Genomic DNA, 56,299 nt, shown 5'->3' with positions numbered 1-56,299 from the left:
CCCCTAACGCCGAGGTCAACGCCTGCGCGGCGATCAGTTGGGGCAGCAAGCCCGTGCCATACACTGGGCTCGTCGGGTTCAAGGTGTAAGCCAGCAAGGCCCCCGCGATCAAGCCGAGACTGGCCCATTCATTGCCGAAGAACGGCGCTTCCGAAAAGTCAGCCAACACCCGACGTAGACTCCACACGACACCATAGTCGGGCGTTTTGGTTATGACGGGTGCGGGCACAGGGGCGGACGGCTTCTCGGGTCGGTCGGAGTTCACTAGGCTCGGCAGGTAACGGCAGAGCAGAAAAGCGCCGACGCTGGCGACCGCCATGCCCGAGACATTGCCAATCACGGCTGGCAATCCGAGGGGGTTGCAGACGTAATTGACGATCAGCAAGCACATCGGGGTGACTAACACGGCGCCCATGATTGCGCCATTGATCGTGACCTTCCAGCCGCCACCGAACATCAGCACCATCGCCGCGGGCAACGAAACAAAGGCGGCAAACGTGGGTTGCCAGCTGGTGGCCGTGACCGTCCAGCCCCACAGCAGGTTACTCAGCAACAACCCAAGTAATGAGCTGGTGACGAGCCACGGCCATAATCCGCTGCCGTAGCAAATGGTAAAGCCTTGCCAGGCTTTTGCCGTTCGATTCGCCCAGTAGGCCAGATAGGCGCCTGCAAGCAGCCCGATCGAAGCGAACTCATGTTTGTAGAACGCCACCTCGCTGATGTCTCCCAGCACCCAACGCAGCCAGGCACTCGGTTCAGGGAGGCTCGATACCATGTGACTGTAGTCTGGCCAATGGGCTGACCAGGATGTCCGGTAGGTGAATGAAAGCCAGATGATCAACAATGCCGTGCCGAGCATCAGCCAGATGATCGCGGTATCCAGCGGCGACCTGGCGGCAAGCCGGTTTTGCGGTTTATCGTTTGCGGTTTCCATCAGTCATGCCCCCTTATCAGCGCGGCAGACAAGGGTGCTGGGTGTAACCGAGCATTTGATCGTAGAGATCGGCTCGACGATCACGATGCAAATCGTTCAAGTTGTTCCAGATCGGCGCGCTGCGCGAGCTGGTCAGGTCGATGTCGGCAAACAGGATTTCCTGCTTGTCCGCTGAAGCCACCTGGCCAATCGGCCAGCCGTTGGTGCCCGCGATCAGCGAGCAGCCCAGGTAACGTGCACCTCGCTCTTCGCCGATCCGGCTCGCTGCCGCAATAAACACATTGTTGACGTGAGCCGCCGTCATCGTCAGGTACGACGCCATGCACTTGCCGGCGTCATCGAACAGGGGCGGCGGTGTCCAGACCCAGTTGTTCAGGCTGCAAATAATGTCGGCGCCTTGCTGGCTCAAAATGCGCGGTACTTCCGGGAACCAGATGTCCCAGCAGATCAATAACCCTATGCGACCGATTGGGGTGTCGAAAACCGGGAAGCCCAGATCGCCCGGGGTGAACCACAGTTTTTCCAGATTCCATAAATGTGCTTTTCGGTACTTGCCGATGAAGCCGTCAGGCCCGACAAGAACGCCGGTGTTGAACAGTTGCATGCCATCACGCTCTGTCAAACCGGCGACCAGATAAACCTTGTGCTGGCGGGCAAAATCCATCCAGCCCTGCACGCTCGGCCCGCTGGGAACAACCTCCGAATGCTCGAACGCATCCTGTCGGGTTTTGAAGAAGTAACCTGTGTTTGAAAGCTCGGGCAGGACGATGAGATTCGCCCCGTCATTTGCCGCTTCCAACGCTAATTCCAGACTCTTGCGCAGATTTTCTTCGCGATTTTGCATGCCGACTTGTGGATCGAATTGCACGACTGCTACACGAACAGGGCTTGTTGGCTCGTTCATTCCGATGACCTCTTTTTATTGTTATTCACGCTGTTTAATTGCGTGCTTATGAGAGTCGAATCGGCGAGAGCGCGTAAGTCAGCTACTTCCGTTTAGGGTGTAGTACGTATCCGAAGATGACTGCGCGAGGCGCTTGGCAGGAAGGTCGACAAAGTAGAGCCACTGCACGTCGTGTATGGCTCCTGGGCAAGGAAGGTGATCAGGTTCTGAGGTTATAGTGCGGATAGTCGCTCATGGAAAAACCGCCATGGAAGATCGCTGCTGTTTTGTTGCAGAGATGGATGACCGCATCGACAGCGCCCCGAAAGCACGGCTCGGTCCAGCCTGCATCGACTGAAAATGACTCCCCGGAAAAATACAGACCTGAGACATGCGCGAAGTCGCGGTTGTACTTCATCAGGCTGACGGCGTCGTAGTAGGTACCGGGTCGGTATAACTTTGCACAGCCCAATGCATTTTTATCGGTCATCCAGCGCTGGACCACGGCTTGATCCAGGCCAATGTAGGGAGAGATTTTCTCCTGGATATTGGCGCAATTCATGAGGATTCGATCCAGCTCTTCGACGCACTTGTTCGCCAGTTCCTTGTCGGTGAAAGAGGCCAGTTTGGTGGCGTCATCCTCCCATGTGTAACTTAAAAGGATGCAGTCATAGCTGTAGTTATCGTTGTAGCGGTAGGTGTAGACGTCGTGGATGAAACTGTCAGTGACGATGACCTGCGGGATGTTGCTGTTTTTCGAAAGGAATGATTTTTTTAACGGTGCGAAGACTTTGCAACTGGTTTCCCAGTGCGCGGTTTTATAGGCACTGATCGTCTCGAACGGCAGCATCTGTGGCGTGAAGTTTTCAAGCTTGATGCGCGTTTCGATCAGCCAGGAGGGAAGGGTCATGATGACCGAATCAAAGTCATCGTAGTGCTCCCGGGTTTGCTCGGGTTGGCTGTGTTTTGAGTTGTAGTACACGCGTGTTTTCTGGTTCGTCAGTTTTTTAAGTTTTGTAACGGATGAGTCCATGAGCAAGCCGTTGTTTCTTTCCTGGCAGTGTTCGTAGAAGGACTTTCCGGTTTCGTCGGCTTTCATGAACAGCAGGCATTCGTCCAGTGCTGCGAGTCCGATGTAGCGGGGCCTGTCGAAACTCAGCCCCATCGAGTCAAAAACGGCTTCGTTGTTCAGGCAGGGTGAATCCAGCGGATCGCCTATAGAGTCGACCCGACCGTGGATCAATTGCAGCTGACTGCTGAATCCAAAAATGGCGGTGCGCAGGGGATAAAGGGAGCAGACATCGTAAAAGGCACCCCAACTACCGTCGCCGATGCCAATGGCATAGAAAATCGCGGACTCCTCCGCGGACATTCCCATTCCGCCAAAGTCCCCCGGTGAGCGTTCATCCCAAACTTGCACGGTGGGCATACTGACCAGATCGCGAAACGAAACACTCTCATATTTTTTGACGATAGCAGCCCACATGACTTCCCATGCCTGACTGGCGTAAACCTCTGCGACGTGCCGGGTCATGCGATCGGCAAAGGCCTTCCACTTTGCATAAACCTTTTGCAGTTCTTCGCCGGGAGGGGGTGTCTGGCCATCTTCATTTTTCCAGATCAGCATCTGCGGAGTCTGTCCGCCGCCCATGCTGCCCTCTCGCAGATAGATCCCGGTCGAAGTGACCCACTGGCTTCCGGGATTGGCAAAATCTGAAAACGCCAGGTCGAACGCCTTGGCGTAGTAAGCCATCAGCGAGCGGCCCTCTGTCGGTGGCTCGTCCGCCCGATTGAAGAAGGGCATGCGCATGGCCCCCATTTCAAACGGTGTATGGCTCATCGACGAGTTCAGGCTTCCAGGGATGGTCAGGTGTCTGCCACCTATGCGTCTGGATTGTTCTATGAGGGTGATTTGGGTAAACCCGCAACGATACAGTTCTCTGGCGGCCGTCAGTCCGGTTACGCCGGCGCCAATAATGCAAATTTTATGGTGCGGGTCAGTTGCCTTGGCGATGCCGTTTTCTTGTTCAACCAGTGCTCGATAGTCGAAGCACAAGTCGGGTGGGTTTGGAAAACGAGTCACCCATTTGTTTTCAGTCGAACGCTTTGCACGAACGGCATTGGCGACGAATGACGGGTAGTTGTAGCTTGATCCGATGGTCACTGTTGATCTTCCCTGATGTCATTGGCAGGGAAAGATGTTGGCGTTTTTCGGGGGGCGTGTATGTGAGCAGAATTGAGTTCTGCGCTGCTCTGTATTCCCGATTTGGTGTGGGAAAAAGGCACTCGGAAGCCGCTGATACTTGTAGGAGCAAGGCTTGCGCGCGACTGCGCGACACGGGGTGTCATCGCTGATCGCCAGCAAGCGGTGCTCCTACAGGAGGCGCGCGTCCTTAAGCAGCTTGCTGAAACTGCTGCCGGTACTGGTTCGGCGACAATTCGGTGTGCTGGCGGAACAACCGTGCGAAGAAGCTCGCATCGTCGTAACCGACTTCATAGCTGATGGTCTTGATGCTCTTGCGGCTGCCGGACAGCAGGCCCTTGGCCGTCTCGATGCGCAGGCGTTGCAGGTAGTGCAACGGCTTGTCGCCGGTGGCTGTCTGGAAGCGTCGCATGAAATTGCGGATGCTCATGCCGTGTTCGCGAGCCACGTCTTCGAAGCGGAATTTGTCGGCGAAGTGTTCTTCGAGCCAGTGCTGGATCTGCAGAATGATCACATCCTGGTGCAGCTTCTGACCGCCGAAACCGATCCGTCCTGGCGAGTAGCTGCGCTGCACTTCATAAAGAATATCCCGCGCCACGGCCTGGGACACGTTGGCGCCGCAGAAGCGTTCGATCAGGTAGATGTAAAGGTCGCAGGCCGACGTGGTGCCGCCCGCGCAATACAGGTTGTCGGCATCGGTCAGGTGCTTGTCCTGATTGAGCTGAACCCGCGGGAAGCGTTCGGCAAACGCATTGAAGAAACGCCAGTAAGTGGTCGCTTCCTTACCGTCGAGCAGCCCGGCCTCGGCCAGCCAGAACACCCCGGTGGCTTCGCCGCAGAGTACTGCGCCGCGAGCATGTTGCTGGCGCAGCCAGGGCAGGACTTGTGGATAACGTTGGCACAGGGTGTCGAAATCGTCCCAGAAGGCCGGAAGGACAATGATGTCGGCATTTTCCAGGCCGCCGTCCACCGGCATGATCACATCGCTGAAGCTATTCACCGGTTTGCCGTCGGGGCTGACCAGGCGGGTTTCGAACGCCGGAGTCAGGCCTTGGCCCAGTTGTTTGCCGTAACGCAGGCTGGCCAGGTGGAAGAAATCCTTGGCTTGCATGAGGGTGGAAGCGAAAACCCGGTCGATAGCCAGGATGCTGACGCGCCGCAAGGGCGTGGAGGCTTGGTTAGACATAATTCAACTTTATTCTTATAGGGGAAAGTGGTCACCAGACGGCTGGATCGTCTTATTTTTTGTCTGATGTGTCCAGTGTCCTGTGTCGGATGCGGGGCTTAGTCTCTGAAGGTCCATTCCGGCTAACAATAACGATAGGTGCCGCATGATCCCCAGAACCTTGTTCAGCTCCGAGCACGAACTTTTTCGCGACAGCGTGCGAACGTTCCTCGAAAAAGAAGCCGTGCCGTTCCATGGGCAATGGGAAAAACAAGGCTATATCGACCGCAAACTCTGGAGCAAGGCAGGGGAGGCGGGAATGTTGTGCTCGCATCTGCCGGAAGAATACGGCGGCCTGGGGGCGGACTTTCTCTACAGCGCAGTGGTGATCGAAGAGATCGGTCGTCTCGGCCTGACCGGTATCGGTTTTTCCCTGCATTCGGACATCGTCGCGCCGTACATCCTGCATTACGGCAGTGAAGCGCTGAAACACAAATACCTGCCAAAACTGGTGTCTGGCGAGATGGTCACGGCGATTGCCATGACCGAGCCGGGTGCCGGTTCCGACCTGCAAGGGGTGAAAACCACCGCGGTGCTCGATGGCGACGAGTATGTGATCAACGGCTCGAAGACGTTCATCACCAACGGCTTTCTCGCTGACCTGGTGATTGTCGTGGCCAAGACGGATCCGAAGGCCGGAGCAAAAGGCACCAGCCTGTTTCTGGTGGAAGCCAACACCCCGGGCTTTGCCAAGGGCAAGCGCCTGGAAAAAGTCGGCATGAAGGCTCAGGACACCTCGGAACTGTTCTTCCAGGACGTTCGGGTACCCAAGGAAAACCTGTTGGGGCAGGCTGGGATGGGCTTCGCGTACCTGATGCAGGAATTGCCTCAAGAGCGCCTTACCGTTGCCATCGGCGGGCTTGCTTCGGCTGAAGCTGCGTTGCAATGGACGCTGGACTACACCCGCGAGCGCAAGGCATTCGGCAAGGCGATCGCCGACTTCCAGAACACCCGCTTCAAACTGGCGGAGATGGCGACCGAGATTCAGATCGGCCGGGTCTTTGTCGATCGCTGTCTGGAGCTGCACCTGCACGGCAAGCTCGACGTGCCGACCGCGGCGATGGCCAAGTATTGGGGCACTGACCTGCAATGCAAGGTGCTCGACGAATGCGTGCAGTTGCATGGCGGCTACGGTTTCATGTGGGAATACCCGATCGCCCGGGCGTGGGCGGATGCGCGGGTGCAGCGGATTTATGCGGGAACCAATGAAATCATGAAGGAGATTATTGCGCGGTCGCTGTGATGCCGCGTTGATCGTTCCCACGCCGCGTGGGGACGATCAACGTCTTGAGTTACGGCGCTGGGTTCGGGTGATCCTTGTGAATCGCCTCAATCCCCTCCAGTACTTCATCCGACAGCTTCAACTCGAAGCTCGCTAAATTGCTTTCAAGCTGCTCCATCGTCGTCGCGCCAATGATATTGCTGGTCACAAAGGGCTGCTGAGTGACAAACGCCAGCGCCATTTGCGCCGGGTCCAAGCCGTGTTCACGCGCCAGGGCCACATAACGACTGCACGCGGCTTCCGACTGCGGGTTGAAATAGCGGCTGAAGCGGCTGTAGAGGCTCAGGCGGCCTTTAGGCGGGCGCGCGCCACCTTCGTACTTGCCCGAAAGGAAACCGAACGCCAGCGGCGAATAGGCGAGCAGGCCGCATTGTTCGCGGATGGCGATTTCCGCCAGACCGACTTCGAAGCTGCGGTTGAGCAGGTTGTACGGGTTCTGGATCGACACGGCGCGCGGCCAGCCACGGGCTTCGGCCAGGGCGAGGAAGCGCATGGTGCCCCATGGCGTTTCGTTGGACAGACCGATGTGGCGGATCTTGCCGGCCTTGACCTGTTCGTCCAGCGCTTCGAGGGTGTCCTCCAACGGCGTGAGGTTGGCTTCGGTCTGGTGTTTGTAACCGAGTTGACCGAAGAAATTGGTGCTGCGCTCCGGCCAATGCAACTGGTAGAGGTCGATGTAGTCGGTCTGCAAGCGGTTGAGGCTGGCGTCCACGGCTTCGGTGATGTGCTGGCGGTTGTGCCGCAGGTTTTTGTCGCGAATGTAGTCGATGGTGTTGCCGGGGCCGGCGATCTTGCTGGCCAGGATCCAGTCGGCGCGATCACCGCGGCTTTTGAAGTAATTACCGATGTAGCGCTCGGTGGTGGCGTAGGTTTCGGCCTTGGGTGGCACCGGGTACATTTCGGCAGTGTCGATGAAATTGATCCCGGCGCTTTTGGCCCGTTCAATCTGGGCGAAGGCGTCAGCCTCGCTGTTTTGCTCGCCCCAGGTCATGGTGCCGAGACAGATGGCGCTCACGTTCAGATTGGTTCGGCCTAGCTGGCGATAGTCCATCGGGTGCTCCTTTGGCAAAACAATCATAAAAGCAGGTTGAATTATTTTTCGCAATCTGCATAATTGCGCACCTCTTTCTGCAGTGGAAGTGATGCGCCGCCGCCGAAGAATCTTGCCGTTGAACGGACGCACCGACCCGAGCCCCCGAAAGCGTCTGTATCCGGCTGCCTTTGACTTGTCAAAGTACGCACTATTTAGTAAGATCCGCCGTCTAATTTACAGGGCGGCCCCTGAGGCTATTAAAGAATGAAAACTTTTACTGCTAAACCGGAAACAGTACAGCGCGACTGGTTTGTCGTCGACGCTGCAGGTCAGACCCTGGGTCGTCTGGCCACCGAAATCGCGAGCCGTCTGCGTGGCAAGCATAAAGCTGAGTACACTCCTCACGTTGACACTGGCGATTACATCGTCGTTATCAATGCCGAGCAGATTCGTGTAACCGGTGCTAAAACCACCGACAAAATCTACTACTCTCACTCCGGTTTTCCGGGCGGCATCAAGTCGATCAACTTCGAGAAGCTGATCGCTAAAGCCCCTGAGCGCGTGATCGAGACCGCGGTCAAAGGCATGCTGCCTAAGAACCCGTTGGGTCGCGACATGTATCGTAAGCTGAAAGTCTATGCGGGCGCTGTACACCCTCATACTGCTCAGCAGCCCCAAGAACTGAAGTTTTAACGGAATAGTTCATTATGTCGGCGACTCAAAATTACGGCACTGGCCGTCGCAAAACCGCAACCGCACGCGTTTTCCTGCGTCCGGGTACTGGTAACATCTCCATCAACAACCGCACCCTGGAAAATTTCTTCGGCCGCGAAACTGCCCGCATGGTAGTTCGTCAGCCGCTTGAACTGACTGAGACTGGCGAGAAATTCGACATCTACGTCACAGTGATCGGTGGTGGTGTAAGTGGTCAAGCTGGCGCAATCCGCCACGGTATCACTCGCGCACTGATGCAGTACGACGAAACCCTGCGTGGCGCTCTGCGCAAAGCTGGCTTCGTTACTCGCGATGCTCGTGAAGTTGAACGTAAGAAAGTCGGTCTGCGTAAAGCGCGTAAGCGTCCGCAGTACTCGAAGCGTTAATTCGCTTTTACGTTCGAAAAGAACGCCCAGTTTCCTCGCGAAGCTGGGCGTTTTTTTATGGGTGCGTTTTTTCAAAGAATTGCTCTGTGACAACTTGCCACAGCCGCGGAAGCCCTATACTGCAAGGCTTGGCAGTGGAGCCCCTTGGTAATTACCTTGTCAGAATTGGGGCTTTTCATTACCATTCGGCAAAATTTTTATAAGTTCAGATTTTTACTTAGTAGACGCCTGATTTAACAGGCCACAAAGCTGATGGGAGAGGACTGAATGAGCAATGACGGCGTGAATGCAGGCCGGCGTCGCTTCTTGGTAGCAGCCACATCCGTGGTGGGTGCTGCAGGAGCGGTGGGGGCTGCGGTCCCGTTCGTGGGGTCATGGTTTCCCAGTGCCAAGGCGAAAGCCGCAGGTGCACCGGTGAAGGTGAATGTCAGCAAAATCGAGCCAGGTCAGCAGATGATTGCTGAGTGGCGCGGTCAGCCGGTGTTTATTGTCCGCCGAACCGCGGAAATCCTGGGGAATCTGAAAAAGATCGAGGGCCAGCTGTCTGACCCGACCTCCAAGAACTCGACACAACCGACCTATGTCGACCCGGAAACGCGTTCGATCAAACCAGAGGTTCTGCTGCTGATCGGTATCTGCACGCACCTGGGTTGCTCGCCGACCTTCCGACCAGAAGTGGCGCCTGTGGATCTGGGCAAAGACTGGGTAGGTGGTTATTTCTGCCCTTGCCACGGTTCCCACTACGATCTGGCTGGCCGCGTCTACAAGTCGCAACCTGCGCCTTTGAACCTGCCAGTTCCCCCGCATTCCTATGAGACCGATGACATCATTATCATTGGCGTCGATACGGAGAAAGCGTGATGAGCAAGTTCATGGATTGGGTTGATGCGCGCTTTCCCGCGACCAAAATGTGGGAAGACCATCTCAGCAAGTACTACGCCCCGAAGAACTTCAACTTCTTCTATTTCTTTGGCTCCCTTGCACTGCTCGTTCTGGTCAACCAGATCGTTACCGGTGTCTGGCTGACCATGAGCTACACCCCGTCGGCGGAAGAGGCATTTGCTTCCGTCGAATACATCATGCGCGACGTGGAGTACGGCTCGATCCTGCGTATGTTGCACGCGGTCGGCGCTTCGATGTTCTTCATCGTGGTTTATCTGCACATGTTCCGTGGCTTGCTCTACGGTTCGTACCAGAAGCCGCGTGAGCTGGTGTGGGTCTTCGGCATGCTGATCTATCTGGCGCTGATGGCTGAAGCTTTCATGGGTTACTTGCTGCCGTGGGGTCAGATGTCCTACTGGGGTGCCCAGGTGATCATCTCGCTGTTCGGCGCGATCCCGGTCATCGGCAATGATCTGACTCAGTGGATCCGCGGTGACTACCTGATTTCCGGTATCACCCTCAACCGCTTCTTCGCCCTGCACGTTGTGGCCTTGCCGATCGTGATTCTCGGTCTGGTGGTGCTGCACGTTCTGGCGCTGCACGAAGTCGGTTCGAACAACCCGGACGGCGTGGACATCAAGAAATTCAAAGACGAAAACGGCGTACCGCTGGATGGCATTGCCTTCCACCCGTACTACACCGTGAAAGATATCGTCGGCGTCGTGGTGTTCCTGTTCATCTTCTGCTCGATCGTGTTCTTCTTCCCTGAAATGGGCGGCTACTTCCTTGAGAAGCCGAACTTTGAAGTGGCGAACGCGTTCAAGACCCCAGAGCACATCGCTCCAGTCTGGTACTTCACGCCGTTCTACGCGATTTTGCGAGCGGTTCCGGACAAGCTCCTGGGTGTTATCGCCATGGGCGCCGCCATCGCTGTGCTGTTCGTCCTGCCATGGCTGGACCGCAGCCCGGTCAAGTCGATGCGCTACAAAGGCTGGCTGAGCAAGATCTGGCTCTGGGTGTTCTGCATCTCGTTCGTGATCCTGGGTGTACTGGGTGTTCTGGCTCCGACTCCAGGCCGTACGTTGCTGTCGCAGGTGTGTACGTTCCTGTACTTCGCCTACTTCATTCTGATGCCGTTCTACACCAGGCTCGAGAAGACCAAACCGGTTCCGGAAAGGGTGACTGGCTGATGAAAAAGCTATTTGCTGTACTGATTCTTGCTGCTATGCCTGTGTTCTCGTTCGCGTCGACAGCGGGTGCTCCTGAGCTGGAAAAGGTCGACATCGACGTTTCCGACCAGGCGGCCATGCAGGATGGCGCACGTACATTCGCCAACTACTGCATGGGCTGTCACAGCGCCAAGTTCCAGCGTTACGAACGTGTCGCCGATGACTTGGGCATTCCGCACGACCTGATGCTCTCGAAACTGGTGCTCACCGGCGCCAAGATCGGCGACCACATGAGCATCGGCATGCAGCCGGCTGACGCCAAGACCTGGTTCGGTGCGGCGCCGCCCGACTTGACCCTGGTCGCCCGCGTTCGTGGCACTGACTGGCTCTACGGTTACCTGAAATCTTTCTACGAAGACCCATCGCGTCCTTGGGGCGTGAACAACAAGGTATTCCCGAACGTCGGGATGCCTAACGTTCTGGTCGGCCTGCAGGGTCGTCAGGTGGTAGGCTGTAAACAAGTTCAAATCGTCGAAGACGGCAAGAAGCAATACGATCCGCTGACCGGCACCGCTTTGACGCATGAAGCCTGCGACCAGCTGACCATACTGCCGAAAACCGGCACGCTGAACGAAGAGCAGTTCGACGAGAAGGTCAAGAATCTGGTGACCTTCCTGGCCTACTCGGCCAACCCGGTGAAGCTGCAGCATCAGCGCATCGGTACCTATGTGTTGCTGTACCTGGCGTTCTTCTTCGTATTCGCATACTTGCTCAAGCGTGAATACTGGAAAGACGTCCATTGATATTGCTGTAAAATTGCTGTCAATCGCGCGCGCCCAAGGGCGTCTCTGAAGGTGTAACGAGCCTGGTGATCCAGGCGTTACGGGAGGCGCCCTCTGGGCGCGCGCGTTTTTCCGTTTCCGATAATTTCAACAAGCGAGGAGGACCGCCATGGGCGTGACCAATCGGTTGGCCTGTTACTCCGACCCCGCCGACCACTATTCCCACCGAGTGCGTATCGTACTTGCAGAGAAGGGTGTCAGCGCCGAGATCATTTACGTGGAAGCTGGTCGTCAGCCGCCTAAACTGATTGAAGTGAACCCTTACGGCAGCTTGCCCACCCTGGTTGATCGTGACCTGGCGCTGTGGGAGTCGACCGTGGTGATGGAATATCTGGATGAGCGTTACCCGCACCCGCCTTTACTGCCGGTTTATCCAGTGGCGCGTGCCAACAGCCGTCTGCTGATTCATCGTATTCAGCGTGATTGGTGTGGTCTGGTGGATCTGATCCTGGATTCCCGGTCCAAGGAAGCAGCCCGTGTCGCGGCTCGCAAAGAGCTGCGCGAAAGCCTGACCGGCGTGTCGCCGTTGTTCGCCGACAAGCCGTTTTTCCTCAGTGAGGAACAAAGTCTGGTGGATTGCTGCCTATTGCCAATACTCTGGCGATTGCCGATTCTGGGTATAGAACTGCCGCGGCCAGCCAAGCCGCTGCTTGATTACATGGAGCGCTCGTTTGCGCGTGAGGCTTTCCAGGCGAGTCTGTCTGGTGTCGAACGCGATATGCGCTAAGGCTTAAGGAGCCGCTATGAACTCCAGTCGACCTTATCTGGTCCGCGCGCTCTACGAGTGGATTGTGGACAACGATTGCACCCCGCACATGCTGGTCAATTCCGAGTATCCGTCGGTGCAGGTGCCTCAGGGTTTTGCCAGTGACGGGCAGATTGTCCTGAACGTATCGCCGGCAGCCGTGCGTCATCTGCACATGGATAACGAAGCGGTCAGCTTCGAAGGGCGTTTCGGTGGTGTGCCGCACACCCTGTACGTGCCTATCGCATCGATCCTGGGCGTTTACGCTCGGGAGAACGGCCAGGGCATGGTGTTCGATCTGGAATCGCCCATGGAGGACGAGGAAGAGATCGAGCCGGATGACGATATTCCGCCACCCGACAGCGAGCCGCCGCGCCCCAGCGGTCGACCCAGTTTGAAAGTGGTGAAGTAATAAAAAAGGCGATCCGGATGGATCGCCTTTTTTGTGCCTGCGTGTTGTGTATCAATCGATGTATTCGAACAACTTCACGATCTTCTGCACGCCGGAAACGCCTTGCACCAGGTTAGTGGCTTGAGCGGCTTCCTGTTTGGTCAGCAGGCCCAGCAGGTAGACGATGCCGTTCTCGGTGACAACCTTGATGCGCGAGCCTGGAATATTCGGATCTGTGAGCATCTGGGTTTTGATCTTGGAGGTCAGCCAGGTGTCGTTCTGGCGGGCAAGGAAGCCAGAAGGTGGCAGGACTTGCAGTTCGTTGTGGACTTTTTTCACGCGCTGAACCGCCGCAGCGGCCTGTTCGGCTTTGGCCTTGAGGTCGGCACGCGGGGTTTGTCCGGCGAGCAGCACGATGCCATTGAAGCTGGTGACGACGATGTGCGAGTCGTTATCCAGGGCTGGGTCGGCCTTGGCAATGTTCACGCCGACCTTGGTGTCGATCAACGAGTCGTCGATCTTGCTACCGAAGGTGCGGGTGCCGCGGTCATCTTCAATCGGTGCTTCACGGCTGGCGTTAACCACCGAGGTGCAGCCGCTGATGCCGAGGCACAGGGTCAAGGCCAGAAGGCCTAGGCGATTAGGGGTCATTCTTCACTCCCGAACAGTTGGCTGTCGATCAAATCGCAAAGGCAATGGATCGCTAGCAGGTGGACTTCCTGAATACGTGCGGTGACGTTGGCCGGTACGCGAATCTCGACGTCCTCGGGCAATAGCAGTGATGCCATGCCGCCGCCATCGCGACCGGTCAATGCTACGACAATCATTTCGCGATCATGTGCGGCCTGGATCGCTTGAATAATGTTTGCCGAGTTGCCGCTGGTGGAAATCGCCAGCAAGACGTCTCCTGGCTGGCCGAGGGCGCGGATCTGTTTGGAGAAGATTTCGTTGTAACTGTAGTCGTTGGCGATCGAGGTGATCGTTGAGCTGTCGGTGGTCAGTGCAATCGCTGGCAGGCTCGGACGCTCGCGCTCGAAACGGTTGAGCAGCTCGGACGAGAAGTGCTGGGCATCACCGGCAGAGCCGCCGTTGCCGCAGGACAGCATTTTGCCTTCGTTGAGCAGGGCGTTGACCATCACCTGGCTGGCTTGCTCGATGTGCGGTGCAAGTACGTCCATCGCCATTTGCTTGGTATCGATACTGGCCTGAAAAAGCTGGCGAATTCGGGATTGCATGTCCATCTGTGTGACCTTAATTAGCGCGGCTACTCGGCACATGAATGTGCAGCCCGCAAAGCAAAGAGCAAAAGTGTTGGGTGAAAGTGTCCGGTTCGGGGCGCTCGCGATCAGCTGTCGAAGGCATTCTGCAACCAGTTCAACTGATCGAGGTTGCTGTCGATGGCAACCACGTCGAAACGGCAAGGGGAATTGGCCCAGCGCGACTCGTGCTGAAGAAAATACTGCGCGGCAACGATCAGTTTCTGCCGTTTGCGCTCGTCGATGCTACCGAGCGCGCCGCCCCATTGAGTGTTTTTTCTGTAGCGGACTTCAACGAATACTACTGTATCGCCATCAAGCATGACCAGATCAAGCTCGCCGCGTTTGCACAACCAGTTCTGCGCCAGCAGGCGCAGACCTTGTTGTTGAAGATGCTCGAGCGCATGGCGCTCGGCATCTTTACCGCTTTGCTGGCGTGATCTGTCGGGCATCAGCGCGGGGTGTCCGGCAGGCGTTGAACCTGGCCGTTGACGAACTGTGCCCACGGCAACTGGCGGACCACACGTTGGTTCTGGGTCATGCCCAGGCTGCCCGATTGACCTTCGATGCGGACGTCCGGCAGGGCCTTGAGTTGCCCCAGGCGTGGTGCCAGGCGATAGGCATCAGCCCCCATCGCGTACAGACGCCCCAAGCTGCTAGCAGCCTGCGGCCACTGAGCGGTCACTTGTTTGCGCAGTGGGTCGTTGGCCTCCAGCAACCATGGGGTTTCGCAGAAGCGAATGCCGTTCATGTCGTTGTACTGATTCACATCGCCGCTGGCGCTGTACACGTGGGAGGTGGCATAAACCGGCACGTCGCCGGCGTACTGGAAGTTCAGTGTCGGCTTGATTTGCTGGGCCTGTTGAGGCGTTGCGGCCAGGAAGATGAACTCGATGTCCTGGCGACGCGAAGGCTGGGCGGCTACCTGTCCGCCAACGGTGCTTTGCAGGCTCTTGGCACGACCTTCGCTCTGACGCAGCTGGAACATCTCGGCAATCTGCTTGGCCAGTTGAACCGGTTGGTCGACGCGTTCGGTGGCAACGATGCTGCCACCGTTAGCCTGCCAATCCTGGCTGAATGCTCTCAAGACGCGATCGCCCCATTCGCCTTTTGGCACCATGATGGCCGCGCGATGCAGACCATCGGCGCGAGCACGGCGGGACACTTCGCGGGCTTCATCTTCAGCAGCAAGACCGAACTGGAACAGCTGGGCCGGACCTTGTGCGCCTTCGCTGTAATTCAGCGCCAGGGTGGTGATCGGCAGTTGCGGGCGAGCGCTAAGTTGTTTGACCAGCGGTTTCTCCAGCGGGCCGATGACCAGTTGCACGCCGTCGGCCTGGGCCTTGCGATAGAACTCGTCGAGGGACGTCAGGCGCGTGCTGTCATAGAACTCGATGGCTGGCGCCTTCTGCCCGGCTTGTTGGGCCTGGTAGTGAGCAGCCATGAAACCTTCGCGCAGTGCTTTGCCGACCGCCCCCAGCGGGCCGTCTTGTGGCAGCAGCAGGGCGATTTTGCTCAGGGGCTGGCTGGCCAGCTCCTTGAGCTTGGTCAGTGGCAGCGGCAATTGAATGGCGGCCGGGTGTTTTGGATTCTGTGCACGCCAGGTGTCGATCGCGGCTTGTTGCTGTTCCAGGGTGCCGGCAGTTTTCACTGCCAGTGTCAGGCCCATCCAGCCGCCGAGGTCATCGGTGGAGGTTGGCTGCAACTGGTCGGTCGGTAACGAGGCGATCAGGGTCCAGATCGCTTCGTGGTTTTTGCTGGCGGCTTCACCTTCAAGCATTGGCGCGATGAAGATGCGCTCCCGTGCGGCGGCCAGCGTCTGGCCATCGGCCTCAAGCGCGCGGGCATGAACGGTGCCGGTGCGAACCTGTTGCTCAACCGACAGTTCACTCAGGCGTTGCAGGCTCGGATGACTCAAGGCTGTCAGCGCCGCTTTGGGCTGATTGCGAACCATGGCCAGTTCAGCTGCCAGGGTACTGGCGAACACCTGTAGGCCAGGCTTGAGTGATTCGAGGGGGACTTGTTGCAGTATTTGCGCGGCCTGGCCGCCATTCCCCTGACGATAGGCGAGATCTGCCGCGCTCAGGCGCAACAGGGAGGCTTTTTCCGGGTCTTTGCTTTGAGCGGCCTGTGCGAGCAGTTGCTCGATACTGGCATCCGGGGTCCGTGGAAGTTCGCCAAGGCTGGAGGAGGGCGAGCTGGCGCAAGCCGCCAGCAAGGCAGCGAGGCAGAGGGCAGTGAGCAGCCGCAGGCAAGCGATCATGTAAGTGTTCCTGATACTCGATCAAATTAGCGTGGAATTGTACCCAAGCACTGGCCGGGGCGCGATGTTACTGGTGTGAATCGATCAATTTAGCTCGTGCAAATGTTGCGGCGCTGCACAAAAGGCTGCAAAACCATGGGTTGCTTGCGCGTATCGCGAACGTCACGACGCGCTACAATGGCGGCTTTTACCGATCATGAGGTGTGCGCTTTGACTGCTCCAGGTGCTTTGAATTCCGCTGCAGGCTCGCTTTATGTGGTGGCGACGCCCATCGGCAACCTGGACGACATCAGTGCGCGTGCGCTGAAAATCCTGCGCGAGGTCGCCTTGGTCGCCGCCGAAGATACCCGTCACTCACAGCGATTGATGCAGCATTTCGGTATTCCAACGCCGCTGGCGGCCTGTCACGAACACAATGAACGGGATGAAGGTAGCCGCTTTATCGCCCGCCTGCTCGCCGGTGACGATGTGGCACTGATTTCAGATGCCGGCACGCCGTTGATTTCCGATCCTGGTTATCACCTCGTGCGTCAGGCTCGTGCTGCGGGTATCAATGTGGTGCCGGTTCCGGGCGCCTGCGCGTTGATCGCAGCGTTGTCGGCGGCGGGGTTGCCGTCAGACCGTTTCATCTTCGAAGGCTTTCTGCCGGCCAAGACTGTCGGTCGGCGAGCCCGTCTTGAGTTGGTAAAGGAAGAGCCGCGCACGCTGATTTTTTATGAAGCCCCGCACCGGATCCTTGAGTGCCTTCAAGACATGGAGTGGGTGTTTGGTGGTGAGCGTCCGGCGTTGCTGGCGCGCGAGCTGACCAAGACTTTCGAAACCCTTAAAGGCTTGCCTCTGGCTGAGTTGCGCGAGTTCGTCGAGTCGGATAGCAATCAGCAACGCGGTGAGTGCGTTGTGTTGGTGGCGGGTTGGTCGGCCCCCGAGACCGAGGACGCCGTCAGCAGTGAAGCAATGCGCATTCTGAATCTGTTGCTTGAAGAAATGCCGCTCAAACGAGCCGCGGCGTTGGCGGCGCAAATTACCGGTGAGCGCAAGAATGTGCTCTACCAGGTCGCGCTGGATAAACAGAAGGGCGAGTAAAAACCGACGTGCAGGCGTAGCCCAAGGCGTTTAGCGCTTGTCCTCCGGCCGCTCTGCCGTTAATCTTCGCGGCGGAGAGTCGATCGGACAGTCGCTGCCTTCTATGAAAATTAGGGGGGGGAGGAAAGTCCGGGCTCCATAGGGCGAAGTGCCAGGTAATGCCTGGGAGGCGTGAGCCTACGGAAAGTGCCACAGAAAATAACCGCCTAAGCGCTTCGGCGCCGGTAAGGGTGAAAAGGTGCGGTAAGAGCGCACCGCACGTCTGGCAACAGTTCGTGGCTAGGTAAACCCCACTTGGAGCAAGACCAAATAGGGTCCCAAGGCGTGGCCCGCGCTGGGACCGGGTAGGTTGCTAAAGATGTCCAGTGATGGCCATCGTAGACGAATGACTGTTCAAGACAGAACCCGGCTTACAGATCGACTCTCCACCTTTTCCCCCTCCCTGCTTTAATCATTGAGCAGGGTGTCTGTAGTAGCAATTTCCCTCCTTACAAAATCAACAGCAGAAGCACTTTCCTAATACCGAAAAAATCTTACTCTTAACAAATTACTTTAACTTTCGAACGCAGCCTTCAGTGCTGGTTCAGGTTATTGAGCAAGACGACACGTCAGATTCTCGCTACCCCTCCTTTTACGCTCCTAAATCTCAGTTCTGTAAGGGTTTTCCTTTAATCCGCGCCTTGACGGTGCGGTGGCCGCATTCCTATAGTGTGCGCAAGTGGCGGAAAGTGGCATGAAGTGGGTTTTTTGAGCTCAAAACGCTAATATTTGGAGAAACGCTGACGTGTTTCGCGGAGCTAACGCTATCAGTCTCGACGCAAAGGGCCGTCTCGCTATGCCGAGCCGATACCGTGACGAGCTCGTTTCGCGTAGTTCTGGTCAGTTAATCGTCACAATTGATGCCGTTGATCCATGTTTGTGTGTTTACCCCCTCGATGAGTGGGAAATTATTGAAACCAAACTGCGCACACTCCCTTCGTTTAGCGAAGAGAGCCGCCGCCTGCAACGTTTACTGATTGGTAATGCCGTCGACCTCGAGCTTGATGCCAGTGGTCGTTTTCTGGTTCCGCCGCGTCTTCGTGAATATGCCAAGTTGGATAAGCGCGCGATGTTGGTAGGCCAACTGAACAAGTTCCAATTGTGGGACGAGAGTGCCTGGGATGCGGTTTCTGCCGCTGACCTGGCTGCCATTCAACAACCGGGCGCCATGCCTGATGAACTGCGTGATTTGATCCTGTGACTATTGATAGCGGCTTTAACCACATCACCGTACTGCTTGACGAAGCCGTGGAGGCTCTCGCCGTACGTCCTGATGGCTGCTATCTGGACGGTACGTTCGGGCGCGGCGGACACAGCCGGTTGATCCTCAGCCAGCTAGGTCCCGACGGTCGGGTGCTCGGATTCGATAAGGATCCTCAAGCGATTGCCACCGGGCAAACGCTAGCGGCCGAAGACGGCCGCTTTGTCGTTGTGCAGCGCAGCTTTGCCGAGCTCGGTTCGGAAGTTGCCGAGCGCGGTCTGGATGGCAGGGTCAGCGGCGTTTTGCTCGACCTCGGTGTGTCTTCGCCGCAGCTCGATGACCCTGAGCGTGGTTTCAGTTTCCTCAACGACGGCCCGCTGGACATGCGTATGGACCCGTCACGCGGGATCAGCGCTGCCGAATTCGTCAACACCGCGCCGGTGGAAGAAATCGCCCGGGTGTTCAAGCAATACGGCGAAGAACGTTTCTCCGGCCGGATGGCCCGTGCTGTCGCCGAGCGTCGCGATATCAAGCCGTTCGAGCGCACTGCCGATCTGGCTGAAGTCCTGAAAGTCGCCAACCCTGCATGGGAAAAGGGTAAAAATCCGGCGACCCGTGCGTTTCAGGGCTTGCGTATTCACGTCAACAACGAACTGGGTGATCTGGAAGCTGGCCTCGAAGCCGCACTGGAATGCCTGGAAGTCGGTGGCCGCCTGGTGGTCATCAGCTTCCACTCGCTGGAAGACCGTATCGTCAAACTGTTCATGCGCAAACTGGTGAAAGGCGAAGCCGACAACTTGCCTCGCAATCTGCCGGTACGTCACGTCGCCTTCGAACCAATAATCAAAACCCATGGCAAAGCACAGTCCGCCTCCGAGGCCGAACTAAAAGCCAACCCACGTTCCCGTAGCGCCGTCATGCGCGTCGCGGAGAAGCTGCGGTGAGCAATCTTTTCGCCAAGCCACTTCCCGGCGGAAGCTTTTTCATGTTTCTGCTGTTTGTTGGCATGCTCGCATCGGCCATCGGCGTTTCCTATAGCGCCCACTGGAACCGTCAACTGTTGAATTCGCTGTTCAACGAGTTGAGCGTGCGCGACAAGGCGCAAGCGGAGTGGGGCCGTTTGATTCTCGAACAGAGCACCTGGACTGCGCACAGCCGTATCGAAGTCCTGGCGACCGAGCAACTGAAGATGCGCATTCCTGGCGCCGCTGAAGTGCAGATGGTGACGCCATGATGAAACTCGAGGGCGCACTCTTTCCATGGCGGTTCCGCCTGGTCCTGGGTTTGCTCGGCGTCATGGTCGCGGCGATAGCCTGGCGCATTATCGATCTGCAAGTAGTCGACCGTGCCTTTCTTAAAGGTCAGGGCGATGCGCGCAGCGTTCGTCATATTCCGATTCCGGCTCACCGTGGTCTGATCACCGACCGTAACGGCGAGCCTTTGGCCGTGAGTACCCCCGTCACCACCCTTTGGGCCAATGCCAAGGAAATGCAAGCGACCAAAGAGAAGTGGCCTGCACTGGCGGCGGCCTTGGGGCAGGACCCGAAAGCCCTGGCCGATCGTCTCGAGGCTCAAGCCAATAAAGAATTCATCTACCTGGTGCGTGGGCTGACCCCCGAACAGGGCCAGTCGGTGCTCGATCTGAAAGTGCCGGGCGTTTATGGCATCGAAGAGTTTCGTCGTTTCTACCCGGCCGGTGAAGTCACTGCCCATATGGTCGGTTTTACCGACATCGATGACCACGGTCGTGAAGGTATCGAGCTAGCCTACGACGAATGGCTGGCCGGGGTCCCCGGTAAGCGACAAGTGATCAAGGATCGGCGTGGCCGACTTATCAAGGATGTCCAGGTCACCAAAAACGCCAAGGCCGGCAAGCCCTTGGCGTTGTCCATTGACCTGCGTCTGCAATACCTGGCCAACCGCGAGCTGCGTAACGCGATCATCGAGAACGGTGCCAAGGCCGGCAGCCTGGTGATCATGGACGTGAAGACCGGCGAGATCCTCGCCATGGTCAACCAGCCGACCTACAACCCGAACAACCGTCGCAACCTGCAACCGGCGATGATGCGCAACCGCGCGATGATCGACGTGTTCGAGCCGGGTTCGACCATGAAAGCGATTTCCATGAGCGCCGCGATTGAAACCGGGCGCTGGAAGCCGACCGATACGGTGGAGGTTTATCCGGGCACTCTGCAACTGGGCAAATACACCATTCGCGACGTATCCAGGACTGAAGGCCCGGTGCTCGATCTCACCGGCATTCTGATCAACTCCAGTAACGTGGGCATGAGCAAGGTCGCCTTCGATATCGGCGGCGAAACGATTTTCCGTCTGGCGCAAAAAGTCGGCCTCGGCCAGGACACCGGCCTGGGCTTCCCGGGCGAGCGCGTCGGCAATCTCCCCAATTACCGCGAATGGCGCAAGGCTGAAACCGCCACGCTGTCGTACGGCTACGGTATTTCGGTGACCGCGATCCAGTTGGTCCACGCTTTCTCGGCCCTGGCTAATAACGGTCGTCTCGCGCCGTTGACCCTGATCAAAACGGACAAGCCAGCGCAAACCACACAGGTATTGCCGGAAGCGGTCGCGAAAACCATGCAAGGCATGCTGACTCAAGTGATCGAAGCCCCGCGTGGTGTCTTCCGTGCGAAAGTGCCGGCGTATCACGTGGCAGGCAAGTCGGGTACCGCGCGTAAAACGTCGGCCGGCACCAAAGGCTACGCCGTGAATTCCTACCGCTCGCTGTTCGCCGGTTTCGGCCCGATGAGCGATCCGCGCTACGCAATTGTGGTGGTGATCGATGAACCGACCAAAGCCGGTTACTACGGTGGTCTGATCTCGGCCCCAGTGTTCAGCAAAGTGATGTCCGGGACCTTGCGCCTGATGAACGTCACCCCGGACAACCTGCCACCTACTCAACAAGCGAACGCAGCACCGGTCGTTCCGCTGAAAGCCAATGGAGGGCGCGGCTGATGTCTCTGAGTCTGAACAAGATTTTTGCCCACGCCGGCCGCGATTTATTGATCCGCGAACTGACCCTGGACAGCCGCAACGTGCGGGCTGGCGATCTGTTTCTCGCCGTCCCTGGCGGCAAATTCGACGGTCGTGCGCACATTGCTGACGCCCTGCAACGCGGCGCTGCGGCTGTGGCGTATGAAGTCGAAGGCGCGACTGTATTGCCGATTACCGATGTGCCGTTGATTCCGGTCAAAGGCCTGGCCGCGCAGCTGTCGGACATCGCCGGGCGTTTTTACGGTGACCCTAGTCGTCACCTGAACCTGATCGGCGTGACCGGCACCAACGGCAAAACCAGCGTGACACAGTTGGTTGCACAAGCCTTGGATTTACTCGGCCAACACTGCGGCATCGTCGGCACGTTGGGTGCCGGTTTTTACGGTGCGCTCGAAAGCGGCTTGCACACCACGCCGAACCCGATCGCCGTGCAAGCGACCCTCGCTGACCTGAAAAAGGCCGGCGCCAAAGCAGTTGCCATGGAGGTTTCATCTCACGGTCTGGATCAGGGCCGCGTGACCGCGCTGGCGTTCGATGTGGCGGTGATGACCAACCTGTCCCGCGATCACCTGGATTACCACGGCACCATGCAAGCCTACGGCGAAGCCAAGGCCAAGCTGTTTGCCTGGAATGATTTGAAGTGCCGGGTGGTTAACCTCGACGACGAATTCGGCCGCGAACTGGCCGCCGATAAACGCGAGTCGCGCCTGATCACCTATAGCCTGGAAGACGCCAGCGCCTACCTTTATTGCCGTGAAGCGCAGTTCGATGACGAAGGCGTGCGCGCCACGTTGGTCACGCCGCAGGGCGAGCATCATTTGCGCAGCACCTTGCTTGGTCGCTTCAACCTGAGCAACGTACTGGCCGCGGTTGGCGCCTTGCTCGGTCTGGATTACGCGCTGGACGAAATTCTCAAGGTCCTGCCAACACTTGAAGGCCCGGCCGGACGCATGCAGCGCCTCGGCGGTGGTACTCAGCCGCTGGTAGTGGTCGATTACGCCCACACACCGGATGCGCTGGAAAAAGTCTTGATGGCCCTGCGTCCTCACGCCAAAGGCCGTTTGCTGTGCCTGTTCGGTTGTGGCGGTGATCGCGATCGCGGTAAACGTCCGCTCATGGCTGAAGTGGTTGAGCGTCTGGCTGACGGCGTATTGGTGACCGATGACAACCCGCGCACCGAAGATCCGGCAGTGATTTTCGACGACATCCGCGCCGGTTTTACCGCTGTGGATAAAGTCACCTTCGTCGTTGGCCGTGGTCAGGCGATTGCCCAATTGATCGCCAGCGCTTCGGCGGATGACGTGATTGTCCTGGCCGGTAAAGGTCATGAGGACTATCAGGAAATCAATGGCCAGCGCCACGCGTTCTCGGATCTGGTCGAGGCCGATCACGCCTTGACCGCGTGGGAGGTGGCCCATGCTTAAAGCCCTGAAACTGAGCGAGCTGACCGGCGCGCTGAATGCCCGCTTGCTCACGGCCGATGCCCGCTTCGACGGCGTCAGCATCGACAGTCGCGCGATCAAGGCAGGCCAACTTTTTATCGCCCTGACCGGCCCGCGTTTCGATGGTCACGATTATCTCAATGACGTAGCCGCAAAAGGCGCCGTAGCGGCGCTGGTCGAGCGTGAAGTCGCCGACAGCGCACTGCCGCAGTTGCTGGTCAACGATACTCGTCTGGCCCTGGGGCAACTCGGCGCGTTGAACCGTGCGGCTTACACCCATCCTGTTGCGGCGATCACTGGTTCCAGCGGCAAGACCACGGTCAAGGAAATGCTTGCCAGCATCCTGCGCACGCGCGGTCTGGTGTTGGCGACCCGTGGCAACCTGAACAATGATCTCGGCGTGCCGCTGACCCTGCTCGAACTCGCACCAGAACATACCGCCGCAGTGATCGAACTGGGTGCTTCGCGTCTAGGCGAAATTGCCTACACCGTCGAGATGACCAAACCTCATGTGGCCGTGCTCAACAACGCCGGGACCGCCCACGTCGGCGAGTTCGGCGGGCCGGAAAAAATCGTTGAAGCCAAGGGCGAGATTATTGAAGGGCTGGATGCCGATGGCGTCGCCGTTCTCAATCTTGACGACAAGGCGTTCGACATCTGGAAGGCTCGCGCTGCCGGTCGCAAAGTGCTGACCTTCGCCCTGAGCAATGTCAGTGCCGATTTCTACGCCAGCGATCTGGATCGCGACGCTCGCGGTTGCCCGGCGTTCAACCTGCACAGTCCTGAAGGTATGGAGCGCGTTCAACTGAACCTGCTCGGCGCCCATAACGTTGCCAATGCCATGGCCGCGGCCGCCGCCGCCCATGCGCTGGGCGTGTCGCTGTTTGGCATCGCCACCGGTCTGGGCGCGGTGCAACCGGTCAAGGGCCGCACCGTCGCGCAACTGGCCAGCAATGGCATGCGCGTGATCGATGACACGTACAACGCGAACCCCACTTCCATGTGCGCCGCCGTTGATATACTCGCCGGCTTTTCCGGCCGCACCGTTCTGGTGCTCGGAGATATCGGCGAGTTGGGCGATTGGGCGGAGCAGGGGCACCGCGATGTGGGCGAGTACGCCCGCGGCAAGGTTGCCGCGCTTTACGCTGTCGGGCCAATGATGGCTCACGCCGTGAACGCTTTTGGTCCACAGGCCTTTCACTTCAGCACTCAGGCTGAACTGATCAAGGCCCTGGGCGCCGAGCAAGACACAAACACCACTATTTTGATCAAGGGCTCGCGCAGCGCGGCGATGGAAAACATCGTCGCCGCTTTGTGCGGGACCAGCCTGGAGAAACATTAATGCTGCTGCTACTAGCGGAGTATCTGCAACAGTTCTACAAAGGCTTCGCGGTCTTTCAGTACCTGACCCTGCGCGGGATCTTCGGTGTGCTGACCGCGTTGGTTTTGTCGCTGTGCTATGGCCCGTGGATGATCCGCACTCTGCAGAACCGTCAGATCGGCCAGTCCGTTCGCAACGATGGTCCGCAATCGCACCTGTCCAAATCCGGCACCCCGACCATGGGCGGCGCGCTGATCCTGTCGTCCATCGGCATCAGCACTTTGTTGTGGGCTGACCTGAGCAACCGTTACGTGTGGACCGTGCTGCTGGTGACCTTGCTGTTCGGCGCGATCGGCTGGGTCGACGACTACCGCAAAGTCATCGAGAAAAACTCCCGAGGCTTGCCGAGCCGCTGGAAGTATTTCTGGCAATCTGTGTTTGGCCTCGGCGCGGCGATCTTCCTTTATATGACCGCCACCAGCCCGGTGGAAACCACGCTGATCCTGCCAATGCTCAAGGATCACAGCATTCCGCTGGGCATCGGTTTTGTGGTGCTGACCTATTTCGTGATCGTCGGCTCGAGCAACGCGGTCAACCTGACTGACGGCCTCGACGGTCTGGCGATCATGCCCACTGTAATGGTCGGCGGCGGGTTGGGTATTTTCTGCTACCTGTCGGGTAACGTGAAATTCGCTGAATACCTGCTGATTCCATATGTGCCGGGCGCAGGCGAGTTGATTGTGTTCTGCGGCGCCTTGATCGGCGCGGGGCTAGGGTTTCTCTGGTTCAACACCTATCCGGCTCAGGTGTTCATGGGCGACGTCGGCGCACTGGCGCTGGGCGCGGCACTGGGCACCATCGCGGTGATCGTCCGTCAGGAAATCGTCCTGTTCATCATGGGTGGCGTATTCGTGATGGAAACCCTGTCAGTCGTCATCCAGGTTGCTTCCTTCAAGCTCACCGGTCGCCGTGTGTTCCGCATGGCACCGATTCATCACCACTTTGAACTCAAGGGCTGGCCCGAGCCACGCGTGATCGTCCGTTTCTGGATCATCACCGTGATTCTCGTGCTGGTTGGCCTTGCCACCCTGAAGCTGAGGTAGAACGAGTGTCTCTGATCGCTTCTGACCACTTCCGCATCGTTGTCGGCCTCGGCAAGAGCGGCATGTCCCTGGTTCGCTTCCTGGCGAACCGGGGCACGTCGTTTGCTGTCGCCGACACGCGGGAAAATCCACCGGAACTGGCCACGCTCAAGCGTGACTATCCGCACGTGGAAGTGCGTTGTGGCGAGCTGGACGTCGAATTCCTGTGCCGCGCCGACGAGCTCTACGTGAGCCCCGGCCTGGCGCTGGCGACCCCGGCCCTGCAGGCTGCCGCCGCCCGTGGCGTGAAATTGTCCGGCGACATCGAGCTGTTCGCGCGTAACGCGAAGGCGCCGATCGTCGCCATCAGCGGTTCCAATGCAAAAAGCACCGTCACCACACTGGTCGGCGAGATGGCTGTGGCGGCCGGCAAGCGTGTCGCCATCGGTGGCAACCTCGGTACGCCGGCGCTGGACCTGCTCAGCGACGACGTCGAGCTGTACGTGATGGAACTGTCGAGCTTCCAGCTCGAAACCACCGATCAACTCAACGCCGAAGTGGCGACCGTGCTCAATGTCAGCGAAGACCACATGGACCGCTACAGCGGTCTGCCGGCTTATCATCTGGCCAAGCACCGGATCTTCCGGGGTGCCAAGCAGTTTGTGGTCAACCGTCAGGATGCCCTGAGCCGTCCGCTGATAGGCGAGGGTCAGCCATGCTGGACCTTCGGTTTGAGCAAACCTGATTTCAAGGCATTCGGTATCCGCGAAGAAGACGGCGAGAAGTACCTGGCCTTCGAATTTCAGAACCTGATGCCAGTGCGCGAGTTGAAAGTTCGCGGTGCCCACAACCAGTCCAACGCCTTGGCGGCATTGGCGCTGGGCCACGCGGTCGGCCTGCCATTCGACGCCATGCTGTCGAGCCTGCGCACCTTCGCCGGGCTTGAGCATCGCTGCCAGTGGGTCCGTGATCTCAATGGCGTGAGCTATTACAACGACTCCAAAGCCACCAACGTCGGCGCTGCGCTGGCTGCCATCGAAGGTTTGGGCGCGGACATCGACGGCAAGCTTGTGTTGATCGCCGGTGGCGACGGCAAAGGTGCCGAGTTCAAGGGCTTGCGTGATCCGGTGGCGGCCAACTGCCGCGCCGTGGTGCTGATGGGCCGCGATGCCGAGCTGATCGCTCAGGCCATTGGCGATGCCGTGGTGCTGATTCGTGTCAACTCGCTGATCGAAGCGGTCGAGCAATGCCGCGCTATCGCACAAAAGGGCGACGCGGTGCTGCTGTCCCCGGCCTGCGCCAGTTTCGACATGTTCAAAAATTACGAAGACCGTGGTCACCAGTTCGTCCGCGCTGTGGAGGATCTGGTATGAGCCTGATGAACATCATCAAGCCCTATCCGTCCCCGCTCATCACCGGGCGCGGCATCGACCTCGACTTCCCGATGCTTGTCGGCTGCCTGGCATTGATCGGCCTTGGACTGGTCATGATTGCATCGGCCTCGACCGAAGTGGCGGCTCTGCAGACGGGCAGCGCCCTGTATTACATGATTCGCCACCTTATTTACATCGTGCTGGGCCTGGGTGCCTGCATCGTCACCATGATGATTCCGATCGCCACCTGGCAACGGCTGGGCTGGCTGATGCTGATTGGTGCGTTCGGTTTGCTGGTGATGGTGATCATTCCGGGAATTGGCCGTGAAGTGAACGGCTCGATGCGCTGGATCGGCTTCAGTTTCTTCAACGTTCAGCCATCGGAAATCGCCAAGGTATTTGTCGTTATTTACCTTGCCGGGTACTTGGTGCGTCGTCAGAAAGAAGTGCGTGAAAGCTGGATGGGCTTCTTCAAGCCGTTCATCGTTCTGCTGCCAATGGCGGGTCTGTTGCTGATGGAGCCGGACTTCGGTGCCACCGTCGTGATGATGGGGGCTGCTGCTGCGATGCTGTTCCTCGGCGGGGTGGGTCTGTTCCGATTTTCCCTGATGGTTGTCCTGGCGGTCGCGGCAGTGGTGTTGCTGATTCAAGTGCAACCGTATCGAATGGCGCGCCTGACCAACTTTGCGGATCCGTGGGCCGACCAGTTCGGCGCCGGCTATCAGTTGTCTCAAGCCTTGATCGCTTTTGGTCGCGGTGAATGGCTCGGCGTTGGCCTGGGCAATAGCGTGCAGAAACAGTTCTACCTGCCGGAAGCCCACACCGACTTCGTGTTCTCGGTCCTGGCCGAAGAACTGGGCGCCGTCGGTTCTTTGTGCACGGTAGCGCTGTTCGCCTTTGTCTGTGTTCGTGGCATGTACATCGGTTATTGGGCCGAGAAGGCCAAGCAGTATTTCGCCGCCTACATCGCGTACGGCTTGTCGTTCCTGTGGATTGGTCAGTTCCTGATCAATATCGGAGTGAACGTCGGTTTGTTGCCAACCAAGGGCCTGACCCTGCCGTTCCTCAGCTATGGCGGCAGTTCGTTGGTGATCTGCTGTGCCTGTCTCGGCTTGTTGCTGCGTATTGAATGGGAAAGTCGAACCCACTTGGGCAGCGAAGAGATGGAGTTCCATGAGAGCGACTTCGCCGAGGAGCCGACCCATGGGCGCTAACGTATTGATCATGGCGGGCGGCACCGGTGGCCATGTGTTTCCGGCGCTGGCGTGTGCTCATGAATTCCAGGCCCGTGGTTACACCGTGCATTGGCTCGGGACACCGCGTGGCATTGAGAACGATCTGGTCCCGGTGGCGGGCATCGAACTGCACCGGATCAATGCCAGCGGATTGCGCGGCAAGGGCAAGTTGTCCCTGCTCAAGGCGCCGTTCATGTTGCTCAAGTCGATCTGGCAGGCACGGGCGATCATTCGCCAGCTGCGGCCGGTGTGTGTGGTCGGCTTCGGTGGTTATGTGACCGGCCCGGGTGGTGTTGCAGCCAAACTGGCGGGTGTGCCGGTGATCGTTCACGAACAGAACGCCGTGGCCGGTACCGCCAATCGGTTGCTGGTGCCGTTGGCCGCCCGAGTCTGTGAAGCGTTCCCCGACACCTTTACCCTGTCGGGCAGCCGACGGACCACCGGTAACCCGGTGCGCACCGAGCTGTTCCTCGAAACACCGCGACAGGCTTTGGCGGGTCGCAGGGCGCGTTTGCTGATCCTGGGTGGAAGCCTGGGCGCAGAACCGTTGAATAAGCTGCTGCCTGAAGCCCTGTCGCAAGTCGCTCCCGACCTGCGCCCGGAAGTGTTTCATCAGGCCGGCAAAAACCACGATGACGTGACTGCCCAGCGCTATCGCGCGGCTGGCGTCGAGGCGCAAGTGCAGCCTTTCATCAAAGACATGGCCCAAGCCTATGGCTGGGCCGACCTGGTGGTGTGCCGCGCAGGCGCGCTGACCATCAGCGAACTGGCCGCCGCCGGTCTGCCCTCGATGCTGGTGCCTTTGCCCCACGCGATCGACGATCACCAGACCCGCAACGCCGATTATTTGGCCCGTGAAGGCGCTGCCTTCCTGATGCCGCAAAGAACGACTGGCGCAGCGGATCTTGCCGCACGCCTGACAGAGGTCCTGATGCAACCACAACGACTCTCCGACATGGCTACCGCGGCACGCCGCCTGGCCAAACCCGATGCAACCCGTAACGTGGTCGATACCTGCCTGGAGGTGGCCCATGGTTGAGAATCAGAAAGCCATGCCGCAACCGGAGATGCGCCGCATCCGTCGCATCCACTTCGTCGGAATCGGCGGCGTGGGCATGTGCGGCATTGCCGAAGTGTTGTTGAACCTGGGCTATGAAGTGTCCGGTTCCGACCTGAAAGCTTCGCCGGTGACCGAGCGTCTCGAGTCCTTCGGCGCCCAGATATTTATCGGCCACCGCGCCGAGAACGCCGCGAACGCCGATGTGCTGGTCACCTCCAGTGCCGTGAACACCTCCAACCCGGAAGTCGCCACCGCCCTGGAACGCCGCATTCCGGTGGTGCCTCGCGCTGAAATGCTGGCTGAGCTGATGCGCTACCGCCACGGCATCGCCGTCGCCGGTACCCATGGCAAAACCACGACCACCAGCCTGATCGCTTCGGTGTTTGCCGCCGGTGGCCTGGACCCGACATTCGTTATCGGTGGTCGTCTCAATGCCGCAGGCACCAATGCTCAGCTGGGCACCAGCCGTTACCTGATCGCTGAAGCTGACGAAAGCGACGCCAGCTTCCTGCACTTGCAGCCGCTGGTGGCCGTGGTTACCAACATCGACGCCGACCACATGGCAACCTACGACGGTGACTTCAACAAACTGAAGAAAACCTTCGTCGAGTTCCTGCACAACCTGCCGTTCTATGGCCTGGCAGTGGTGTGCCTGGACGATCCAGTGGTACGTGAAATCCTGCCGCAGGTGAAACGTCCGACCGTCACTTATGGCTTCGGCGATGACTGCGACGTGCGCGCGATCAATGTGCGTCAGCAGGGCATGCAGACCTTCTTTACCGTGCTGCGTCCCGATCGCGATCCGCTGGATGTGTCCGTGAACATGCCGGGCAACCACAACGTGTTGAACGCACTGGCAACCATCTGCATCGCCACCGATGAGGGCGTCAGCGATGAAGCCATTGTCCAGGGACTGTCCGGGTTCCAGGGTGTCGGCCGTCGCTTTCAGGTCTACGGCGAACTGCCGGTAGACGGTGGCAGCGTGATGCTGGTCGACGACTACGGTCACCACCCGACCGAAGTCGCCGCGGTGATCAAGGCCGTGCGCGGTGGCTGGCCGGAGCGCCGTCTGGTGATGGTCTACCAGCCTCACCGTTACAGTCGCACCCGCGACCTGTACGACGATTTCGTCAATGTATTGGCCGACGCCAACGTCCTGCTGCTGATGGAAGTCTACCCGGCCGGTGAAGAACCGATCCCGGGCGCCGACAGCCGCAAACTGTGCAACAGCATTCGTCAGCGCGGTCAGCTCGACCCGATCTACATCGAGCGCGGTGTTGACCTCGCGCCGGTGGTCAAGCCGCTGCTGCGTGCTGGCGACATCCTGCTGTGCCAGGGCGCCGGTGACATCGGTGGTCTTGCACCGAAACTGTTGAAAAGTCCGTTGTTCAAAGGCGCCGTTGTTGCGCCGAGTGTGGGGAAGTTGAAATGACTGCTGCTTACGCCAACCTCGTCTCCACTATTGCACCGAAAGATTTCGGGCGCGTCGCCGTGCTCTTTGGTGGCAAGAGTGCCGAGCGTGAGGTTTCTCTAAAGTCGGGTCGCGCGGTTCTCGACGCGTTGCTAAGCGCCGGTGTGGACGCGTTTGGTCTCGACGTGGGCGATGATCTTTTGCAGCGTCTGCTGACTGAAAAAATCGATCGCGCCTTCATCATTCTCCACGGTCGTGGCGGTGAAGACGGCAGCATGCAGGGCCTGCTGGAATGCCTGGGTATTGCGTACACCGGCAGCGGCATTCTTGCTTCCGCGCTCGCCATGGACAAGCTGCGCACCAAACAGGTCTGGCACAGCCTGGGTATTCCGACGCCGCGCCATGCCGTACTGAGTTCCGAGGCCGATTGTATTTCGGCGGCGACGGAACTGGGCGTCCCTTTGATCGTCAAACCGGCCCATGAAGGTTCAAGTATCGGGATGGCCAAAGTGACCTCTGTGTCGGAGTTGATCGACGCGTGGAAAGCGGCCAGTACCTACGATTCGCAAGTGTTGGTCGAGCAATGGATTCAAGGTCCGGAGTTCACCATCGCCACCCTGCGTGACCAGGTGTTGCCACCGATTGCCCTGGGCACGACGCACAGCTTCTACGACTACGACGCCAAGTACGTGGCTTCCGATACCCAGTACCGGATTCCGTGTGGCCTGGACAGCAGCAAAGAAAAAGAACTGATGGACCTCACGGCGAAAGCCTGTGAGGCGCTGGGTATCGCCGGTTGGGGCAGGGCTGACGTGATGCAGGACGCCGACGGGCAGTTCTGGTTCCTGGAAGTCAATACCGCACCGGGCATGACCGATCACAGTCTGGTGCCGATGGCGGCTCGCGCTGCCGGTCTGGATTTCCAGCAACTGGTTCTGGCGATTCTGGCCGCAAGTATTGAGCCGCGAGGTTAAGAGCATGCAAGGCGCACAGCTTAGACATCAGCCCCCCGTACCGACCGGCCGTAAACCGGTACCCCGGGGTGCCAGCCGAATGGTGGCCAAAGAGCCGATGTCTGCGCGCCTGCCGAAAGCCAACTTTGGTGTTCTCAAAGCCTTGTTCTGGCCGGTGTTGTTGGTCGCGCTGGGCTTCGGTACTTACGAAGGCGCGCAACGTTTGCTGCCGTACGCCGACCGGCCGATCACTAAGGTCAACGTGCAGGGCGACTTGAGTTACATCAGCCAGCAAGCGGTGCAACAGCGGATCGCTCCCTACGTGGCGTCGAGCTTCTTCACCATCGACCTGGCGAGCATGCGCACCGAACTCGAACGGATGCCATGGATTGCCCACGCCGAAGTGCGTCGGGTTTGGCCGGATCAGGTGGTGATCCGCCTGGAAGAACAACTGCCGGTGGCCCGTTGGGGCGACGAGTCGCTGTTGAACAACCAGGGTCAGGCGTTCAACCCGCGAGAGCTGGCGAACTATGAACACTTGCCGCAGCTGTTCGGCCCACAACGGGCCCAACAGCAAGTGATGCAGCAATACCAAGTGCTGAGCCAGATGCTCAGGCCGTTGGGCTTCTCGATTGCGCGCCTGGAGTTGCGTGAACGAGGCAGCTGGTTCCTGACCACCGGCGCCGGCAGCGCGGGCCCGGGAATCGAACTGTTGCTGGGGCGCGGTAACCAGGTGGAAAAGATGCGCCGCTTCATTGCCATCTATGACAAGACGCTTAAAGAACAGATTACGAACATTGCGCGCATCGATCTGCGCTACGCCAACGGCCTCGCTGTTGGCTGGCGGGAACCTGCAGCGCCCACGACAGCCCAACCCGCTGTCGCGAAGAATTAAGAAGAGGCAGGACCCATGGCAAACGTGCAAAGCGGCAAAATGATCGTCGGTCTCGATATCGGCACCTCCAAGGTGGTGGCGCTGGTCGGCGAGGTTTCGGACGACGGCACGCTGGAAATCGTCGGGATCGGCACTCATCCGTCCCGTGGCCTGAAGAAAGGCGTGGTGGTGAACATCGAGTCCACCGTGCAATCGATCCAGCGCGCGATCGAAGAGGCGCAGCTGATGGCTGGTTGCCGTATTCACTCGGCGTTCGTCGGCGTGGCTGGCAATCATATCCGCAGCCTGAACTCTCACGGCATCGTGGCGATTCGTGATCGCGAAGTCAGCTCCGCCGACCTCGAGCGAGTTCTCGACGCCGCCCAAGCCGTGGCAATTCCGGCTGACCAGCGCGTGCTGCACACCCTGCCGCAGGATTACGTGATTGATAACCAGGAAGGCGTTCGTGAGCCTCTGGGCATGTCGGGCGTACGTCTGGAAGCCAAGGTTCACGTGGTCACCTGCGCCGTCAACGCCGCACAGAACATTGAAAAATGCGTGCGTCGCTGCGGCCTGGAAATCGACGATATCATTCTCGAGCAACTGGCTTCGGCCTACTCGGTTCTGACCGACGACGAGAAAGAGCTGGGCGTGTGCCTGGTGGACATCGGTGGCGGCACCACCGACATCGCGATCTTCACCGAAGGCGCGATCCGTCACACCGCGGTCATCCCGATTGCGGGCGATCAGGTGACCAACGACATCGCCATGGCGTTGCGCACCCCGACCCAGTACGCCGAAGAAATCAAGATTCGCTACGCCTGTGCCCTGGCCAAACTGGCCGGTGCCGGTGAAACCATCAAGGTCCCTAGCGTTGGCGACCGTCCACCACGCGAGTTGTCCCGTCAGGCCCTGGCCGAAGTGGTTGAGCCGCGTTACGACGAACTGTTCACGCTGATCCAGGCCGAACTGCGTCGCAGTGGCTACGAAGACCTGATCCCGGCCGGCATCGTGCTGACCGGTGGTACGTCGAAGATGGAAGGCGCCGTCGAATTGGCCGAAGAAATCTTCCACATGCCGGTCCGCCTGGGCGTGCCGCATGGCGTCAAGGGCCTGGACGATGTGGTCCGTAACCCGATTTATTCCACTGGCGTTGGCCTGTTGATGTACGGCCTGCAGAAGCAGTCCGACGGGATTTCGTTCTCGGGCATCAGCAGCCGTGACAGCTACAGCAATGAAGAACCGAAAGTCGCCTTGCTCGATCGCTTCAAGAGCTGGGTACAAGGCAACTTCTAAAGATTTACCGCAGCATCGTTGTAGATACAGGCAGTAGGCGAAAAAACTAGAGAAATGAAAGGAGAGGGAAAATGTTCGAACTCGTAGACAACATCCCCGCAAGCCCGGTTATTAAAGTTATCGGTGTTGGCGGAGGCGGCGGCAACGCCGTCAACCACATGGTCAAGAGCAACATTGAAGGCGTTGAATTCATCTGCGCCAACACTGATGCCCAAGCGCTGAAAAGCATCGGCGCGCGGACCATTCTGCAACTGGGCACCGGCGTGACCAAAGGTCTCGGCGCTGGCGCCAACCCTGAAGTGGGTCGTCAGGCCGCTCTCGAAGATCGTGAGCGCATTGCCGAAGTCCTGCAGGGCACCAATATGGTGTTCATCACCACGGGCATGGGCGGTGGCACCGGTACCGGTGCTGCGCCGATCATTGCTGAAGTGGCCAAGGAAATGGGGATTCTCACCGTTGCGGTGGTGACTCGTCCGTTCCCGTTCGAAGGCCGCAAGCGCATGCAGATCGCCGATGAAGGCATCCGTCTGCTGTCTGAAAGCGTCGACTCGTTGATCACCATTCCCAACGAGAAGCTGTTGACCATCCTTGGCAAGGACGCAAGCCTGCTGTCCGCATTCGCCAAGGCCGACGATGTACTGGCCGGTGCCGTTCGCGGTATCTCCGACATCATCAAGCGTCCGGGCATGATCAACGTCGACTTTGCCGACGTACGGACCGTGATGAGCGAAATGGGCATGGCGATGATGGGCACTGGCTGCGCCAGCGGTCCGAACCGTGCACGTGAGGCCACTGAAGCGGCCATTCGCAACCCGTTGCTGGAAGATGTGAACCTGCAAGGTGCACGCGGCATCCTGGTGAACATCACCGCCGGTCCTGACCTGTCCCTGGGTGAGTACTCGGACGTGGGTAGCATCATCGAAGCCTTCGCTTCCGAACACGCGATGGTCAAGGTCGGTACTGTTATCGATCCGGACATGCGCGACGAACTGCACGTGACCGTGGTTGCAACCGGTCTGGGCGCGAAAATCGAGAAGCCTGTAAAGGTCATCGACAATACCGTTCACACCTCCATGGCTTCGCAGCCACAACAATCGGCTCCCGCTCGTCAGGAAGCGCCAGCGGTGAATTACCGTGACCTGGACCGTCCGACCGTCATGCGCAACCAGGCTCAGGCCGGTGCTGCGACTGCCGCGAAGATGAATCCGCAAGATGATTTGGACTACCTGGACATCCCGGCTTTCCTGCGTCGTCAGGCCGATTAATGGAATGTATCAGGGCTATGAAGGTGATTGGTGTTCAGCAAAGGTCTGGTCTGCTATCATCGCCAGCCTTTGTTGATACCAGTTCGCAATTTGCGCTGAAGCGGCCCAAGCCATGATTAAACAACGCACACTGAAAAATATTATCCGTGCTACAGGTGTAGGCCTGCACTCCGGGGAGAAGGTATACCTTACCCTCAAGCCCGCACCTGTCGACACCGGCATTGTGTTTGTTCGTGCCGATCTTGACCCTGTGGTGCAGATTCCTGCCCGCGCGGAAAACGTTGGTGAAACCACGATGTCGACCACATTGGTCAGTGGTGACACCAAAGTGGATACGGTGGAGCACTTGCTCTCGGCCATGGCTGGCCTGGGCATCGATAACGCCTACGTCGAGCTCTCCGCGTCCGAAGTCCCGATCATGGATGGTAGCGCTGGACCCTTCGTATTTCTGATTCAATCGGCTGGCCTGGAAGAACAGGACGCTGCCAAGAAGTTCATCCGGATCCTGCGGGAAGTGACAGTGGAAGACGGCGACAAGCGCGCCACTTTCGTCCCTTTCGAAGGTTTCAAAGTGAGTTTCGAGATCGATTTCGATCACCCGGTTTTCCGTGACCGCACACAAAGTGCAAGCGTGGATTTTTCCAGTACTTCGTTTGTAAAAGAAGTCAGCCGCGCCCGTACCTTTGGTTTCATGAGTGATATCGAGTACCTGCGCAAGCACAACCTCGCACTCGGCGGCAGCGTTGAAAACGCTATTGTGGTCGACGCGGATGGTGTACTGAACGAAGACGGCCTTCGCTATGAAGACGAATTCGTGAAGCACAAGATCCTCGATGCAATTGGTGACCTCTACCTGTTGGGCAATAGCCTGATTGGTGAGTTCAAGGGCTTCAAGTCCGGACATGCATTGAACAACCAGCTGCTGCGCAAGTTGATTGAGCAGACAGATGCTTGGGAAGTCGTGACTTTCGAAGACGCCAGCACTGCACCGATCTCTTACATGCGTCCAGTTGCGGCCGTGTAAGTAAAAAAACCTCTCTAGTTTTTAAAGGCTACCTTCGGGTGGCCTTTTTTTCTGTGCGCGGGAAACGACTCAGTTCGAAGCGACAACCCGATTACGCCCACTTTCCTTGGCTTGATACAGTGCCTTGTCCGCTGCAAACAATAGCTGTTCCAGACTGATCTCGGCGGCGGTGGTCCAGGTGCTGATACCGATACTGACAGTAATCGGCGACTCGGCACCTGGCACCAGCGGCAATTGCTCCACTGTCGCTCGAAGGTGTTCGGCAATCTGTTGCGCACCCTGGCTGTCAGTTTCAGCGAGAATCACCGAAAACTCCTCGCCGCCGTAACGGGCCACCAGATCCGCGGGTCGCCTCACATTGGCGCAGATCACCTTGGCCACCGAGCGCAAGGCATCATCGCCCCCCTGATGCCCATGTCGGTCGTTGAAGGCCTTGAAGTGATCGGCATCAATCATCAGCAGCGATAACGGCTGGCCGGAACGTTGAGCGCGGAACCACTCATGACGAAGGACCTGATCCAGCGTTCGGCGGTTGGCCAGGCCGGTCAAGGCATCGGTGGCCGCCAGCTGCGCCAGTTCCTGTTCGGCGTTATGGCGCAGGCGCAGTTCCCGGCTGAGCAGCCAGGTCAGCCAGAGCAAGCTGATGCACAGCGCTATCGTCGCAACGCTAACCACCACCGCCGTGCGCTTCCATGAGGCAAACACTTCATCACTGGACAGTGCAACGATGACGATCAACGGCAAGTTGCCCACCTTGGAAAAGGTGTACAGGCGTTTGTCCTTGTAACGGCTTGAAGCGCTGGTGAAGCTGCCGCTGCCCTCTTTGACGATGCGCTGAAAGTGGGGGTGGTTGCTGAAGTCCTTGCCAATAAGCTCTTCGGCCAGACGGGGTTCCTTAGCCAGAAGAATCCCGTCCGAGCTGATCAGGTTGACCGAGCTGTCACGACCAACGCTCAAGCTATTGAACAACTGATCGAAATAACTCAAGCGTATGGCTGCTTCGGCGACGCCAAGAAATTCGCCCTGTGAGCCGCTGACTCGGCGACTGAAGGTGATTCGCCAATCATGTTCGGCCTGTCTGGAACGCAAGGGACGGCTGATGAACATGCCCGGGTCGCGATTGTTCACGTGCGACTGAAAGTATTCGCGGTCAGCAAAATTGCCCTTTCTGGGCTCCACCGAGGCCGAATCAGCGATCACGTCGCCCTTGTTGTCCAGCAACAAAATGTCGCCCTTGTACGGCGCGGTAGTGGCACGGTCAAACAAGGCCAGATGGCGGATGACAGGGGACACGCTCTTGAGGTCTTCACGTTGCGAGGCAGCGATCAAGCGGAGCAAGGACAGGTCATAGAGTTCGACATTGCGTAGCACGTCGGCGTCAATCAACTGCACGATGTTGGTTGCTGCGCGGGTGGCCGACTGTTCGGCATTGGCGTGTTCGCGAATGAGCAGGAATGCGACGATGCTCAATATTGCAATCACTAGCAGCAAACTGCCGAGAACCAGAAGCCGCTCCGATCGCGTCGACCGGATCGGATGATGAGATGTAGCACTGCTCACACTCATGGTTCTGGCTTCTGCAAATGAGGCGTTGTGAACGTGTTTTGCAAGACTCAGGACGAGGCACCCGGATAAAAAAAAGGCCAGCAAAAAATGCTGGCCTTTTACTTATTGAAGCTTAGAAGACATTGAGCGGGTAGTCGACGATCACCCGGTATTCATCGGTGTCCTGATCCAGCGCGCCGTAGCCGTTGCCTCCACGGTTGGTCGCCCATTGCAGGCGCAGCGCCAGGTTTTTCGCCTTGCCGCCCTGAACCACATACTTGAGATCAATGTCGCGTTCCCAGTGCTTGGCGTTTTTTCCGTCAGCGCTGTACCACGAGGCATAACCGGGGCTGTCCGGATCGACCTTGGTCAGGTCCAGTTCACCTCGGGAGTAAGACACCGCCGAGGTCAGGCCAGGAAAGCCGAGCCCGACAAAGTCGTAGGCGTACTTGAGTTTCCATGAGCGTTCGTTCGGGCCGTTGAAGTCCGAATACTGCTGGGAATTGTCGAGGTAGACGCTGTCGCCTTGGCTGATGTAGTCAAACGGCGTGTTGCCGTTGACCCGCTGATAGGCCGCTGTAACGCTGTGATTGCCCACACCAACGGTGAAATGCAGGCTGTAGGCGTTGTTGTCGATGTGGCCCAGCAGCGCATCGCCGGTGTCTTGTGTGTGATAGGCATGCAGACCCGGGTTGAGGCTGACCAGGTCATTCAGCGCGTAGGTGTAATCCAGGTCGTAGTAATACTGGTTCCAGATGTCCTTGAGTTCGGAGGCATAGAGGCTGCTGGTCAGCCCCGGCAGGCCGCTCCAGGCCACGCCGGCCCAATTCAGGTGCTTGCTGTCGTCACCGTCGGCCAGGCTGCCGTAGGACGTGCCGATTCGGGTGTGTCCACTCTGGTTGTAAGGCTTGGTGAAACTTGCCTGGCCTCCTTCAATCATCCAGCCGTCGAGGCTGTGGTTGGTCAGGCTGACGCCGCGAAAGGTTTGAGGCAGCATGCGGGTTTCGCCGCCGGCGATGACCGGGTTGGCGAGAAACAAGTCACCGGCCTTGAGTTCGGTATTGAAGGCCCGCATTTTCAGCGTACCACCCGCCGTCGAGAACGAACCCGGCGCTTTGCCGTTGCCATCGCTGACCGGCAGGATACTTGACCCGTCGGTACCGCCACCGCCGTCGAGCTTGAGCCCGAGCATGGCGTGGGCATCAATACCGAAACCGACGGTGCCCTGGGTGTAACCCGATTCGAAGAGGCCGAGGAAACCCTGGCCCCATTCAATGTTGTCGTCCGTCTGCTGCAGGCGATTGCGATTCATGTAGTAGTTTCGGGCGTTGAGGTTGAGGCTTGAACCTTCGACAAAACCTTCGGCGTTTGAGTCGTCTGCGGCATGAGCGGCATGAGCGGCAGGAATCACCGTTGCAGTGAGTGCAATGAATAACGGGCTGAATCTGAGAGGGGAACGCACTGGCGGTCAAGCTCCTTGGGTGAACTAAGAACCTCATTGTTTTGAGGCTCGGGATATTTCTTGTTAGGGAAGACGAACTAAAGGTGTTCAAAACCACAACGAAAAAAAGCCGCTGATAGCAGCGGCTTTGAAGACAACTTTTCAAAGGGAAGAGCCGATGAAAAGTGTCGAGGGAAACAGAGCGATATTTGGCGATCAGCTGTCTTTCTCAATCCGCTTATGGGCTTGAGTGGCCGACGCTTGAGGGGTTTGCGCAGCTTCCTGAACCTTGGCCGTCATTTCGTTTTGATACTGTTCGAATGCAGCAGCGCGTGCGGAATTTTTCGCGACGAACGTCTGCGACTCTTCAGCGATGGCGAACGGAGACAGAAACAAAGAGGACAAAACGAAAGCGCTGGCAATACCCATAGTGTTGGACATCTTTAAAACCTTCTTGCTTGGCAAGTGCTGTTTGGTGCGGCAAAGATAAGGGCGATTGGAGAGGTAAAAAAGAGTGGATTCGTGAAAGGACTGTTGCGTTATAAGCAACAGTAGGTGGTCGGAGTGGGCAAAATCCTGTGGCGAGGGGGCTGGTCTGTAGGTCTGTTGGGCGGGTGGCTGTCCGCGAAGGCGTCAGTTCAGTCAGCACAAAACCCGACGGACCCTCTTGAGGCAGCTTGTATTGCCCCATCCAGTTATACTGCTGCCTTTCGCGGCTCGCTGACCGGGCCCGACTCTATGTGCATCACCCGGAGCTTTCATGACTTCCCCGACACAACCGCCGGTTGCCGACGCTTTGAGCGACGACCAGGTAGACCTGCCAGACAGCGTCGACTCCAGCGCAGACAGCGACCAAGCGGCGATCCCTGCGTTCAAGTTCCCGTTCAAGCCGGGCGACCTGGCCGCAGCGAAGAACGCCAGCCAGCCCTGGTACAAAAACGGCGCCAAGAACGGCCATACCAAAACCCCGGGCGCAGCGCCTCCCGGTACTCGTCGTTCGATGGGCAAGCGCTGAGTTTTAAACTCTGCGGTGCCTGGCCTACCGTTTTCGCGAGCACGTACGACGCCAATCCACTGTGGGAGCCGAGTTTGCTCGCGAAGAGGCCATCAAAGGCAATACACCTTCTGGGTCAAGCCGCCCGCAACGAAATAAACGCATAATTCACTGGCGTATCTGTCGCCACTTGCGCTCCCGCCGCCTGCACTTGCCCGGCAATATCCTCGCCCGACACATGAAACAACCAGTCAGCGCCTGACTCAGCCATTGGCTGTGTCGCAACTTGGTCGATGACCACGGCGAACGCCGTCATATCCGGCAGATAAGCAGTAAACCCATCGCCTTTCAGTGCTGTAGTCCGAATCCCCAGCAGCGCGCAAATCGCATCCTTGGTCCGAATGTCATCGCGATCCGCCTGACGGGAGCGCTGGATTAATCCGACCAGCTCCTGATCCACCAATGCCCCACCCACAATCAGATCCGGTCCCTTTTCCCACGACTCGGGAGGACATTCCTTCACGGCGATGTTCAGGGGGATATGTGGATTGATTTCCATCGGGTAGATGCGACACACCAGCGGCCGGCGTTCGTAGATGCGGCAGAGGTTGTCTTCGTCAAGATTCCGGCAAGGACCGACGTTGTAGGCGGCAAAGGTGATGGCGATGTACGCCTCGGAGGCGCCGCTTCGAACCCTCACCGAGCGACGTTCGCAGTGTTCGCGTTGCTGCACTGGCAGGCCCAGGCCATTGCCCAGAAAACCTTCCACCAGCACGATGACCTGACCGCCATCGGCGGCCCACATCCGGGCTTCAGGCAGGGTCAGGGGCACGTGGTGGTCGTTGCAGCATTTGCCACAACCTACGCAGGAAAACGTCGTATTCATTGAACGGCCAGTCGTATAAAAGGAGATGAATCGGCGACAGAATGCCGCCGCAAAGGCCGCTATCGAAGCAAGTTATGCGCCAGTCACTGCACCTTGGTGGTGGAGCGGATGGAGTCCCATTCGGTGACGTAAGCGGTTTTGCTTTTCTTGTTGTAGAGACACAGTTCGGTGCCTTGCTGGCCTTTCATGTGTTTTTGCGGGTATTGGCCTTGCAGCAGAAGTGCGCTGTAGCCAACCCGGTCATCGAACTGCGCGGCGTTGCCCATGGGCTTGGCGTTCGTCAAGCCGCTGGCTTTGGTGCAACTGACGAGCACCGTTTTGTCGTAAGCGGCCCAGGCGTCGGGGCTGGAGGCGTGGGCCTGGGTGGCGAGAGCGGCGAGACAGAGGAGGGTAAGGGTCGAGGCGTTCATGTTCGGCATCCTTGGGGGGGTATTGACCAAGGTCTGAGTATGTCAGGCCGGAACCGGTTCCCGGCGGATTACTCGCATTCCGCCGTTTTCATACAGACGCTGCGCCCGAAGGTTGCCTTCCAGTACCTTCAAATCCACAAAACCTTCGCGTCTTTGCTGAAATATCTTGAAAGCATGTAGCAGCAACGCGTGTCCTAATCCTTGCCTCTGAGCCCGTGGATGCACCACCAGGTTTTTGATGTAGGCACTTGTCCAGCATTGGCAAACACCGGCAAGACCTTTGGCATCCAGAGCGATAAAGCACAGGCTCGGATCATATTCAGGGTCGGTTTCAAAACGTTGTTGCCAGACGTCCAGTGTCGGCACGCGACCGCCACCTTGCTGATAACCCCGTTCCATCAAACGATGAACAGCTTCTGCCAGTTCGGGGCGGTATTCACTGAGGACAATACCCTGAGGCCAAGAGATCGCAGGCACAACTTCAGCGAGGTTGCGCCGCATCAGCAAGCAGAATTCCTCGCTCAAGCCTCAATGACCTTGTTCAGCGACAGCCTTGGCTGCTTCGATCAGGCACTTGGTCAGTTCTGGCGAGGAGAACTTGGTCAACACCGCGTTCGCGCCGGCAAGACGGGCCTTTTCGCTGTTCATCGCGCTGTCCAAGGAAGTGTGGAGCAACACATAGAGGTGCGAGAAGTCCGGGGTTTCACGCAAGGTACGGGTGAAGGCGTAGCCGTCCATCTCGGACATTTCGATGTCTGAGACGATCAGGTTGATCTGCTGGGCCGTGCCTTGCAGGTCCAGCAGGCAGTCGATGGCGTCCTTGGCGCTGCGGGCGGTGTGGCATTGCAGGCCGAGGTTGCGCAGGGTGTGCACTGATTGCTGCAGCGCCACCTGGCTGTCATCGACCACCAGAATCCGCGCGTTGCCGAGTACTTCGGCGTCTTCCATGCTCAGTTCGGTCGGGGCCGTTTCGATCTGTGCCGGGGCGATGCCATGGATCACTTTTTCGATGTCCAGCACCTGTACCAACGTACCGTCGACCGAGGTCACGCCAGTGATATACGAACGCACGCCGCCAGCGCCAAAGGGCGGCGGACGGATGTCGGTGGTCAGGCAGTGGACGATCTTGCTCACGGCTTGAACGTGCAAACCCTGCTTGGAGCGGCTGACATCGGTGACGATCAGGCAGCCACCGTTGGGGTCTTCCAGCGGCCGTTCGCCAATGGCACGGCTGAGGTCGATCACCGACAACGATGCACCGCGCAGGGTGGTGATGCCTTTGACGTGGGGGTGCGACTCCGGCAGCCTGGTCAGCGCCGGGCAGGGAATGATTTCACTGACTTTCAGCAGGTTGATCGCCATCAGCTTGCCGCTGCGCAAGGTAAACAGCAAAAGCGAAAGTGAATCTGCGCGGGCTTTGTTTGAAGACATAAAAACCTTCTGTGGAAAAAGGTGACGGGCGAGCGCGAGGATCGCCAACTGCTATCGATATCGGGTTATCGACTTGTTGCGGGTAGGCTTTAGCAATTCAGGTGAACGGTATGACGCCATCGCGAGCACGCTCGCGATGAGGCCTTCACTTCACTCCCAGTCGCTTGGCCATTCTTCCAAGATTCGCCCGATCCAAGCCTAGCTCACGCGCCGCACTCGCCCAGTTGTTATGGTGCCGTTCCAGGCAGGCGTTGATCAGTCGACGCTGATAGTCCTCGGTCGCCGCCCGTAAGTCTCCTGCGACCAAAGCAGCCGGGTTGACAGGGACTGGCTCGGCTGCAACCTCAACGCTGCCATTGGGCAAATCGAGATCCGCGGCACTCAAGCTGAGAATTTTCGGCCGCTCCTTGCAGTTACCCAGTGCCTTCAAGGCACTGCGGCCAATCAGATGTTCCAGTTCCCGCACATTGCCCGGCCATGCATACGCCAGCAATGCAGCTTGCGCATCGCTGTTCAGGCGCAGACTGTTGAGGCCCATGCGCGAGCGGTTCTGCTCGAGAAAATAGCCGCTGAGTAGCAGCACATCCCGCCCGCGATCACGCAGTGCGGGCACCAGCAATGGATAAACGCTCAGGCGATGATAAAAATCGGCACGGTAGCGGCCGCTGCGCACTTCCTCCGCCAGGTCGCGGTTGGTCGCGGCGATCAGGCGTACGTCCACCTGATGTTCTTTATCCGATCCCAATCGCTGCAACTGACCGCTTTGCAGCACGCGCAGCAACTTGGCCTGGACGGTCAGGGACAGTTCACCGACTTCATCGAGAAACAGCGTGCCGCCATTGGCCAGTTCAAACTTGCCGCGCCGATCGTTCATCGCGCCGGTGAAGGCGCCGCGGACGTGGCCGAACAATTCGCTCTCCACCAGCGTGTCCGGCAGCGCGGCACAGTTGAGGCTGATGATCGGCTTGTCGGCCCGAGGTGATGCGGCGTGGATGGCCTGGGCGACCAGTTCCTTGCCAACCCCGGTTTCGCCGGTGATCAGCACGGTCAGATCGCTGCCGCCCACCAGATTGATTTCTTCCACCAGCCGTTTGTGGGCCTTACTCTGGCCAATCATCTCGCGGTTCTGCTGGCCGCTGGCTTGTCGGTAAACCTCGGCACGCTGATGTTCGTCTTCGGCACGATTGGCCAGGCGTTCGATGCGCTCGGCGGCGTTGACCGTGGCGGCGGCGAGGCTGGCGAAAGCATCCAGGGCGTCCAGTTCGATCGGTTCGAAGCGCTCCGGATCGAGGGCGTCGAGGGTCAGCAAACCCCATGGGCGCTCGTCGATAAACAGCGGGCAGCCCATGCAGTCGTGGACTTCCAGATGCTCATCGAGGCCGTCGATCAGTCCGTCGTAAGGGTCGGGCAAGTCGCTGTCGGCGGCGAAACGGGTCGGGCCGTGGCTGCTGAGCAGCGCTGCGAAACGAGGGTGTTCACTGATTTTGAAGCGTCGGCCGAGGGTGTCGGTACTCAACCCGTCGACGGCCAGCGGCACCAGCCACTCGCCATCAAGGCGCAGCAGGGCAGCAGCATCGCATGGGAGCAAGGCGCGCATGGCTTCGAGCAAGCGCCGATAGCGCTCGCCTTCGGGGAGTTCGCGGGACAGGTCGGAGACCAGTGGCAGCAGTGCGGTCAGTAGCGATTTTGCAGTCATAGTGACTCCATGTAGTCGGTATGACTATAAGTCAGTGTGTGTCCAAATGACTATGTAAAGTTTAACTACTTGATTTATAAGGTTTTATATCTTGGCACGGAAACTGATAGGTACAAGGCAGTCAGTTAGCAATTCAAGTAGATCAGGAGTCGCCTTATGCTTAGCGTTCAAGACCGTGCAATCGTCAAATCTACCGTGCCCTTGCTGGAAAGTGGTGGCGAAGCATTGATCACTCATTTCTATCGCATGATGTTGTCCGAGTACCCGCAAGTTCGCCCGCTGTTTAACCAGGCCCACCAGGCCAGTGGCGATCAGCCGCGCGCCCTGGCCAATGGTGTCCTGATGTATGCGCGGCACATCGACCAGCTCGACCAGTTGGGCGACCTGGTGGCCAAGATCATCAACAAGCACGTGGCCCTGCAAATCCTCCCGGAACACTACCCGATTGTCGGCGCGTGCCTGCTGCGAGCCATTTCCGAAGTGCTGGGCGAGGAGATCGCCACCCCTGAAGTGATGGCCGCCTGGGGAGCTGCCTACGGTCAATTGGCCGACATCCTGATCGGCGCCGAAACCAGCATCTACGACCAGAAGGAACAGGCACCGGGCGGCTGGCGCGGGGCGCGGGAATTCATCGTGGCGGCCAAGGTCGAGGAAAGTGCGGAAATCATCTCGTTCTACTTCGAACCGGCCGACAAAGGCCCGATTCTGGCGGCAGAGCCAGGTCAGTACATCGGCATGAAGCTGATCCTCGATGGCGAAGAGATTCGTCGTAACTATTCGCTGTCGGCCTTGGCCAACAAGGGCCAGTACCGGATCAGTGTCAAACGTGAGGCCGGCGGTCGCGCCTCCAACCACCTGCACGATCAACTGCATGTAGGCGCAACCATTCAGTTGTTCCCGCCATCGGGTGAATTCACCCTGACCGACAGCGACAAACCGCTGGTGTTGATCAGCGGCGGCGTCGGTATTACGCCGACGCTGGCGATGCTCGAAGCGGCGCTGGCGACCGAACGGCCGGTGCACTTTATCCACTGCGCGCGTAACGGTAGCGTTCACGCGTTCCGTGACTGGATTGATGGCTTGGCCGAGCGTCATCCGCAACTCAAACGCTTCTATTGCTACGACGAAGATGATGGCGTGAGTCCGGCGGCGCACAAGGTTGGTCTGTTGAGTCAGGAACAACTGGGCGAGTGGTTGCCGCAGCAGCGTGACCTGGACGCTTACTTCCTCGGACCTAAAGGCTTCATGGCGGCGGTCAAGCGTCACCTGAAAGCGTTGGGTGTGCCGGAGAAGCAAAGCCGTTACGAATTCTTCGGGCCGGCTTCGGCCCTGGAGTAACGCTAACGCCGGGTACTCTGTGGCGGGGAGCAAGCTTTCTCGCCGCAGGGTTCAGCCTTTCAGTTCCTTCAAATGTTTGTACACCGTTGCCCGCCCCATGTTCAGCACGTTCGCCACATAGTTGGACGCGCTTTTGCCTTTGAAGGCGCCCTCGGCGTGCAGTGCCAGCACCAGTTCGCGTTTATGGTCACGGGTCAGCAGGTTCAGGCTCAGCTGACGTTCGCGCAGCCAGGCGTGGAGGAACGTGTTGATGCGCTCCTGCCAGTCATCGCGAAACAGCGAGTCAGGTTGCGCAATCAACTTGCTGGGCGACAGGAACAGGTCCAGCGCGGCTTTGGCATTTTCGAACAACGATATATTCAGATTAATGCACAGCACCGCCAGCGGATGACCTTCGCTGTCGCGCAGCACACTGCTCAGGCTGCGAATCTTCTGGCCATCCCAATTGAGCTTTTCGTACGGCCCGATGTTTCGTTCGCTGATCTCTTCGCTGAGCATGTCCTCCAGCGCCGAGTCGTCACCTATTTCCCGTTTGGACAGGTTGTTGGCGATGTAGTCGACCTTCTGCGTGCGCAGATCGTGCAGCACCACCTCGGCGTGAGGAAAGAACAATGTGGCGATGGCATCGGCGATCGCACGGAAATTGCCCAGCGGCGAACTCTTCAATGCAGAGTCATCACCGGCCGGTTTTTGTTCTTGGGCGTTCATAAAGTGGTGCTCCAGACAGCATCAGCGCCCTGTCAAAAAAGGGCGCTGGAAGTTTGCCGTAATCGTGTCCACACGTCACCTGCGTCCGAACGTCAGCCCAGCCGCGACGGGGAGAGCATCTGGGTGTTCAGACCGAAGCGAGTCAGATGCTCAGGCAAGGCTTCACCGCGTACCAGTGCCGCACTGGCCTGGCCCATGGCCGGCGAAGTCTGGATGCCATAACCGCCTTGTGCCGCTACCCAGAAAAACCCCGGTACCTGCGGATCGAAACCGGACAGCAAATCACCGTCGCTCACGAAACTGCGCAAGCCAGCCCAGGTGCGGGTCGGGCGGCGGATGGTCAGGGTGGTGGCTTCTTCGATCTGGTAGATGCCCATCGCGATGTCCAACTCTTCGGGCTGAACGTCGTGCGGTTCCACCGGGTCGGCGTTGGCGGGCGAGCCGAGGAACATTCCGGCGTCGGGCTTCATGTAGAAGGATTCGTCGAGGCTGACCAGCATTGGCCACTGGTGGATGTCCACGCCCTCAGGACCGGCGAAGATGAACGCCGCACGGCGCTTGGGTTGCAGGCCCAGCGGTTTGGCACCGGCCAGTTCGCCGATTGTATCGGCCCAGGCGCCTGCCGCATTGATGATGATCGGGGCGCTGAAGGTCTGACCGCTGGTTTGCACGTGCCACACACCTTCGGTGTCCCGGGTCAGGCTCAGGACCTCGCTGTCGGTATGAACTTCACCTTTGTTGCGTCGGATACCGCGCAAGTAACCCTGGTGCAAGGCATCGGTGTCGATGTCGCTGGCGGTCGGGTCGTAAATCGCACCATGGACTTTTTCCCGACGCAGAATCGGCAGGCGCACACAGGCCTCGTCGGCACTGAGCCGTTGCATCTGTGGCACCGTTGCTTTGGCGCTCAGGTATTGATTGTTCAGTTCGTCCGGGTCCCCGGTGAAATCCACGGTCATCTCGCCTCGCGGGGTCAGCAGCGGATGTTCGCAAAAACCGGCGGGCGGCGCGTCGAAGAAATCACGACTGGCCTGGGTCAGCGCCCGAACTTGAGGCGTACCGTATGCGGCGGTGAACAGTGCGGCTGAACGTCCGGTGGAGTGGTAAGCCGGATGGGATTCGCGCTCGAGCACGATCACTCGGGCGTGCTGCGACAACCAGAAACCGGTGGAAGCGCCGGCAATCCCGCCGCCGATGATGATGAAATCTGCCTGGCTCATGAACGTCTCCTGTGGGGCCGGGCTCAAGCGCCGTGCCGTTGCAAATGATAAAGGGCATTGGCCAGTGCGATGTCTTCCAGGCCCAGGCCGATGGAGCGGAAGAACACATGACGGTCGTAGTCGGGGCGCTGGATTTTTTCGCTGAGCAGATCGGGCAGGTCGCCGATGATCGCGTTTTTGTCCCAGCCATGTTGTTCACCGGCTATCAGCATCTCTCCAGCGGTGTCTGGGGTGGTCAGACGATAGTCGCAGAACACTTGCATGTCATTGAGGCTCTGCGGCGGCACTTCGTGGGCACGCGGAGCGTTGGTGCTGATGGAGGTGATCAGTGCCGGTTTGCTCACGCTTGACGGGTCGATCACCGGGCCTGCGGACGAGGTGCAGAGCATGATCACGTCGGCGTCTTGAACGGCCATTTCGCGACTGTCGACGATGGTCAGGCGAGGGTCGAGACTTTGGAGCTGTGCCAATACTTCGGGATTCTTGTGGTTCAGGCTCGGCGAGTAGAGGTTGATACTCTGCCAGTCGCGCAGGCTTTTGACGTAGTGCACGTGCGCCTGGGCAACCTTGCCGCTGCCGATGATTGCCAGGCGTCGGGCCTTCAGCGGGGCGAGGGCGTCGACCGCCACGGCGGTTGTTGCGGCGGTGCGTGCCGTAGTCAGCTCGCCTGCATCGCAGAGCAGCAACGGCTGGCCGGTCTGCATCGACATCAGCAACGTCCAGGCGGTCACCAGCGGACCTTGTTCACGCGCGATGTACGGCGAGGTCTTGACCCCGTAAACGCCGTCTTTGGCCAATACACCCAGGTAGTTGATGAAGTCGCCAGCGCCCTGCGGGAACTCCACCAGTTGCTGCGCCGGTTGCACCGCCTGCCCGACGGCCAGGTCGCGGAACAGTTTGCGCAGGATCTGCGGAACGTCGACCTGCGCCAGCAGTTCGCGGGCCTGAGGTTGGGTGATCACATAAGGCGTACTGGGCATGGTCGGCTCCGAGCGCTAGAAGTAAACTAATTTGTCCATTATGGACTTTTAGTTATTGCGAGCAAGCTCCTGTTGAAAAAAAGCCGGACGAAAAAAAAGCGCAGTCCGTTTCCGGCTGCGCCTCTTTTAGTGCGACCCGCGTTATGGGCGCTTGCGCTCAACCGCTCGCAGCAGATGCGTCGCTGGCGTTTCGCAGCTGATCTTGCGACCCAGTAACGCCTCGATGGACGGTAGCTGGTAGGAGTCATCCTCACCGGCAAAACTGATGGACACACCATCGGCGCCGGCACGACCGGTACGACCGATACGATGCACGTAGTCGTCCGGGACTTCCGGCAGGGTGAAGTTGATCACGTGACTGATGCCGTCGATGTGGATGCCGCGACCGGCGACATCGGTGGCGACCAGTACGCGGATTTTGCCTTCGCGGAAACCTTCCAGGGTCTTGATGCGCTTGTGCTGCGGCACGTCGCCGGACAGCTGCGCGGCGTTGACGCCGTCGCGCACCAGACGTTCTTCGATGCGCCGCACTTCATCCTTGCGGTTGGCAAACACCATCACCCGCTCCCAACCGTTGTCGTTGACCAGGTTGTAGAGCAGTTTGTATTTGTCGGCGCCGGCCACGGCGTAGATGTGTTGCTCGACGTTTTCGCTGGCCACGTTCTGCGACTCGATCTCGACGATCGACGGGTCGGTGGTCCATTGCTTGGCCAGGTTCATCACATCTTCGGTGAAGGTGGCGGAGAACAGCAGCGTTTGACGCTCGTTCTTCGGCGGAGTCTGGCGAATGATCTGACGCACTTGTGGGATGAAACCCATGTCGAGCATCCGGTCGGCTTCGTCCAGAACCATGACTTCGACCATGTCCAGGTGCACATCGCCACGCTGGTTGAAGTCCAGCAGGCGGCCCGGTGTGGCCACGAGGATGTCGCAATGACGGGCTTCGAGGTGCTTGAGCTGCTTGTCGAAGTCCATGCCGCCAACGAACGTCATGACGTTCAGACCGGTGTATTTGGTCAGGTCGGCTGCGTCTTTGGCGATCTGCACCACCAGTTCACGGGTCGGCGCAATGATCAGCGCCCGCGGCTCGCCCATATAACGCTCTTTCGGCGGCGGGGTTTCCAGCAACTGGGTGATGATCGAAATCAGGAACGCTGCGGTTTTGCCGGTACCGGTCTGGGCGCGGCCAATGGCATCTTTGCCGGCCAGGGTGAAGCCGAGGACTTGTGCCTGGATCGGCGTGCAATACGGGAAGCCCAGGTCCTGGATGGCGTGCATCAGTTCGGGGGCGAGTTTGAAATCGTGGAAACGGGTTTTGCCTTCCTGGGGTTCGACGGCGAAGTCTTCGAGTTTCCAGGGGATAACCGGTGCTTTTGGCTTCGGTTCGCGACGCGGCCTGGCAGGTTTCGCAGCTTCGCTGCTTGGTTCTTCAGAGGCCTGAGCCTCAGCGGGTTGGACGGCCGGTGTGGTCATCGGCTCGTGCTTCGGTACCGCTACGGTTGCGGTCCGGCCAGACTGATTACCGTCGGTGCGGTGGCTGGGATGGTGAGACGGGGCGCTGGAGACTGGCGCGAGTTGCTCAGTCTCGCTTTTACCGAACATTTTCTTGAGTGCTTTGAGCACGGTCATCTCATCAATTGGTTAAGGAATATACGCCGGCCAGTGTAATGCAAGAATCGGGCGCGGCGTAGTGGGATGGATCAATGGGCTGCTTTTCACATAAACAGTTAACGCAAACGCCCGGTGAGCCAGACACCAATGTCGCGAATCTCCTCGGGTAACACTTCGTGACCCATTGGGTATTCCTGCCATGTCACGGTGACACCATGCTGCTTTAAATACTCGTAAGCGGTGCGGCCCATTGAATTTTGAACGACGTCATCATACTGGCCGTGTAAAGACAGCACGGGAATGCGCTGCTGGCTGGCGGAAAGCTCCAGTTCATCGCTGAAGGTCGGCGCATAGGTCGAGAGGGCAAGTACGCCACCCAGCGGTCCCTGCCATTTCAGAAACGCGGTGTGTAACGCCACTGCGCCACCTTGGGAAAAACCTGCCAAAAATATCCGCGAGGCGTCTATTCCGCTGGCTCGCTCCACTTCGATCAAATTGACGATCCTCTGTGCCGACTCTTCCAGCTGCTCGCGGTTGATCGCGCGCGCGGGGCTCATGGCCAATATGTCGTACCAGCTCGGCATCTCGTAACCACCATTGATGGACACGGCGCAGGTCGGTGCCTGAGGGAGAACGAAGCGGGTCGTCAGCAGGCTTTCCTGCAACGCCTCGGCCACCGGCAAGAAGTCGTAGCGATCGGCGCCCAGGCCGTGCAGCCATATAACGCAGGCGTCTGCGGGCTTGACGGGCTGAAGAATCAAGGGCTCGGTCATGGTTGCTCCAATGTTGTGCAGGCGCTCTCATTGAGTGCGAGGTCTGAGGGCGTGCCTGGTTGATCAGTTAAGAAGATGTCGCAAGGCTACAAGTTTTGCTATTGACCTGCCGCACAATTGCTTCGGCGAGCGGTCTGGTACGGGCTTTGCTATGGGGATACGGTGCAGCTCATCTCGCGCCTTGCGGTAACACTATCAGTGTACTGCTGGCGGTGGGATAGCAAAAAATCCGGTGATGGATGTTCGCCAGTGGCCGCTACGGGCTTCGCGAACGTGAAAGGGTTACCGCCCGTTCGGCCGATTGGTGAGAAGTGAGTTGTCCATGATGTGGATTTTCTCCTACTAGACTCATAGCGCAGGTCTTACGTCGGTTGACCCCAAAAAAAGCCAACACGGGTCAACAACGCCTCATAAGGGTGCGACTGGACTCAAGCTCCGACACAACAAGAGCAAAACTGGAGGTTTGAATGAAAATGTTGAAATCCACCCTGGCTATCGTGACTGCAGCCGCAGTACTCGGTGTCAGTGGGTTCGCTCAGGCGGGCGCAACCCTGGATGCAGTGCAGAAGAAAGGTTTCGTGCAGTGCGGCGTCAGTGATGGTCTGCCGGGCTTCTCGGTTCCGGACTCTACCGGCAAGATCCTGGGGATCGATGCTGACGTTTGCCGCGCTGTGGCCGCTGCCGTCTTCGGTGACGCGACCAAAGTCAAATTCAGCCAGTTGAACGCTAAAGAACGCTTCACCGCGCTGCAGTCCGGCGAAATTGACGTGCTGTCGCGTAACACCACCATGACCAGCTCCCGTGACGCGGGCATGGGCTTGAAGTTTCCTGGCTTCATCACCTATTACGACGGCGTAGGCTTTCTGGTTAACAGTAAGCTGGGCGTGAAAAGTGCCAAGGAACTGGATGGCGCGACCATCTGTATTCAAGCCGGTACCACCACCGAGCTGAACGTTTCCGACTACTTCCGTGGCAATGGCCTGAAGTACACCCCGATCACTTTCGACACCTCCGATGAAAGCGCCAAGTCGCTGGAATCTGGTCGTTGCGACGTGTTGACCTCCGACAAATCCCAGCTGTATGCACAGCGCACCAAACTGGCCTCGCCTAAAAGTTATGTGGTTCTGCCGGAAACAATTTCCAAAGAGCCTTTGGGGCCGGTCGTGCGTAATGGTGACGATGAGTGGCTGGCGGTCGTTCGTTGGGTTGGCTATGCAATGCTCAACGCCGAAGAAGCTGGTATCACGTCGAAAAACGTCGAGGCTGAAGCCAAGTCGACCAAGAACCCGGACGTCGCCCGTTTGCTGGGCGCTGACGGTGAATACGGCAAGGATCTGAAATTGCCGAAAGACTGGGTCGTGCAAATCGTCAAACAAGTCGGTAACTACGGCGAAATCTTCGAGAAAAACCTCGGCAAGAATACTCCGCTGGAAATCGACCGTGGCCTGAACGCCCTGTGGACCAATGGCGGCATTCAATACGCACCACCAGTGCGCTGATGGTTCTATCACCCGGTGGGCCAACCGCCGGGTGATGTTCTGTTCCATTATTTGCGGGGCACTTCATGCAAAATTCAATCGGCGCACCAAAGCAGAGGCTCAGCCTTAGCGATCCCAAAGTGCGTGCGTGGCTATTTCAGATCATCACCATTGTGGCGGTGGTCTCGATGGGCTGGTATCTGTTCGACAATACGCAGACCAACCTTCAACACCGGGGCATTACCTCCGGTTTCAGCTTTCTGGAGCGCAGTGCCGGTTTTGGCATCGCCCAAACCCTGATCGACTACACCGAATCGGACAGTTATGCCCGAGTGTTTGTCATCGGCCTGCTCAATACCTTGCTGGTGACTGTCATCGGCGTGGTCCTGGCGACGATCCTCGGGTTCATCGTCGGTGTGTCACGACTGTCGAAGAACTGGATTATCAACAAGCTGGCGACAGTCTATGTAGAAGTTTTCCGTAACATTCCGCCGCTGCTGCAAATCCTGTTCTGGTACTTCGCGGTGTTCTTGTCCATGCCAGGGCCGCGCAACAGTCATAACTTCGGTGACACCTTCTTCGTCAGCAGTCGCGGCCTGAATATGCCAGCAGCGTTGGCGGCAGACGGGTTCTGGCCGTTTGCGGTCAGCGTCATGGTGTCCATCGTCGCCGTCGCGCTGATGTGTCGTTGGGCCAACAAGCGCTTCGATGCCACCGGGGTGCCGTTCCACAAGTTCTGGACCGGGCTGGCACTGATGCTGGTGATTCCGGCACTGTGCGCGCTGATCTTCGGTGCGCCATTGAAATGGGAATTTCCTCACCTGCAAGGCTTCAACTTTGTCGATGGCTGGGTGTTGATCCCCGAATTGTTGGCCTTGACCCTGGCCCTGACGGTCTACACGGCAGCCTTTATCGCAGAGATCGTTCGTTCAGGCATCGCCTCGGTCAGCCACGGCCAGACTGAAGCGGCGCACTCACTGGGTTTGCGCAACGCCCCGACCCTGCGCAAGGTGATCATCCCGCAAGCCCTGCGCGTGATCATTCCGCCACTGACCAGCCAATACCTGAATCTGGCGAAAAACTCCTCGTTGGCTGCCGGTATCGGTTATCCAGAGATGGTCTCGTTGTTTGCCGGTACGGTGCTCAATCAGACCGGGCAGGCAATCGAAGTGATTGCCATCACCATGAGCGTGTACCTGGCGATCAGTATCAGCATTTCCCTGCTGATGAACTGGTACAACAAGCGCATTGCGCTGATCGAGCGGTAAGGAAAAGCGCATGAGCACTCATACTTTTAAACCTGATATGCCCCCACCGAGCAACAGCATCGGTGTGATCGCATGGATGCGTGCGAACATGTTCTCCAGCTGGCTCAACACCCTGCTGACCCTGTTTGCGTTCTATCTGATTTACCTGGTGGTACCGCCGATCCTGAGTTGGGCGCTTCTGGACGCTAACTGGGTGGGCACCACTCGTGCCGATTGCACCAAGGATGGCGCCTGCTGGGTGTTCATCCAGCAGCGTTTCGGTCAATTCATGTACGGCTACTACCCGACAGCGCTGCGCTGGCGCGTGGACCTGACCGTATGGCTGGCGGTCATCGGTGTGGCACCCCTGTTCATTTCGCGCTTCCCGCGTAAAGCGGTATACGGGCTGAGCTTCCTGGTGCTGTATCCGATCATTGCCTACTTCCTGTTGCATGGCGGTCTCTTTGGCCTGACTAACGTCCCGACCAGCAAATGGGGCGGGCTGATGCTGACACTGGTGATCGCCACCGTCGGTATTGCCGGTGCATTGCCGTTGGGTATCGTCCTGGCGCTGGGCCGTCGTTCGGACATGCCGGCGATTCGTGTGGTCTGCGTGACCTTCATCGAGTTCTGGCGCGGCGTACCGTTGATCACGGTGCTGTTCATGTCCTCGGTGATGCTGCCGTTGTTCCTGCCTGAAGGCATGAACTTCGACAAACTGTTGCGGGCACTGATCGGCGTGATCCTGTTCCAGTCGGCCTACGTGGCCGAAGTGGTGCGCGGCGGTCTGCAAGCGATCCCCAAAGGTCAGTATGAAGCGGCTGCGGCGATGGGCCTCGGTTACTGGCGCAGCATGGGCCTGGTGATTCTGCCGCAAGCCCTGAAGATGGTGATCCCCGGTATCGTCAACACCTTCATTGCGCTGTTCAAAGACACGAGCCTGGTGATCATCATCGGCCTGTTCGACTTGCTCAACAGCGTCAAACAAGCCGCCGCCGACCCGAAATGGTTGGGCATGGCCACCGAAGGCTATGTGTTCGCGGCCCTGGTGTTCTGGATTTTCTGTTTTGGTATGTCGCGCTATTCCATGCATCTGGAACGCAAGCTCGACACTGGCCACAAGCGTTAGGAGTTCTCTGATGAGCGAAGCAATCAAAAAGCCTGTGAGCCCTGAAGGCATTATTCAGATGCAGGGCGTGAACAAGTGGTACGGCCAGTTCCACGTGTTGAAAGACATCAACCTGAACGTTAAACAGGGCGAGCGTATCGTCCTGTGCGGCCCGTCGGGTTCCGGCAAATCCACCACCATTCGTTGCCTCAACCGTCTGGAAGAACACCAGCAGGGTCGCATTGTGGTCGATGGCGTGGAGCTGACCAACGACCTCAAGCAAATCGAATCTGTGCGTCGTGAAGTCGGCATGGTGTTCCAGCACTTCAATCTGTTCCCGCACCTGACCATCCTGCAGAACTGCACGCTGGCGCCGATGTGGGTGCGCAAGATGCCGAAGCGCAAGGCCGAAGAAATCGCCATGCATTACCTGGAGCGCGTACGCATTCCGGAACAGGCGCATAAATTCCCGGGGCAACTGTCCGGCGGTCAGCAGCAGCGTGTGGCGATTGCGCGTGCTTTGTGCATGAAACCGAAAATCATGCTGTTCGACGAACCGACTTCGGCACTCGATCCCGAGATGGTGAAAGAAGTGTTGGACACCATGATCGGCTTGGCCGAAGACGGCATGACGATGCTCTGCGTAACGCACGAAATGGGCTTCGCCCGCACCGTGGCCAACCGCGTGATCTTCATGGACAAGGGTGAAATCGTCGAGGAGGCTTCACCGAACGACTTCTTCGACAATCCGCAGAATGAACGTACGAAACTGTTCTTGAGCCAGATTTTGCATTGATTGGCGCTTGGCGGTGAAAGAAACCCGGACAGTGTCTGGGTTTCTTTCTTTATAAGTTGTTGTTGTTACTGTGGCTTATTTGTCTTTATCGTTCCGCCCCCCCATCGACTGATACTAGAAAATGTCATAAATGCCTGACCACAATGGGCATGACAAAGTGGCATTCAGTATCGGCGACGATGCCGCGATCTCCGATCGGATGGCGTGGTCGGCTTTGCGCCTGGACATGAAACGGCGCGGCGGTGACTTGCTTAGCCAGCCCGGCATGAAAGACGCCTAGGCAAGCCATTTTCAATGTGCGGGCCGCTCAGGGGCTGAATGGGGGCAAACCCTGCAATGATTGCGCTATGAGCAACTGACCTTCGATGGAGTGGGACAACAGCTTTTTATCAGACCACAGCGGATTTCCGCCGCCCTGGTGAGCTGTTTGATAAGTGCTACAGAGGCTTTTCTGACCTCCGGTGAGAGATTTGCGATCATCGCGCTCTCTTCGGCTACCAGGTCGATTCGGATTTTCTGATATAGCTCTTCACCTGCGTCTGTGGCTCGTATCTGAATGGCCCGTTTATCCTCCAGATCAACTGATCGCTCGACATACCCTTTGCGTTCAAGATGGGTAATGAGCGCTTTGAGCTGGTTATCCACTTGCTTCGAGAACACTTTTCTCCCGACCAAATCGCGGGCAAGCTGCGCCTTATGAAAATCAATTTTGAAGAAGCCTACGTCTGCCGCGAAACGATCTACAACGCCATCTATGC

The 56,299-nt window shown here is 58.4% G+C and carries 54 protein-coding genes, 1 other RNA gene and 1 pseudogene (1 of these 56 cut by a window edge); 34 read left to right on the top strand and 22 right to left on the bottom strand.

Going from position 1 to position 56,299, the window contains the following annotated elements; genetic code table 11:
• From ACXPVS_RS22950 to ACXPVS_RS22935, 4 genes are all read right to left on the bottom strand, one after another.
• Positions 1-934: the 5' portion of a hypothetical protein gene (locus ACXPVS_RS22950; protein ID WP_458511928.1), read on the bottom strand. 275 nt of this gene lie to the left of the window's left edge; the window shows 934 of its 1,209 coding nt (coding positions 1-934); it begins with the start codon at positions 932-934; its stop codon lies off the left edge, out of view.
• 16 nt (positions 935-950) lie between these two features.
• Positions 951-1,838, bottom strand: coding sequence for a nitrilase family protein (locus tag ACXPVS_RS22945; RefSeq protein ID WP_458511927.1), 888 nt, complete (start codon positions 1,836-1,838; stop codon positions 951-953).
• A gap of 199 nt (positions 1,839-2,037) precedes the next feature.
• A complete protein-coding gene (locus tag ACXPVS_RS22940; protein ID WP_458511926.1) occupies positions 2,038-3,981 on the bottom strand; it encodes a flavin monoamine oxidase family protein in 1,944 nt (647 codons plus the stop codon).
• A gap of 229 nt (positions 3,982-4,210) precedes the next feature.
• Positions 4,211-5,107, bottom strand: a complete 897-nt coding sequence (locus ACXPVS_RS22935) for a GlxA family transcriptional regulator (RefSeq protein ID WP_173860460.1) — start codon at positions 5,105-5,107, stop codon at positions 4,211-4,213.
• A 244-nt stretch (positions 5,108-5,351) separates the two neighbouring features.
• Between ACXPVS_RS22935 and ACXPVS_RS22930 the strand changes: the two genes are divergently transcribed.
• Positions 5,352-6,488, top strand: a complete 1,137-nt coding sequence (locus ACXPVS_RS22930) for an acyl-CoA dehydrogenase family protein (protein ID WP_458511925.1) — start codon at positions 5,352-5,354, stop codon at positions 6,486-6,488.
• Positions 6,489-6,537: 49 nt separating this feature from the next.
• On the opposite strand, the gene ACXPVS_RS22925 is transcribed toward ACXPVS_RS22930, so the two are convergent.
• The gene (locus ACXPVS_RS22925; protein WP_458511924.1) at positions 6,538-7,578 is read right to left on the bottom strand and encodes an NADP(H)-dependent aldo-keto reductase; all 1,041 of its coding nucleotides are present in this window, start codon (positions 7,576-7,578) and stop codon (positions 6,538-6,540) included.
• 246 nt (positions 7,579-7,824) lie between these two features.
• Between ACXPVS_RS22925 and rplM the strand changes: the two genes are divergently transcribed.
• The 7 genes from rplM (at position 7,825) to ACXPVS_RS22890 (ending at position 12,710) form a co-directional block, all read left to right on the top strand.
• A complete protein-coding gene (rplM, locus tag ACXPVS_RS22920; RefSeq protein WP_007905295.1) occupies positions 7,825-8,253 on the top strand; it encodes a 50S ribosomal protein L13 in 429 nt (142 codons plus the stop codon).
• Between the two features lie 14 nt (positions 8,254-8,267).
• Positions 8,268-8,660, top strand: coding sequence for a 30S ribosomal protein S9 (gene rpsI, locus ACXPVS_RS22915; RefSeq protein ID WP_276196510.1), 393 nt, complete (start codon positions 8,268-8,270; stop codon positions 8,658-8,660).
• Positions 8,661-8,927: 267 nt separating this feature from the next.
• Positions 8,928-9,521 (top strand): ubiquinol-cytochrome c reductase iron-sulfur subunit, encoded by a 594-nt coding sequence (gene petA, locus ACXPVS_RS22910; RefSeq protein WP_458511923.1) that lies wholly within the window; start codon positions 8,928-8,930, stop codon positions 9,519-9,521.
• On the top strand, positions 9,521-10,732 hold the full coding sequence (locus tag ACXPVS_RS22905; protein WP_458511922.1) for a cytochrome b: 1,212 nt from the start codon (positions 9,521-9,523) through the stop codon (positions 10,730-10,732). Before petA ends, ACXPVS_RS22905 begins: the two co-directional genes overlap by 1 nt.
• Positions 10,732-11,514, top strand: a complete 783-nt coding sequence (locus tag ACXPVS_RS22900; RefSeq protein ID WP_458511921.1) for a cytochrome c1 — start codon at positions 10,732-10,734, stop codon at positions 11,512-11,514. Before ACXPVS_RS22905 ends, ACXPVS_RS22900 begins: the two co-directional genes overlap by 1 nt.
• A 148-nt stretch (positions 11,515-11,662) precedes the next feature.
• Positions 11,663-12,280, top strand: coding sequence for a glutathione S-transferase N-terminal domain-containing protein (locus tag ACXPVS_RS22895; protein WP_458511920.1), 618 nt, complete (start codon positions 11,663-11,665; stop codon positions 12,278-12,280).
• A gap of 16 nt (positions 12,281-12,296) precedes the next feature.
• Positions 12,297-12,710, top strand: coding sequence for a ClpXP protease specificity-enhancing factor (locus tag ACXPVS_RS22890; RefSeq protein ID WP_458511919.1), 414 nt, complete (start codon positions 12,297-12,299; stop codon positions 12,708-12,710).
• Between the two features lie 51 nt (positions 12,711-12,761).
• On the opposite strand, the gene ACXPVS_RS22885 is transcribed toward ACXPVS_RS22890, so the two are convergent.
• From ACXPVS_RS22885 to ACXPVS_RS22870, 4 genes are all read right to left on the bottom strand, one after another.
• A complete protein-coding gene (locus ACXPVS_RS22885; protein ID WP_458511918.1) occupies positions 12,762-13,340 on the bottom strand; it encodes a BON domain-containing protein in 579 nt (192 codons plus the stop codon).
• The gene (locus tag ACXPVS_RS22880) at positions 13,337-13,930 is read right to left on the bottom strand and encodes a phosphoheptose isomerase (RefSeq protein WP_008025961.1); all 594 of its coding nucleotides are present in this window, start codon (positions 13,928-13,930) and stop codon (positions 13,337-13,339) included. Before ACXPVS_RS22880 ends, ACXPVS_RS22885 begins: the two co-directional genes overlap by 4 nt.
• Before the next feature lie 104 nt (positions 13,931-14,034).
• Positions 14,035-14,397, bottom strand: coding sequence for a YraN family protein (locus ACXPVS_RS22875; RefSeq protein ID WP_458511917.1), 363 nt, complete (start codon positions 14,395-14,397; stop codon positions 14,035-14,037).
• Entirely contained in the window at positions 14,397-16,208 is a 1,812-nt protein-coding gene (locus ACXPVS_RS22870; RefSeq protein WP_458511916.1) for a penicillin-binding protein activator, read from the bottom strand. Before ACXPVS_RS22870 ends, ACXPVS_RS22875 begins: the two co-directional genes overlap by 1 nt.
• A gap of 177 nt (positions 16,209-16,385) precedes the next feature.
• Between ACXPVS_RS22870 and rsmI the strand changes: the two genes are divergently transcribed.
• From rsmI to lpxC, 18 genes are all read left to right on the top strand, one after another.
• A complete protein-coding gene (gene rsmI / locus ACXPVS_RS22865) occupies positions 16,386-17,291 on the top strand; it encodes a 16S rRNA (cytidine(1402)-2'-O)-methyltransferase (protein WP_458511915.1) in 906 nt (301 codons plus the stop codon).
• 75 nt (positions 17,292-17,366) lie between these two features.
• An RNA gene (rnpB, locus tag ACXPVS_RS22860) (RNase P RNA component class A) lies at positions 17,367-17,720 on the top strand.
• 355 nt (positions 17,721-18,075) lie between these two features.
• On the top strand, positions 18,076-18,531 hold the full coding sequence (gene mraZ, locus ACXPVS_RS22855) for a division/cell wall cluster transcriptional repressor MraZ (RefSeq protein WP_458511914.1): 456 nt from the start codon (positions 18,076-18,078) through the stop codon (positions 18,529-18,531).
• On the top strand, positions 18,528-19,475 hold the full coding sequence (rsmH, locus tag ACXPVS_RS22850; protein WP_458511913.1) for a 16S rRNA (cytosine(1402)-N(4))-methyltransferase RsmH: 948 nt from the start codon (positions 18,528-18,530) through the stop codon (positions 19,473-19,475). The genes mraZ and rsmH overlap by 4 nt, the downstream gene beginning before the upstream one ends.
• Entirely contained in the window at positions 19,472-19,765 is a 294-nt protein-coding gene (ftsL, locus tag ACXPVS_RS22845) for a cell division protein FtsL (RefSeq protein ID WP_458511912.1), read from the top strand. Before rsmH ends, ftsL begins: the two co-directional genes overlap by 4 nt.
• A complete protein-coding gene (locus ACXPVS_RS22840) occupies positions 19,765-21,504 on the top strand; it encodes a peptidoglycan D,D-transpeptidase FtsI family protein (RefSeq protein ID WP_458511947.1) in 1,740 nt (579 codons plus the stop codon). Before ftsL ends, ACXPVS_RS22840 begins: the two co-directional genes overlap by 1 nt.
• A complete protein-coding gene (locus ACXPVS_RS22835; RefSeq protein WP_458511911.1) occupies positions 21,504-22,967 on the top strand; it encodes a UDP-N-acetylmuramoyl-L-alanyl-D-glutamate--2,6-diaminopimelate ligase in 1,464 nt (487 codons plus the stop codon). Before ACXPVS_RS22840 ends, ACXPVS_RS22835 begins: the two co-directional genes overlap by 1 nt.
• Positions 22,960-24,327 carry a UDP-N-acetylmuramoyl-tripeptide--D-alanyl-D-alanine ligase gene (locus tag ACXPVS_RS22830; RefSeq protein WP_458511910.1) on the top strand — a complete coding sequence of 456 codons (1,368 nt, stop codon included), beginning with the start codon at positions 22,960-22,962 and terminating at the stop codon, positions 24,325-24,327. Before ACXPVS_RS22835 ends, ACXPVS_RS22830 begins: the two co-directional genes overlap by 8 nt.
• Complete coding sequence (gene mraY / locus ACXPVS_RS22825; protein WP_458511909.1) at positions 24,327-25,409, top strand: phospho-N-acetylmuramoyl-pentapeptide-transferase; 1,083 nt, start codon at positions 24,327-24,329, stop codon at positions 25,407-25,409. Before ACXPVS_RS22830 ends, mraY begins: the two co-directional genes overlap by 1 nt.
• 5 nt (positions 25,410-25,414) lie before the next feature.
• On the top strand, positions 25,415-26,761 hold the full coding sequence (gene murD / locus ACXPVS_RS22820; protein ID WP_458511908.1) for a UDP-N-acetylmuramoyl-L-alanine--D-glutamate ligase: 1,347 nt from the start codon (positions 25,415-25,417) through the stop codon (positions 26,759-26,761).
• Entirely contained in the window at positions 26,758-27,975 is a 1,218-nt protein-coding gene (gene ftsW / locus ACXPVS_RS22815) for a putative lipid II flippase FtsW (protein ID WP_458511907.1), read from the top strand. The genes murD and ftsW overlap by 4 nt, the downstream gene beginning before the upstream one ends.
• Complete coding sequence (gene murG, locus ACXPVS_RS22810; protein ID WP_458511906.1) at positions 27,965-29,035, top strand: undecaprenyldiphospho-muramoylpentapeptide beta-N-acetylglucosaminyltransferase; 1,071 nt, start codon at positions 27,965-27,967, stop codon at positions 29,033-29,035. The genes ftsW and murG overlap by 11 nt, the downstream gene beginning before the upstream one ends.
• Positions 29,028-30,488, top strand: coding sequence for a UDP-N-acetylmuramate--L-alanine ligase (murC, locus tag ACXPVS_RS22805; RefSeq protein ID WP_458511905.1), 1,461 nt, complete (start codon positions 29,028-29,030; stop codon positions 30,486-30,488). Before murG ends, murC begins: the two co-directional genes overlap by 8 nt.
• Positions 30,485-31,441, top strand: coding sequence for a D-alanine--D-alanine ligase (locus tag ACXPVS_RS22800; protein WP_458511904.1), 957 nt, complete (start codon positions 30,485-30,487; stop codon positions 31,439-31,441). The genes murC and ACXPVS_RS22800 overlap by 4 nt, the downstream gene beginning before the upstream one ends.
• A gap of 4 nt (positions 31,442-31,445) precedes the next feature.
• Positions 31,446-32,315 (top strand): cell division protein FtsQ/DivIB, encoded by an 870-nt coding sequence (locus ACXPVS_RS22795; protein WP_458511903.1) that lies wholly within the window; start codon positions 31,446-31,448, stop codon positions 32,313-32,315.
• Positions 32,316-32,330: 15 nt separating this feature from the next.
• Positions 32,331-33,590 (top strand): cell division protein FtsA, encoded by a 1,260-nt coding sequence (gene ftsA, locus ACXPVS_RS22790; RefSeq protein ID WP_033061341.1) that lies wholly within the window; start codon positions 32,331-32,333, stop codon positions 33,588-33,590.
• Between the two features lie 71 nt (positions 33,591-33,661).
• Positions 33,662-34,855 (top strand): cell division protein FtsZ, encoded by a 1,194-nt coding sequence (gene ftsZ / locus ACXPVS_RS22785; protein ID WP_017340680.1) that lies wholly within the window; start codon positions 33,662-33,664, stop codon positions 34,853-34,855.
• Positions 34,856-34,967: 112 nt separating this feature from the next.
• Positions 34,968-35,879, top strand: coding sequence for a UDP-3-O-acyl-N-acetylglucosamine deacetylase (gene lpxC, locus ACXPVS_RS22780; RefSeq protein ID WP_095079844.1), 912 nt, complete (start codon positions 34,968-34,970; stop codon positions 35,877-35,879).
• A 69-nt stretch (positions 35,880-35,948) separates the two neighbouring features.
• Here lpxC and ACXPVS_RS22775 read toward each other — a convergent pair whose 3' ends face one another.
• The 3 genes from ACXPVS_RS22775 to ACXPVS_RS22765 form a co-directional block, all read right to left on the bottom strand.
• Complete coding sequence (locus ACXPVS_RS22775; protein ID WP_458511902.1) at positions 35,949-37,445, bottom strand: diguanylate cyclase; 1,497 nt, start codon at positions 37,443-37,445, stop codon at positions 35,949-35,951.
• 112 nt (positions 37,446-37,557) lie between these two features.
• A complete protein-coding gene (locus tag ACXPVS_RS22770) occupies positions 37,558-38,886 on the bottom strand; it encodes an OprD family porin (protein WP_458511901.1) in 1,329 nt (442 codons plus the stop codon).
• A gap of 195 nt (positions 38,887-39,081) precedes the next feature.
• Positions 39,082-39,306 carry a hypothetical protein gene (locus ACXPVS_RS22765; protein WP_458511900.1) on the bottom strand — a complete coding sequence of 75 codons (225 nt, stop codon included), beginning with the start codon at positions 39,304-39,306 and terminating at the stop codon, positions 39,082-39,084.
• A 319-nt stretch (positions 39,307-39,625) separates the two neighbouring features.
• Between ACXPVS_RS22765 and ACXPVS_RS22760 the strand changes: the two genes are divergently transcribed.
• Positions 39,626-39,880: a hypothetical protein gene (locus tag ACXPVS_RS22760; protein ID WP_458511899.1), complete on the top strand. Its 255-nt coding sequence runs from the start codon at positions 39,626-39,628 to the stop codon at positions 39,878-39,880.
• Positions 39,881-39,995: 115 nt separating this feature from the next.
• On the opposite strand, the gene ACXPVS_RS22755 is transcribed toward ACXPVS_RS22760, so the two are convergent.
• From ACXPVS_RS22755 to norR, 5 genes are all read right to left on the bottom strand, one after another.
• Entirely contained in the window at positions 39,996-40,745 is a 750-nt protein-coding gene (locus ACXPVS_RS22755) for a YkgJ family cysteine cluster protein (protein WP_458511898.1), read from the bottom strand.
• An 83-nt stretch (positions 40,746-40,828) separates the two neighbouring features.
• The gene (locus ACXPVS_RS22750; protein ID WP_458511897.1) at positions 40,829-41,155 is read right to left on the bottom strand and encodes a hypothetical protein; all 327 of its coding nucleotides are present in this window, start codon (positions 41,153-41,155) and stop codon (positions 40,829-40,831) included.
• Positions 41,156-41,197: 42 nt separating this feature from the next.
• Positions 41,198-41,656, bottom strand: coding sequence for a GNAT family N-acetyltransferase (locus ACXPVS_RS22745; protein ID WP_458511946.1), 459 nt, complete (start codon positions 41,654-41,656; stop codon positions 41,198-41,200).
• Positions 41,657-41,683: 27 nt separating this feature from the next.
• On the bottom strand, positions 41,684-42,586 hold the full coding sequence (locus ACXPVS_RS22740) for a chemotaxis protein CheW (protein ID WP_458511896.1): 903 nt from the start codon (positions 42,584-42,586) through the stop codon (positions 41,684-41,686).
• 145 nt (positions 42,587-42,731) lie between these two features.
• Positions 42,732-44,282, bottom strand: a complete 1,551-nt coding sequence (gene norR / locus ACXPVS_RS22735; protein ID WP_458511895.1) for a nitric oxide reductase transcriptional regulator NorR — start codon at positions 44,280-44,282, stop codon at positions 42,732-42,734.
• 156 nt (positions 44,283-44,438) lie between these two features.
• On the opposite strand from norR, the gene hmpA reads away from it, so the two are divergent.
• Complete coding sequence (gene hmpA / locus ACXPVS_RS22730; protein ID WP_458511894.1) at positions 44,439-45,620, top strand: NO-inducible flavohemoprotein; 1,182 nt, start codon at positions 44,439-44,441, stop codon at positions 45,618-45,620.
• A gap of 51 nt (positions 45,621-45,671) precedes the next feature.
• Here the strand turns inward: hmpA and ACXPVS_RS22725 are convergent, their stop codons facing one another.
• The 5 genes from ACXPVS_RS22725 to ACXPVS_RS22705 all read right to left on the bottom strand — a co-directional run bounded on the left by ACXPVS_RS22725 (position 45,672) and on the right by ACXPVS_RS22705 (position 50,912).
• Positions 45,672-46,328, bottom strand: coding sequence for a helix-turn-helix transcriptional regulator (locus ACXPVS_RS22725; RefSeq protein WP_458511893.1), 657 nt, complete (start codon positions 46,326-46,328; stop codon positions 45,672-45,674).
• 92 nt (positions 46,329-46,420) lie between these two features.
• On the bottom strand, positions 46,421-47,548 hold the full coding sequence (locus tag ACXPVS_RS22720; protein WP_458511892.1) for an NAD(P)/FAD-dependent oxidoreductase: 1,128 nt from the start codon (positions 47,546-47,548) through the stop codon (positions 46,421-46,423).
• A gap of 23 nt (positions 47,549-47,571) precedes the next feature.
• Positions 47,572-48,528: an ornithine cyclodeaminase family protein gene (locus ACXPVS_RS22715; protein WP_458511891.1), complete on the bottom strand. Its 957-nt coding sequence runs from the start codon at positions 48,526-48,528 to the stop codon at positions 47,572-47,574.
• Positions 48,529-48,669: 141 nt separating this feature from the next.
• Positions 48,670-50,157 carry an ATP-dependent RNA helicase RhlB gene (gene rhlB / locus ACXPVS_RS22710; protein ID WP_458511890.1) on the bottom strand — a complete coding sequence of 496 codons (1,488 nt, stop codon included), beginning with the start codon at positions 50,155-50,157 and terminating at the stop codon, positions 48,670-48,672.
• 98 nt (positions 50,158-50,255) lie between these two features.
• On the bottom strand, positions 50,256-50,912 hold the full coding sequence (locus ACXPVS_RS22705; RefSeq protein ID WP_458511889.1) for an alpha/beta hydrolase: 657 nt from the start codon (positions 50,910-50,912) through the stop codon (positions 50,256-50,258).
• Between the two features lie 467 nt (positions 50,913-51,379).
• On the opposite strand from ACXPVS_RS22705, the gene ACXPVS_RS22700 reads away from it, so the two are divergent.
• The 6 genes and pseudogenes from ACXPVS_RS22700 to ACXPVS_RS22675 all read left to right on the top strand — a co-directional run.
• The gene (locus ACXPVS_RS22700) at positions 51,380-52,411 is read left to right on the top strand and encodes an amino acid ABC transporter substrate-binding protein (protein WP_458511888.1); all 1,032 of its coding nucleotides are present in this window, start codon (positions 51,380-51,382) and stop codon (positions 52,409-52,411) included.
• 65 nt (positions 52,412-52,476) lie between these two features.
• Positions 52,477-53,658 (top strand): amino acid ABC transporter permease, encoded by a 1,182-nt coding sequence (locus tag ACXPVS_RS22695; RefSeq protein ID WP_458511887.1) that lies wholly within the window; start codon positions 52,477-52,479, stop codon positions 53,656-53,658.
• A gap of 10 nt (positions 53,659-53,668) precedes the next feature.
• Positions 53,669-54,766 (top strand): amino acid ABC transporter permease, encoded by a 1,098-nt coding sequence (locus ACXPVS_RS22690; protein WP_458511886.1) that lies wholly within the window; start codon positions 53,669-53,671, stop codon positions 54,764-54,766.
• A 10-nt stretch (positions 54,767-54,776) separates the two neighbouring features.
• Positions 54,777-55,541 (top strand): amino acid ABC transporter ATP-binding protein, encoded by a 765-nt coding sequence (locus ACXPVS_RS22685; protein WP_458511885.1) that lies wholly within the window; start codon positions 54,777-54,779, stop codon positions 55,539-55,541.
• 130 nt (positions 55,542-55,671) lie between these two features.
• Positions 55,672-55,821, top strand: coding sequence for a hypothetical protein (locus tag ACXPVS_RS22680; protein ID WP_458511884.1), 150 nt, complete (start codon positions 55,672-55,674; stop codon positions 55,819-55,821).
• Positions 55,822-56,156: 335 nt separating this feature from the next.
• Positions 56,157-56,299 (top strand): annotated as a pseudogene (locus tag ACXPVS_RS22675) (IS30 family transposase); the annotation flags it as partial.

This window comes from Pseudomonas sp. Ma2-10, from assembly GCF_054330215.1.
This window is presented reverse-complemented; position numbering and strand designations above follow the sequence as displayed.

What these genes read in the sequence shown, in the direction of transcription:
- ACXPVS_RS22740 (WP_458511896.1), bottom strand. Translation starts at nt 42,586, where the DNA reads ATGTCTTCAAACAAAGCCCGCGCAGATTCACTTTCGCTTTTGCTGTTT.
- ACXPVS_RS22880 (WP_008025961.1), bottom strand. Translation starts at nt 13,930, where the DNA reads ATGGACATGCAATCCCGAATTCGCCAGCTTTTTCAGGCCAGTATCGAT.
- ACXPVS_RS22700 (WP_458511888.1), top strand. Translation starts at nt 51,380, where the DNA reads ATGAAAATGTTGAAATCCACCCTGGCTATCGTGACTGCAGCCGCAGTA.
- ACXPVS_RS22875 (WP_458511917.1), bottom strand. Translation starts at nt 14,397, where the DNA reads ATGCCCGACAGATCACGCCAGCAAAGCGGTAAAGATGCCGAGCGCCAT.
- ACXPVS_RS22870 (WP_458511916.1), bottom strand. Translation starts at nt 16,208, where the DNA reads ATGATCGCTTGCCTGCGGCTGCTCACTGCCCTCTGCCTCGCTGCCTTG.
- ACXPVS_RS22840 (WP_458511947.1), top strand. Translation starts at nt 19,765, where the DNA reads ATGAAACTCGAGGGCGCACTCTTTCCATGGCGGTTCCGCCTGGTCCTG.
- rhlB (WP_458511890.1), bottom strand. Translation starts at nt 50,157, where the DNA reads ATGACCGTGCTCAAAGCACTCAAGAAAATGTTCGGTAAAAGCGAGACT.
- ACXPVS_RS22885 (WP_458511918.1), bottom strand. Translation starts at nt 13,340, where the DNA reads ATGACCCCTAATCGCCTAGGCCTTCTGGCCTTGACCCTGTGCCTCGGC.
- murG (WP_458511906.1), top strand. Translation starts at nt 27,965, where the DNA reads ATGGGCGCTAACGTATTGATCATGGCGGGCGGCACCGGTGGCCATGTG.
- mraY (WP_458511909.1), top strand. Translation starts at nt 24,327, where the DNA reads ATGCTGCTGCTACTAGCGGAGTATCTGCAACAGTTCTACAAAGGCTTC.
- ACXPVS_RS22725 (WP_458511893.1), bottom strand. Translation starts at nt 46,328, where the DNA reads ATGAACGCCCAAGAACAAAAACCGGCCGGTGATGACTCTGCATTGAAG.
- ACXPVS_RS22800 (WP_458511904.1), top strand. Translation starts at nt 30,485, where the DNA reads ATGACTGCTGCTTACGCCAACCTCGTCTCCACTATTGCACCGAAAGAT.
- ACXPVS_RS22750 (WP_458511897.1), bottom strand. Translation starts at nt 41,155, where the DNA reads ATGAACGCCTCGACCCTTACCCTCCTCTGTCTCGCCGCTCTCGCCACC.
- ACXPVS_RS22795 (WP_458511903.1), top strand. Translation starts at nt 31,446, where the DNA reads ATGCAAGGCGCACAGCTTAGACATCAGCCCCCCGTACCGACCGGCCGT.
- ACXPVS_RS22685 (WP_458511885.1), top strand. Translation starts at nt 54,777, where the DNA reads ATGAGCGAAGCAATCAAAAAGCCTGTGAGCCCTGAAGGCATTATTCAG.
- ACXPVS_RS22720 (WP_458511892.1), bottom strand. Translation starts at nt 47,548, where the DNA reads ATGAGCCAGGCAGATTTCATCATCATCGGCGGCGGGATTGCCGGCGCT.
- ACXPVS_RS22945 (WP_458511927.1), bottom strand. Translation starts at nt 1,838, where the DNA reads ATGAACGAGCCAACAAGCCCTGTTCGTGTAGCAGTCGTGCAATTCGAT.
- ACXPVS_RS22830 (WP_458511910.1), top strand. Translation starts at nt 22,960, where the DNA reads ATGCTTAAAGCCCTGAAACTGAGCGAGCTGACCGGCGCGCTGAATGCC.
- ACXPVS_RS22715 (WP_458511891.1), bottom strand. Translation starts at nt 48,528, where the DNA reads ATGCCCAGTACGCCTTATGTGATCACCCAACCTCAGGCCCGCGAACTG.
- petA (WP_458511923.1), top strand. Translation starts at nt 8,928, where the DNA reads ATGAGCAATGACGGCGTGAATGCAGGCCGGCGTCGCTTCTTGGTAGCA.
- ACXPVS_RS22765 (WP_458511900.1), bottom strand. Translation starts at nt 39,306, where the DNA reads ATGTCCAACACTATGGGTATTGCCAGCGCTTTCGTTTTGTCCTCTTTG.
- ACXPVS_RS22745 (WP_458511946.1), bottom strand. Translation starts at nt 41,656, where the DNA reads ATGCGGCGCAACCTCGCTGAAGTTGTGCCTGCGATCTCTTGGCCTCAG.
- ACXPVS_RS22900 (WP_458511921.1), top strand. Translation starts at nt 10,732, where the DNA reads ATGAAAAAGCTATTTGCTGTACTGATTCTTGCTGCTATGCCTGTGTTC.
- ACXPVS_RS22925 (WP_458511924.1), bottom strand. Translation starts at nt 7,578, where the DNA reads ATGGACTATCGCCAGCTAGGCCGAACCAATCTGAACGTGAGCGCCATC.
- ACXPVS_RS22930 (WP_458511925.1), top strand. Translation starts at nt 5,352, where the DNA reads ATGATCCCCAGAACCTTGTTCAGCTCCGAGCACGAACTTTTTCGCGAC.
- ftsW (WP_458511907.1), top strand. Translation starts at nt 26,758, where the DNA reads ATGAGCCTGATGAACATCATCAAGCCCTATCCGTCCCCGCTCATCACC.
- ACXPVS_RS22835 (WP_458511911.1), top strand. Translation starts at nt 21,504, where the DNA reads ATGTCTCTGAGTCTGAACAAGATTTTTGCCCACGCCGGCCGCGATTTA.
- ACXPVS_RS22760 (WP_458511899.1), top strand. Translation starts at nt 39,626, where the DNA reads ATGACTTCCCCGACACAACCGCCGGTTGCCGACGCTTTGAGCGACGAC.
- hmpA (WP_458511894.1), top strand. Translation starts at nt 44,439, where the DNA reads ATGCTTAGCGTTCAAGACCGTGCAATCGTCAAATCTACCGTGCCCTTG.
- rpsI (WP_276196510.1), top strand. Translation starts at nt 8,268, where the DNA reads ATGTCGGCGACTCAAAATTACGGCACTGGCCGTCGCAAAACCGCAACC.
- ACXPVS_RS22895 (WP_458511920.1), top strand. Translation starts at nt 11,663, where the DNA reads ATGGGCGTGACCAATCGGTTGGCCTGTTACTCCGACCCCGCCGACCAC.
- ftsZ (WP_017340680.1), top strand. Translation starts at nt 33,662, where the DNA reads ATGTTCGAACTCGTAGACAACATCCCCGCAAGCCCGGTTATTAAAGTT.
- ACXPVS_RS22905 (WP_458511922.1), top strand. Translation starts at nt 9,521, where the DNA reads ATGAGCAAGTTCATGGATTGGGTTGATGCGCGCTTTCCCGCGACCAAA.
- ACXPVS_RS22890 (WP_458511919.1), top strand. Translation starts at nt 12,297, where the DNA reads ATGAACTCCAGTCGACCTTATCTGGTCCGCGCGCTCTACGAGTGGATT.
- ACXPVS_RS22695 (WP_458511887.1), top strand. Translation starts at nt 52,477, where the DNA reads ATGCAAAATTCAATCGGCGCACCAAAGCAGAGGCTCAGCCTTAGCGAT.
- ACXPVS_RS22705 (WP_458511889.1), bottom strand. Translation starts at nt 50,912, where the DNA reads ATGACCGAGCCCTTGATTCTTCAGCCCGTCAAGCCCGCAGACGCCTGC.
- lpxC (WP_095079844.1), top strand. Translation starts at nt 34,968, where the DNA reads ATGATTAAACAACGCACACTGAAAAATATTATCCGTGCTACAGGTGTA.
- ACXPVS_RS22690 (WP_458511886.1), top strand. Translation starts at nt 53,669, where the DNA reads ATGAGCACTCATACTTTTAAACCTGATATGCCCCCACCGAGCAACAGC.
- murC (WP_458511905.1), top strand. Translation starts at nt 29,028, where the DNA reads ATGGTTGAGAATCAGAAAGCCATGCCGCAACCGGAGATGCGCCGCATC.
- ftsA (WP_033061341.1), top strand. Translation starts at nt 32,331, where the DNA reads ATGGCAAACGTGCAAAGCGGCAAAATGATCGTCGGTCTCGATATCGGC.
- norR (WP_458511895.1), bottom strand. Translation starts at nt 44,282, where the DNA reads ATGACTGCAAAATCGCTACTGACCGCACTGCTGCCACTGGTCTCCGAC.
- rsmI (WP_458511915.1), top strand. Translation starts at nt 16,386, where the DNA reads ATGGCGGCTTTTACCGATCATGAGGTGTGCGCTTTGACTGCTCCAGGT.
- rplM (WP_007905295.1), top strand. Translation starts at nt 7,825, where the DNA reads ATGAAAACTTTTACTGCTAAACCGGAAACAGTACAGCGCGACTGGTTT.
- ACXPVS_RS22755 (WP_458511898.1), bottom strand. Translation starts at nt 40,745, where the DNA reads ATGAATACGACGTTTTCCTGCGTAGGTTGTGGCAAATGCTGCAACGAC.
- ACXPVS_RS22680 (WP_458511884.1), top strand. Translation starts at nt 55,672, where the DNA reads ATGCCTGACCACAATGGGCATGACAAAGTGGCATTCAGTATCGGCGAC.
- ACXPVS_RS22775 (WP_458511902.1), bottom strand. Translation starts at nt 37,445, where the DNA reads ATGAGTGTGAGCAGTGCTACATCTCATCATCCGATCCGGTCGACGCGA.